Consider the following 56,956-nt stretch of genomic DNA (forward strand, 5'->3'; position numbering starts at 1 on the left):
CTCCTTTCGTCCCCGTCCAGATTCATCCCCCCGTCCCGCCCGCCGAGGTCACGGCCGTCGCCGACGCGGCAAGCCACACGGCGCCTCTGCCGGATGGCGGGATGCGGATCCTGTTCCCGAGCGGAAGCGAAGCGCTGAACGCAGACAGCCTCAAGGCGCTTCAGGACTACGGAACCGAGCTTTCCCATCATCCCGAGCAGCGCATCGCGCTGATGTCTTACGCGGCGCTGCCCGGCGATGACGTGTCCATGCCGCGCCGCATCGCGCTGGCACGTGCGCTGGCCGTCCGCTCGATCTTCATTCACGCAGGTGTCGCCACGACCCGCCTCTACCCCCGCGCGCTGGGGCGTCCGGATGCGGGAGACACTGCACCTGCTGACCGGCTGGATGTTGTCATCGAGACAAATCCTGCCGACACCCCCGCCTCTTCCGCAAACGGCATGCCATAAAATCAGGAAAGACACGCCGTGACACGTCCTACGACCTATCTGCTCCGAATGGCCGTTTTCCTTGTCGCGGTCGGCCTTCTGGCCGCGACAATGGGCACGACCCTGCTCCATGCTTTCAACGCGAACCCCAAGCTCGATGCCATTATCCTCGGTGTGCTCCTGCTGGGCATCCTGTGGAACCTCCATGTCGTCCAGCGCCTGATGCCGGAAGTGCAATGGGTTGAACTCCTGCGTCAGCCCCGCGCCGGGCTGGCCGCACCCAAGGCCCCGCGCCTGCTCGCACCCATGGCCAGCATGCTGGCGGCCCGCAACCGCACGGACCGCCTGACGCTCTCGACACAGACGACACAGGCCATGCTCGACAGCCTGTCCTCGCGTCTGGATGAAAGCCGGGAAATCTCCCGCTACATGACGCAGCTCCTGATCTTTCTGGGGCTGCTGGGCACGTTCTACGGGCTTCTCCTGACAGTCAGTTCCATCGCCTCCGTTATCGGCGGCATGTCCGCAGGCGGCGGGGACATGGACGTCATGTTCAACCAGCTCAAGACAGGACTGGCCGGCCCGCTTGCCGGCATGTCCACGGCGTTCTCGGGCTCGATGTTCGGTCTGGCCGGCGCACTGGTTCTCGGCTTTCTGGATCTCACGGCCGGACAGGCCCAGACCCGTTTCTTCAACGAACTGGAAGAGTGGCTCGCTGGCGTCACGCGTGTCAGTGGCAGCACGTCCATCGACAGCGACGGCGCGCCTGTCCCCGCCTATGTTCAGGCCCTGCTCGAACAGACGGCTGAAAATCTGGAAACGCTCCAGAACGCCGTCTCCCGCAGCGAAGAAAACCGTGTCCGCGAACTGCACATGCTCGACAGCCTGCAGGAACGCCTGCGCGGCATGACGGATCTGCTTGCTGCCAACCAGCAGCTGATGACCCGCACGGCCGAAACCCAGACTGCCCTTCTGCGCCATATGGGCGATGAGGGTCCGGGTTCGCAGGGCACGGCCCTTCTACGGATCGAAACCCATCTCAACCGCCTGATTCAGGAACTGCATGAAGGCCGCGCCCAGACGATCGGCGAGCTTCGCAACGACCTCCGCGTTCTGGCCCGCACGATTGCGGCAGCGTCTGGCAATACGACGCCCCCTCCCGGCAGGCAGGGCTGATCCATGGCCCGGCGCAGACGCGGATCACACAACGCCCTCGATGCCTGGCCCGGCTATGTGGACGCCCTGTCCACCCTGCTGATGGTCGTGACATTCGTCCTGCTGGTGTTCGTCGTGGGGCAACAGTTCCTGTCGGTCTCACTATCCCGGCGCGAACACACGCTCGATGCCCTGCAGAAACAGCTGGCCGAACTGTCGCACATGCTGTCGATGACAGAGGACAAAAATAAAAGCCTGTCCTCCACTGTCGCTACGCTGGCCGACGAAAAGCAGCATAATCAGGCCCAGCTCCAGACCCTTTCGACCCAGATCGCCGCCCTGACAGGGCAGCTCCAGTCGAAAGATCAGGCTCTGGCTTCGGCTGATGACACGAGCAAACAGCAGAACAGCAAGATCTCGGACCTGCAGGCCCAGATCGAGGAACTGACCCGCCAGCTTCAGGCGATCAGCAACGCCCTCGACATCGAAAAGAAAGCCGAACAGGGCAAGGACGCCCAGATTGCAGACCTTGGCAGCAAGCTCAATCTGGCGCTGGCGGACAAGGTCAATCAGCTCAAACGCTATCGTTCGGAATTCTTTGGACGCCTGCGGGACCTGCTGAAAGACCAGAAGGGCGTGAACGTCGTGGGAGACCGCTTCGTCTTCCAGTCGGAAATCCTGTTCCCGCAGGGGAGTGCCGACCTGACGCCGGAAGGTCGCAAGGAAATCACCACCCTTGCCCACACATTCAAGCAGGTCGCCTCAACGATCCCGACCGATCTTCCGTGGATCCTGCGCGTGGATGGTCATGCCGACCGGCAACCGATCCACAGCGCCTTTCCCAGCAACTGGGAGCTGTCGTCCGAACGTGCCATCACCGTGGTCAAGCTGCTCATTGCCGAAGGTGTGGACCCGCACCATCTGGCTGCGACAGGCTTTGCCGACTACCAGCCTCTGGACGCTGCCAGCACACCGGCGGCCTATGCCAGAAACCGCAGGATCGAGTTCCGTCTGACGGACCGCTGATCCTTCTTCCGCCTGCCTTTTCACAAAGGCAGGCTTTTGCGCAGATCTACTGACATTTCTGCGATAATCCCTTATGTAGCAGCCATGACCGATACCCCGCTCTCCCTTATCCGCAATTTCTCGATCATCGCTCATATCGATCACGGCAAATCGACGCTGGCCGATCGCCTGATCCAGGCCTGTGGCGCGCTGACCGCGCGTGAGATGAAAAACCAAGTCCTCGATTCGATGGAACTCGAGCAGGAGCGCGGGATCACTATCAAGGCGCAGACCGTGCGCCTGACCTATCCGGCCAAGGACGGCAAGGTTTACACGCTGAACCTGATGGACACGCCGGGCCATGTCGACTTCGCCTATGAAGTCAGCCGCTCGCTCGCCGCCTGTGAAGGCTCGCTGCTGGTCGTAGACGCCTCGCAGGGCGTGGAAGCCCAGACGCTGGCAAACGTCTATCAGGCTCTCGATGCCAATCACGAGATCGTCCCGGTCCTGAACAAGGTCGATCTGCCGGCAGCCGAGCCCGAGCGCGTTCGTGCCCAGATCGAGGATGTGGTCGGCATCCCGGCTGATGACGCGGTCGAAATCAGCGCCAAGACCGGCCTGAACATCGAAGGCGTGCTCGAAGCCCTCGTCCAGCGCCTCCCCGCCCCGACAGGCGATGCCGAAGCCCCGCTTCAGGCCCTGCTGGTGGACAGCTGGTACGATGCCTATCTGGGTGTCATCATTCTCGTGCGTATCAAGGACGGCCGTCTCAAGCGTGGTGACCGCATCCGCATGATGCAGACCGGCGCGACCTACCATGTCGATCAGGTCGGCGTGTTCCTGCCGAAGATGCAGTCGGTCGAGAGCCTCGGCCCGGGCGAGATGGGCTATATCAACGCCGCCATCAAGACCGTCGCAGACTGCAATGTCGGTGACACCGTCACGCTCGACAAGCGCCCTGCCGAAAAGGCCCTGCCGGGCTTCAAGCCCTCCATTCCCGTGGTGTGGTGCGGCCTCTTCCCGATCGACGCGGACGATTTCGAAAAGCTGCGTGACAGCCTGGGCAAGCTGCGCCTGAACGACGCCTCGTTCCACTTCGAGGCCGAGACCTCGGCGGCGCTGGGCTTTGGTTTCCGCTGCGGCTTCCTCGGCCTGCTGCATCTGGAAATCATTCAGGAGCGCCTGTCCCGCGAGTTCAATCTGGACCTGATCGCGACCGCCCCGTCCGTGGTCTACAAGATGCACATGACGGATGGTACGGTCGAGGAACTGCACAACCCGGCCGATATGCCCGAGCTCAGCAAGATCGAGATGATCGAAGAGCCGTGGATCAAGGCGACCATCATGGTGCAGGACGAGTATCTCGGTCCGGTCCTGACACTGTGCTCCGAGCGCCGTGGCATCCAGGTCGATCTGACCTATGTCGGTAACCGCGCGATGGCGGTCTACCGTCTGCCACTGAACGAAGTGGTGTTCGATTTCTACGACCGCCTGAAATCCATCAGCCGCGGCTATGCCTCGTTCGACTACCAGATGGACGGCTACGAGGAGAGCGATCTCGTCCGCATCTCCATCCTCGTGAACCACGAGCCGGTCGATGCGCTGTCCTTCATCTCCCATCGCACCGTCGCCGAACAGCGCGGCCGCTCGATCTGTGCCAAGCTCAAGGACCTGATCCCCAAGCAGCTGTTCAAGATCGCCATTCAGGCGGCCATCGGCTCCAAGGTCATCGCCCGTGAAACGATCGGCGCGCTGTCCAAGGACGTGACGGCCAAGTGTTACGGCGGTGACATTTCCCGCAAGCGCAAGCTTCTGGACAAGCAGAAGGAAGGCAAGAAGCGCATGCGGCAGTTCGGCAAGGTCGAAATCCCCCAGAGCGCCTTCCTCGCTGCCCTGAAGATGGACTGATCCCTGCCTTATGTCGAAAAGCGCCGCCATCCTGTTCGTTCACAATGACGTCGACACGATCGGATGGTGGCTCGCGCATCATGCGACCATCGGGTTTTCAACCCTGATCGTCTGTGATGATCATTCGACTGACGGAACAGCCGCGGTTCTGTCCAACGCGGCCACGCTCTACGACATCCGCGTCCACTCTTCCGATACGACCCTGACCGGACGGCTGGACCGTCAGACCCGCTTCCACAAAATGGCCCTGGAGCAGGGCAGGAACGAATTCGACTGGATGATGATCCTGGCGGCGGATGAATATCTGCATTTTGAAACCGCCCGATCCGTCGCGGAGTTCACTGCCGCCGCATCCGCCACCATGCTTCCGGTGAACTGGTGCCTGTTTGGTTCGTCAGGCCGCACGGTTCCCTCCCCCCTCTCGCCGATTGAGACCTTCACGCGGCACGGCCTGTTGAGCCTGCCCGATCATCGCGTCGTCCGACATCTTGTCCAGCCCCGCCGCATCGGCAACACTCTGCCCGATCCGTTTTCCGCGCTTGAGAGAAACGCGACCTGGTCTGACAGCCGTATCCTTCATTTTGCCGCCAGCGATCATGAAAGCTTCCTGCGGCGCAACTCAAGCGCCACGCCGGACAAAGCCTGGCAGAACTTCGACCGCAACGACGCCGAATATACAGGCGCGAGCCGCTGGCTGCCGGAAAGCCGCCGGATTGCCTCTTCCATCGTACAGGCGTCGCTGACGGATCTGTACTGGCGCCTCAAAGCTACCGTCACCCATGCAGACCGGGCCGTTCTGCAGGATCTCGGCCTGACACCGGCACAGCTTTCCGCGCCGTCATCCCGCCGCACACCTCCACAGTTCCATTTCTGCATGCTCGGCAAGACGAAGCAGCTGATGAGGGACATGCAGACGGGCTCTCTCGTATCTGTCGGGGCGGGAGAGGTGAACTTCGGCCGTTACAACCCCCTGATCATGGCACTCGAAGTGTCGGACGCGGATGTCTGGAACGCCTGCCTCTTCACGGAAAACCCGCTTCCCGGGCGCTACCTTTCCCTTCCCGGTTCGCCCACACTTCTGCCGATGGTGCCGCTTCATGTCATGATCGCGGAAAATACGGTCCTGTCGCCCGTCAATGGCGAAGAAATCCGGATTGCCATTCCCGACCATGCCCTGACCAAGATCGACGCCACCACGGCACTCTACACGCGGATGACATCGTTCATGGTGCTGACAGCGGAAGGGCATGGTCTTGCCGACCTCCTGCGCGGGATCGACCGGCTGCCAGCGCCAGACGCCAGCACGCTGGGCTGTGCCATCGCGATGCTTGCCCCCGAAGATGCCAAACGGCTCGCGCAGACCTTCCCCGGCCTGATCCCGCAAAGCCTCGTGCCGGTGCGTCCGCCTCAGTCCTGAAGTTCGGCACTCTTCCGGAACCGCCCGAACGTCGCGACCGCGCCTTCCGTCACGGCCTGCCGACGCGCGCCATCACTTTCATCCAGATACTGCCCGAGCTGCTCAAGAAACGCCGGCCATTCTCCCTTCTGGTGAAACGCCGACAGATAGGCCCGGGGCAGTCCTTCTCCCACCCGCCCGGACAGAACACGCCCGCCAAGCCGCGAGCCTTCCAGCACATACAGAACGCCCATCGCCGTGCCGTCACTTTCCGGCAGGCACTCCGCCTGCACGGCAGGGACAGCCAGTCCCATCTGGCACAGATCATCCTTCAGAAGCTCCGCCCGCGGACGCCAGACCGGCACTGAAGACGCATGTCGGCTGAGATACACCTCCGCCCCTACAAGCACGCGCGCATGAGCCGTCAGGAAGGCCCCATAGGATTGCGGATCCGCAAGATCGAACCGGGAAAATGCCTCATCGACTGCCTCATGGGCCTTCCGGCTGACACGCCGCAGTTCCGCCAGACCAGAGTTCTTCTGCTCATCGGCGCCTCCAACTGTCTCCATTCGTGCTGATCTTCCCATGCGCTGTGAAACCGTTCCCGGTTCTGTCCGTAATTAGAGTGACTTGCAACGACCAGTTTCTTTCTGACACGCCCCCGGATTTCGGAGAATACCCCGTTGAGCAGCACCCCGCCCCGACCCGCTTCCCCTTCCGATGGCCACACTACCCGCCCGGGAAAGCGCCATCCGATCCTGAAAATCGTCGGGGGGGTGCTGGGAACACTGGTGGCTGCCATCGTCATCCTGATCCTGGTCTGGCAGTGGGACTGGTTCGTTCCCTATATCGATCGCAAGGGCACAGCAGCCCTGCACCGTCCCGTCAGCATCGCGCATCTGCATGTCGGCCTTGGTTTCAAAACCACCGTCACGGTCGATGACCTGAAAATCGGTCAGCCGGAAGGCTTCGAGAAAGAGAAGGACGATTTCGCCTCCGCCAAGGCCATTACCGTCACCGTCGATGTCTGGCGCTATCTGACGGGTGGGGGGCTCTCCCTGCCGCTGATCCGCGCCGACACCCCCAAAGGCGATATCGTCTCGCTGCTCAACGGCACAAACAACTACAGTTTCGCATCCTCTTCCGATCCGTCATCGCAGACGCCCTCATCGTCCACCACGGCCCTGCCGAAACTCGGCAAGATCGAAATCAATGACGGCGATATCCGTCTGGCTCTGGCGAAACTCAAGACGGACATGCATGTCCTCATCCATACCGAAGAGCCGAAAAACGGTGACGACGGGCATCTCGTTATCGACCTCAAGGGCCGGTACGCGCAGGCCCCGATCACAGGCCATATCGTCGGTGGCGCCCTGCTCGGCCTGACGGATACAACACACCCCTATCCGATCGACGGACGCCTCGCCAACGGCCCAACCTATGTCACGCTGCGCGGCACGGTTGACGATCCGATCCACTTCCAGGGGACCAATCTGGCACTGCACTTCGCCGGCCCGGACATGGCGCTCCTCTACCCGCTGACGGGCGTCCCCATCCCGCAGACCCCGGCCTACAGCGTGACCGGCAATCTGGCCTATTCCGACCGCGCGATCCGTTTCCAGAAATTCGAGGGCCACATGGGCTCTTCGGATATTGGCGGCGACATCAACGTCGATCCGCATCAGAAACCGATCTTCGTGGAAGCCACGCTTCATTCGCACTCAGTCGACCTGGCTGATCTGGGCGGCTTCATCGGCGCGCAGCCCGGCGAGGCAAAGAAAGCCGAACCGGCCAGCGCCCGCGTCCTGCCTGACAAGAAGATCAATGTCCCCAAGCTCAATGCCGCAAACGTCCATCTGACCTATCACGGCGATCACATCCGCAATAAAAACTGGCCGCTGGACAATATTGACGCGGAGCTGAACGTTCGCGACGGCGCCATTGACCTCAAACATCTGACCTTCGCAACCGGAACAGGCACCATCTCCGCGAATGCCACGCTGGAGCCGACGAAAAACGAACAGTTCCACACCCGCTTCCGCCTCGATGTCTCGCGCCTGCCGCTGTCGCGCATCATGACGTCCAGGGACATGTTCCAGGGGGAAGGCACCATCGGCGGTCACGTGACCCTGACCTCAACCGGCAATTCGGTCGCAACGCTCGTCGAAAACGGCGACGGCGGTACCACCCTCGTGCTGGATCGCGGCGGCGATGTTACGGCACTGCTGCCAGATCTTCTGGGCCTCAAACTGGGATCTGCCGTCCTCTCCGCCCTTGGCATCCCGGACCGCTCCAAGCTGGAATGCCTCGTCGCCGATCTGCCGCTGAAGGACGGCATCGTGCACACCAACTCCATGCTCCTGCAGACCGGCACCACCCGGACGATGGGCACGGGAACCGTCAATTTCCACAAGGACACGCTGGACTACGCGGTCACGACACGCTCGATCGGACCACAGATCCTGTCCCTGCCGGGTGCTGTCCATATCTTTGGCTCCATGAAAAGCCCGACGATCCTGCCCGGCGCGGAACTGATCGGTCGCGTCGCGGCCTCCGTGGGCCTCGGGATCGTTTTCCCGCCAGCAGCCCTGATCCCGACGATCCAGCTTGGCGTCGGCAAAGGCTCCGCCTGCGAAAAAGCCATTCTGGAAGCCAACGAGCATCCGGCCGCTGGCATTGCTCCTGGCAAAACCACAGGTACTGGCCCCAGCAGCGTTCCGCACCCTGCACAGGCACGGAGTGTAACCCATGCTGCTGGAAAAGCTGCAAAAACCCCACACCGCCGCCTCTCACCGGCTGAAGTCCGCCAGGCATGGGAGAAAAAATCGAACCCGAAATGAAAAGATATGATCCGGCCCGTGGCAGGAACGGCTTTTTTGACTATAGCTTGGCCCAGCCATTCCCTGCCCCCGGAGCGTCCGCTTGCTGCTATCCAGACTCGACCGCTGGTTCCATATCACGGCCCGCGGTTCAACGATCCCACGTGAGATCATTGCCGGACTGACAGTTTTCGGAGCCATGGCCTATATCGTGGCCGTCAATCCCGCCATTCTCTCGGCGGCTGGTCTGGACCGCCACGACATGGTCATGACGACCATCGCTGGTGCAGTCGCCGGTACGCTCCTGATGGCGCTCTGGGCCAGACTGCCGATCGCTCTTGCCCCCGCCATGAGCAGCAACGTTCTGTTCGCGCAGGTCGTCGTCCAGCAGGCTCATGTCAGCCCGCGCACGGCCTTCACGGTCGTTCTGTTCAGTGGCCTGTGCTTTACGGCTCTTTCCCTGAGCCAGATCCGCCAGCGCATCATCCGCGGCTTTCCGCCTTCGATCGTCCTCGGAATCCAGATCGCCCTCGGCGCCTTCATCGCCCGGATCGGCCTGACCACCGGCGGGATCGCCGTCCCCTCATCCGAAGGTCTGACTTTCGGGGCCCTGAGCAACCCGTCCGTCCTGCTCAGCATGGCTGGCGTTGTCCTGAGCGCCATCCTTGTCGTGCTGCGTGTCCCGGCAGGTCTGCTCATCGCCATCCTCGCCATTACCGTGGCCGGTCTCTTCATCCAGACGCCTTCCGGCCCGATCACGCATCTGCCCGCGCAGCTTCTGGACTGGCCGCACTACCCGACCAACCTCTTCCTGCCCTTCGATTTCCACGAATATTTTTCCCATCTTGGGCTGCTCGTCCCCATCACTCTCTACTTTCTGCTAAGTGATTTCTTCGACGCAACCGCGACCATGATGAGCGTCGCCCACCGCGCCGGTCTGGACGGAACAGTCGAGAAACCCGCTCTCGATCATCGCGCCTTCGGCTCCGACGGTGCCGCGAGCATCATTGGCGCCTCGCTCGGAACCTGCACGGTCTCCGCCTATGTCGAGAGCCTTGCAGGCGTTGAAGCTGGTGGTCGCACGGGACTGAGCGTACTGGTCGTCGCCGTCCTGTTTGCCCTGTCTTCGGTGTTCTGGCCGCTCATCACCGCCATTCCGGCCATTGCCACGGCCCCCGTGCTCATTCTCGTGGGACTGAACATGCTCGGCAGCCTCAGCCGGGTCGCCGAAACGCCCGCAGAAGCCATCCCGCCCCTGACGATGCTGCTCATCGCAGGTGTGACGGGCAATTTCATGCTGAGCCTGTCGTGCGGCCTGCTGATCTATACTGCCCTCGCCATCGCCATGCGCCAGTTCCAGCGCCTGACGCCCATCGTTCTCGGCCTGGATGCCGCCTTCGTTTTTTACATGATCCTTCAGGCCCACATGGGCGCATGACCACTTTCCAGACGCAGTTTTAATCCTTTTTTCATGACTTCCGGGCAGGCTGTCTGTCATGATTTCCTGCTCCGCCCCCCCCCCGCCACGTCTTCATTGCCACACCCTGCTTCGGTGGCACCGTCACACTGAGCTACATGCAGTCCCTCATCGGCTGCATGGCCGCAGCCCCGACCCACAACCTGCAGCTGACGCTCTCCACCATCGGAAGCGATGCCCTCATCACCCGGGCACGGAACACGCTGCTGCATCAGTTCGTGACCATGACCAATGCATCCCATCTTCTCTTCATCGACAGCGACATCGGCTTTTCCATCACCGACATTCTCGCCCTTCTGGATGCAAATCGTCCCCTGATCGGCGGAACTTATCCCCTGAAATCCCATTACTGGGACCACGATACGGACCGTTTCATCGCCGCCGGAGAACCGGCCGCCACGGCCAGCCTGCGCTATGTCGGCGACTGCACCGCACTACACGACGGCAGCGCACCCGGCGAGATCGCGACCGTCTCCTATATTGGCACCGGCTTCATGCTCATGACGCGCCAGATGGTGCTCGACATGATCGCCCATTATCCGGAAACGCGTTACAGCCGCATCGACGCCAGAACCGAAGGCAACAGTCCGAACGCCCCGCCCTCAGACGCCTACGCCCTTTTCGACTGCCTGATCGAGCCCGAAACCCGTACCTATCTTTCCGAAGATTTCGCGTTCTGCCGTCGCTGGATCGCGATGGGCGGAAGCGTCTCGCTGCACCGCGGCCTCTCCCTGACACATACCGGCAGCACGACATTCAAAGGTGACCTGGCCATCCGGACCCTCCCCCTTTCCTGATCCCCAAACCGACCCGATCCGATTTCCGACGCCACTTGCCACTATTCGGTCATATTGAAACGGTTTAAGTACTCATGCGGTGTCGGGAGCGTGATGCATACATTCCCCGACACCGCTCCCCCACATTCAGACCATGACCGCCTGCCGGAAATACGGAATATTACTTAGCGGGTCCGCCGCACCCGCAGCCGTGTTGTAATACTGCTTGTGAAAACGGCTGAGAGCGGCCGGATCACTCGTCGACGGTAAGGGCGCTGAAACCCTGTAATACCGGATACGCGCCATCGCGGACGCATATCTCAGGTTTGAAACCAGCTGGGCGCTCCTTGGCAGATCCTGCGAAAGCATTCCCTGCAGAATCCGCTCAAACCGCTTTCCGACCGGATAACACAGAAAATTGACCCAGCAGTCGTCATGCGTCGCAGGCTCCATCTGCCATAGCCCCAGAGCCGGTCCCCCACCGATCTGCCTGACATAAGTCCCCCGGCTCTCCGCCAGAGCCGTTCCCGTTACCAGATTGACCGCAACATCTCCGTCAAGTCCCAGCGCCGCCAGCGCCGGAGCAACCACCAGATGCTTGAGCTGGCCCGCATCAATTCCGCTCATGCCGCTGCCCTCACTTCGTGCTCAGGGACAGGGCAAAATGCACCATGCCCGTCCCCAGAATGGATGTGGCCAGCGTGATGATCCCGGTAATGACCGCCCGTCCCCCGATCAGGCGATCCAGCTTGCCGTTGACGACGCGATTTCCCTCGTCAACCTTCGTTTCCAGCAGCTTCATCTGATCCCGCAGAGACGAGATTTCCTGCCGCATCTCGGTCCGCAGTTCCTCGTATCGATCCGACAGCCCACCTGCGATCGTCTCCAGCCGCAGAACCCGGTCCTCAAGCATCCGAAGCGTATAAGCGCGTCTCTCATTTCCATCAGCCAGACTGATTGTCAGGCCTTCCCTGTCCGACATGCCGTCCCCCAAATAAAAAAAGCGCTCCCCGAGGGGAACGCTTTTTGTGGCATTAAGCCATTAATATAGAAACAAACACGCCGTTTATCAATGAAAACCTGAAAACCACCATCAGCCAAAGGAAAACCCGCCTTGGCCCTCCTGACGGATAGGCGCATAATAGTGCCCCATGAGCGCTCCCCCGACAGAAACACTCCTTGACCTGCGTGGCCTGGCCTGTCCGATGCCTGTTCTCAAAGCCAATCGTGCGCTTCGGGACATGCCACCGGGTGCGAAGCTGCGCATCCTGGCAACAGACCGCGCTTCCGTGGCGGATTTCCAGTCCTACTGCCGCGAAACCGGCCATGCGCTCATTGCGTTTACGGACACCGCAGGCGTTCTTTCCTTCATGATCCGGCGACGTGCAGAAACGTCACCGTCCTGAAGAAACTCCAGCGTTCCCATGCTCGGGGCTGGCAAAACCTGTCTTCTGCCTGTAATCCCCTCGCTACCTTGTTCCAAAGTGTGCCTTGAGGCTTTTCATGCCCGAACCCATTGATGCCATGTCTTTCGAGGATGCCCTCTCCGAACTGGAGCGGATCGTCCGCGGCCTTGAAGGCGGCCAGATGAAGCTTGAGGACGCTATTTCCGCCTATGAACGCGGTGCTGCCTTGCGCAGGCACTGTGATGCGAAGCTGGGAGAGGCCGAGATGCGTGTCCGCGCCATCGTGCAGAACGATGACGGCACGACAGGCACGGAGCCTCTTGCCGATACCGGAGAGTCCGGCCGATGAATGCCCCTACCACGTCTGTTTCCCTGAAGGACGCGCTCGCCCGCGCCTGTTCCGAGATCGAAAACACGATCGACACCCTGCTGCCCATGGTGCCGGGAGACGAGTCCGTTCTCATTGAAGCCATGCGTTACGCAGCCCTCGGTGGCGGCAAGCGTCTGCGTGGTTTTCTGGCGGTCGAAGTGGCCACTCTGTTCGGCGCAGACCGCAAGGCCGCCCTGCGTGTCGCCGCCTCGGTCGAACTGCTGCACGCCTATTCGCTGGTGCATGACGATCTGCCGTCCATGGACGATGACGATCTGCGACGTGGCCAGCCGTCCACGCACAAGCAGTTTGACGAGGCCATCGCGATTCTGGCCGGTGACGCCCTTCAGACCCGCGCTTTTGAAATCCTTGTCGAGCCCGAAACCAGCCCCAACGCGACCGTCCGGGCCAATCTGGCCCTTGCGCTTGCGCAGGCTTCCGGATCGGCCGGCATGGTTGGCGGTCAGGTTATTGATATCCGCGGCGAAGGCCGCGCCCTCCCTCTGGATCAGGTCCGCCGTCTGCACGCCCTGAAGACCGGCGCTCTCATCCGCTATGCCGCCGAGTCCGGCGCCATTCTGGCCGATGTGGACGACGCCCGCCGCGCCGCCATCGTCGCCTATGGCCGCGATCTCGGTACGGCGTTCCAGGTTGCGGACGACGTTCTGGACTCCACAGCCACCGCCGAGGAACTCGGCAAAACCGCAGGCAAGGACGAAGCCAGCGGAAAATCAACCTATGTCTCCCTGCTCGGCATTGATGGTGCCCGCGCCGAAGCCCGTCGCCTGAGCGACCGGGCCCGGGAGGCCCTTTCATCTTTCGGTGCACAGGCCGACGCCCTCAGGGCTCTGGCAGATTATGTCGTCGAGCGCAGGAACTGATCCCATGAGCAAGAAGTCCTCCACGATTCCCACCTATGGCCGCTATCCGGAGCTGGATCGCGTCCGCTTCCCTGCTGACATGCGGAACCTGTCCGTCGACCAGCTCAAGCAGCTCGCCGATGAACTGCGCTCTGAAACCGTCGATGCCGTCTCCACCACGGGTGGCCATCTCGGCGCCTCCCTTGGCGTTGTCGAACTGACCGTTGCCCTGCACGCCGTCTTCAACACGCCGGACGACCGCATCATCTGGGACGTCGGACATCAGGCCTATCCGCACAAGATCCTGACGGGCCGCCGTGACCGCATCCGTACCCTGCGCCAGCCCGAGGGCCTGTCCGGCTTCACCCGCCGCGCGGAAAGCGAGTACGACCCGTTCGGCGCCGCCCATTCCTCCACATCGATCTCGGCTGGCCTCGGCATGGCCGTGGCGCACCATCTGCGCGCGGAAGAAGACCCGAGCTATCACGAGCGCAACGTCATCGCCGTGATCGGCGACGGCTCGATCTCCGCTGGCATGGCTTACGAAGCCATGAATAACGCGGCTGTCGCAGGCCCCGGTGCGAACCGCCTGATCGTGGTGCTGAACGACAACGAAATGTCGATCGCTCCCCCGGTCGGCTCGATGTCGGACTACCTGTCCCGCCTGATGTCCTCGCGCCAGTTCTTCAGCCTGCGCGATCTGGCTGGCAAGGTCGCCAAGCGTCTTCCGGGCAAGATCGAGCGCACGGCCAAGCGCGCCGAGGAATATGCCCGCGGCATGATCACGGGCGGCACGCTGTTCGAAGAACTCGGCTTCTATTATGTCGGCCCGGTCAACGGCCACGACATGAGCCAGCTCGTGCCGATCCTGCGCAACCTGCGCGATGCTGACGATCAGGGGCCGATCCTGCTGCACATCATCACCGAGAAGGGCCGCGGCTACAAACCCGCAGAAGCCGCCGGTGACAAGTACCACGCCGTCAGCAAGTTCAACGTCGTCACGGGCGAGCAGAAGAAGGCCCCGGCCGGTCCGCCGAGCTACACGTCCATCTTCAGCCGCGAACTGATGCGCCGCGCCAAGACCGACGACAAGCTGATCACCATCACGGCCGCCATGCCGTCCGGAACGGGTCTGAACGCTTTCGCCAAGGCCTATCCGGACCGCTTCTTCGACGTCGGCATTGCCGAGCAGCACGCCGTTACTTTCGCTGCCGGTATTGCGTCGGAAGGTCTGCGCCCGTTCTGCGCGATCTATTCGACCTTCCTGCAGCGCGCCTACGACCAGGTCGTCCATGACGTCGCCCTGCAGAATCTGCCGGTCCGCTTCGCCATTGACCGCGCCGGTCTGGTCGGTGCCGATGGAGCCACGCATGCCGGTGCCTTCGACCTGAACTATCTGTGCTGCCTGCCGAACATGGTGGTCATGGCGCCGTCCGACGAAGTCGAACTCCTACACGCCACGGCCACGGCCTGCGAATACGATGCCGGCCCGATCGCCTTCCGCTACCCGCGCGGCAGCGGCATTGGTCTGGACCTCCCGGAAAAGGGCGAAGTTCTGGAAATCGGCAAGGGCCGCATCGTGCGAGAAGCCCGCCGCGCACCAAACGCCCGCGGTGGCGTCGCCATCCTGTCGCTCGGCCCCCGCATGCACGAATCCCTGCGCGCAGCCGATCAGCTCGCCGCACAGGGCGTTCCTGTCACGGTCGCCGATGCCCGCTTCGCCAAGCCGATCGACAAGGCACTGGTTGAAGACCTCGCGCGCCAGCACGAAGTCTTCATCACGATTGAAGAGGGCGCCATTGGCGGCTTCAGCAGCCTCGTCGTTCAGCACCTCGCCGAAACCGGCCTGCTGGACAAGGTCAAGTTCCGCCCGATGGCCCTGCCGGATCGCTACATCGATCACAACACGCAGGACGCCCAGTACGAAGATGCAGGCCTGACCGCACCGCATATCGTACGCACCGCGGCAGACGCCCTTGGCGTCGAAGTCGCCCAGCAGTCCGCCTGAACGACTGATGGCCAAACGCCGCGCCGACCAGCTCCTCGTTGACCGGGGGCTGGTCGAAAGCCGGACACGGGCGCAGGCCCTGATCATGGCGGGCCTCGTCTATACGAGTGACCGCCGGATCTCGAAGGCCGGCGACCAGCTCCCCGAAGATGCTCCCCTCGCCCTCAAGGGGCAGGACCATCCTTGGGTGTCACGTGGCGGCCTCAAGCTGATCCACGCCATCGAACATTTCGGGCTGGACCCGAAAGGCCGCATCGCCATCGATGTCGGCGCCTCGACCGGCGGTTTCACGGACGTCCTGCTGACCCATGGTGCCGAAAAGGTCTATGCCGTGGACGTCGGACACGGTCAGCTTGCCTGGAAAATCCGCTCGGATGAACGCGTCGTCGTTCTGGAAAAAACAAACGCCCGCGCCCTGACGGCCGAGCAGATCCCCGAACCCGCCGGGATCGTGGTCTGCGATGCCAGCTTCATTGGCCTGCGCACCGTCCTACCCGCAGCCCTTGAACTCACGACGCCAGATGCCTGGGCCGTAGCACTCATCAAGCCCCAGTTCGAAGCCGGGCGCGGCGAAGTCGGTGCGAAAGGCGTCGTCCGGGACCCGGCCGTCCACGACCGTGTCTGCGAAGAAATCCGGGAATGGTTCGCTTCCCTCCCCGGCTGGGAAGTCCTCGGGATCGAGGCCAGTCCCATTACCGGTCCTGAAGGCAATCGCGAATTCCTGATCGCGGCCAGAAAAACCGGCACGGCACAGGCCGCCGCGGAATAGTTTTCTAAAATAGTTTTACGGGGAAGACCGCGCTTTTCCTTTGGAACTGCGGGTCTCCCCCGTGCTATGGCTCCGCCGCCATGACAGCCGTAATCCATCCCGATATCCGCCCCCGAATCAATTCCGTCGCCTCTGACGATCTGAACGCTGCCGAACGCGAGCGCATCCATGCGAAATCCGCCCTGTTCGCACCGCCCGAGGCACGCCTTGCGGACGGGCGGCGCGATCTGGTGGGCCTGTCACGCGAAGAGCTGGCCGCGCTCATGACTGAAATCGGCGAGAAGCCCTTCCGCGCCAAGCAGCTCTGGCACTGGATCTACCATCAGGGCGCGACCGATTTTTCGGCAATGACGACCATCGCCAAGCCCATGCAGGCCAAACTCGCCGAGCATTTCGTCGTCAGCCGCCCCACGACCGCAACCGAACAGACCTCCGTGGACGAGACGCGTAAGTTCCTCTTCCGCTTCCGCGACGGTCAGGAAGCCGAAACCGTCTACATCCCGGATCGTCGGGAAGACCGCGGGGCCGTCTGCATTTCCTCGCAGGTCGGCTGCACCCTGTCCTGCACCTTCTGCCATACCGGCACGCAGAAGCTTGTCCGCAATCTCGGCCCGGCCGAGATCGTCGGCCAGTTCATGGCCGCGCGCGACAGCTACGGCGAATGGCCCAGCCCGAGCGCAGACATGCCGCGCTACCTCTCCACCATCGTCCTGATGGGCATGGGCGAGCCGCTCTACAATTACGAGAACGTCGCCAAGGCCATGCGGATCATCATGGATGGCGAAGGCATCGCGCTCTCCCGCCGCCGCATCACGCTCTCGACGTCCGGCGTGGTCCCGATGATGGACCGCTGCGGCGATGAGCTCGGCATCAATCTTGCCATTTCGCTGCACGCCGTGACCAACGAACTGCGCGACCAGATCGTCCCGCTCAACCGCAAATATCCGATCGAAGAGCTGATCGCGGCCTGCCGCCGATATCCGGCTGCGTCCAACTCCCGCCGCATCACTTTCGAATACATCATGCTCCGTGGCGTGAACGACAGCGAAGCCGATGCCCGCGAGCTCGTACGTCTGATCCGTGATCTGCCAGCCAAAGTGAACCTGATCCCGTTCAATCCTTGGCCCGGATCGGATTTCCAGCCCTCGACCCGCCAGCAGCTCACGAAATTCGCAAACATCGTGATGGATGCCGGTTTCGCATCTCCCATCCGCACCCCGCGCGGTCAGGATATCCTTGCGGCCTGCGGTCAGCTGAAGACCGAAAGCGAGCGCCAGCGCCGCTCCGCTACCCCCGACGCCTGACATTCGCCCGGTTTCCCTCTTCCCCCCGAGATGCTAGAAACGCTTCTCAAACGAAACACACCAAGGACCACGCAGTTATGAGCGCCCACCAGGACGTCAAGAAAGTTGTGCTCGCCTATTCTGGCGGCCTGGACACTTCGGTTATCCTCCGCTGGCTCCAGAAGACCTATAACTGCGAGGTCGTCACCTTCACTGCCGATCTCGGCCAGGGCGAAGAACTGGAACCGGCTCGCAAGAAGGCCGAGATGTTCGGCGTCAAGGAAATCTTCGTCGAGGATCTCCGCGAAACCTTCGTCAAGGATTTCGTGTTCCCGATGTTCCGGGCCAACACGCTTTACGAAGGCCAGTACCTGCTGGGCACGTCCATCGCCCGTCCGCTGATCGCACAGCGCCAGATCGAGATCGCCGAAGCCGTCGGTGCCGATGCCGTGGCTCATGGCGCAACCGGCAAGGGCAATGATCAGGTCCGCTTCGAACTCGGCTATTATTCGCTCAAGCCGGACGTGAAGGTCATTGCACCGTGGCGCGAGTGGGACCTGACGTCCCGCACGAAGCTGCTCGCCTTCGCCGAAGAGAACCAGATCCCGGTCACAAAGGACAAGCGCGGCGAAGCGCCGTTCTCCGTGGACGCAAACCTCCTGCACTCCTCTTCCGAAGGAAAGCTGCTCGAAGACCCGTCGATTGGCGCCGAGGAAATTGTCTTCCAGCGTACGATCTCGCCGGAAGCCGCTCCTGACGTCGCAACCGAAATCACCATCGATTTCGTCAGCGGTGACCCGGTCGCCATCAACGGCGTCGAGATGACCCCGGCAACCCTGCTGACCCGTCTCAACGAACTGGGCCGTGACAACGGCATCGGCCGTCTCGACATCGTGGAGAACCGTTTCGTGGGCATGAAGTCCCGCGGCATCTACGAAACGCCGGGCGGCACGATCCTGCTGGCGGCCCACCGTTCCATCGAAAGCATCACGCTCGACCGCGAAGCTGCCCATCTCAAGGACAGCATCATGCCGCGCTATGCCGAGATCATCTATAACGGCTTCTGGTTCTCTCCGGAGCGCCGGATGCTTCAGGCCCTCATCGACACCAGCCAGCATTCCGTGACCGGCCGTGTCCGCATGCGCCTGTACAAGGGCAATGTAACCTGCGTGGGTCGTGAAAGCCCGCACAGCCTGTATGATACCCGCGTCGTGACTTTCGAGGACGACGAAGGCGCCTATAATCAGCAGGATGCTCAGGGCTTCATCAAGCTCAACGCCCTGCGCCTGCGGCTTGGCGGCCAGATCGGCCGTCGCGGCGGCACGCTCTGATTTCTCAACAGACTCCCCGGGGGACCATGACCAGTCTGATCCGTCTTACATCCGCTTTCGCCCTGTGTGGCGCCCTCGCCCTGACAGGGTGCGCCGGTGGCCACAAGCAGGTGGATGATTCCGACCTGACACCCGAGCAGTTCATGGCGAAAATCCATGCAACGCCAGGCGTCAAGACCCTCCCGGACGGCCTGTCCTACAAGGTTCTCCAGTCGGGCCCAAAAGATGGTGAAAGCCCGCATCATGGCTCCACCATCATGGTCATCTACGAAGGCCGTCTGCCTGATGGCGGCATCTTCGACAGCTCTGACCAGCATGGCAGCGGCGCCTATATGGAAATGCCGCTCGACGGCCTCGTACAGGGCTGGCTCGAAGCCCTGCCCATGATGCATGTCGGTGACGAATGGATGCTCTACCTTCCGCCGAATCTCGGCTACGGCAAGCGCTCCATGGGCATCATCCCGCCCAACAGCCCGCTGATCTTCAAAATCCGTCTTCTAGGCGTCAATAACGGCGGCCAGCAGTAACAGCCCCCTTTCCGGATCAGACCTCAGGGTCTATCCGGAAGGGTCCAGTGCGCATCACAGCGTGCCTCATAAAGTTCCTGATCGCCCGTCTCCAGCAGATGTCCAGTCTCGTGGGTCTTCGCGGTCCACGCCGCTGGCGCTCCACAGACATGGCATCGCGCCGTCAGGGCAATGACTTCATCCGCCTCATCCATCAGCCGCGTCATGACGTCGAAGGGCACACGCCGGTAATCGGTATCCAGCCCCCCGACCGTCACATCCGCACCCCGCGCACGTGCAGTCCGGATATCCTCAACGATATCGCCATGGTAATGCGGCGCCACCCAGAACTGCCCCTCATCCAGAACGATATGACTGTAGCGGTCCGCATCCTCGGGCCAGGCATTCGCGGAAACCGCCGCAAGATGCGACCCGTCCCGACTCACCAGTTCCGAACCATCGCGCGTATCAAACCCGGGCTTGAGCGCCAGAACATCCGCCTGCCGCTTTGCCGCGGCAATCAGATGCGCGGATTTGCCCGCAAACATGGGCCCCACATACAGTACAAGACGTCCCCTGACGGTCATGATTGCTCCTTCCGATAGCGCCATGAGCCCTATTCCTACCGTTTTGCCAAGCCCGGCCTTGCTGAAACGCCTTTGAAAATGCCACAACGTCAGTGTGATCAGAATTGACCCTGCTGTCCGGCTTCCCCTGTTTCTCGCCATTTCCATGGTGATTGTCTTCGTGATCGGCCATGCCTGGGAAAATCGCATTCAGGCTCCGCGCGAATACTCCAATGAATGCAGTATCTGCCATCACGGCGGCCACGGTCAGGTCTCTGAAATCGCCCCAATTTTCGGACGCGTCGGCCCGATTGCCCAAACACCGGCCGGTCATCACTATCTCGTTGACGTCCTTGTTTACGGACTGGACGGCTCCATCACAGCTGGCGGCGGCCACTACAACGGCGCCATGCCGTCATTCCAGCGTCTGCCCGACGACGAGATCGCACGCATCCTGACCTTCGTCGCGAGTCAGGAAATGTCCGGCAGTGCCCCCACTTTCACCGCGGCAGACATTGCCGCGGCTCGCAAGCATCCGATGTCCGCAACGGAAGTTCTGCAGGAACGGCAGAAGCTGGACCTCCAGACACCCGTTCGATGAAACGTGTCATCCCTTCCCTGATTTTTGCAGAAACTGAAGACTGAATTCATGCAGCGCGTATTTTCCGGCATCCAGCCAACCGGCATTCCCCATCTGGGCAACTATCTCGGAGCAATCCGCAACTGGGCCACGCTGCAGGCAGATCATGACTGCGTCTTCTGCCTGGTGGACCTGCATTCCATCACCATGCCCTGGGATCCGCAGACCCTGCGTGCACAGACCCTCGGCTCGACGGCATGCCTTCTTGCAGCCGGAATCGAACCCACGCGCCTGTACAACCAGTCCGCCGTCAGTGCCCATGCCCGTCTCGGCTGGATCTTCAACTGCGTCTCCCGCCTCGGCTGGCTCAACCGCATGACCCAGTTCAAGGACAAGGCCGGCAAGAACCGCGAAAACCACTCGGCTGGTCTGTATGTCTATCCGAACCTCATGGCCGCCGATATTCTGGCTTTCCACGCCACCCGCGTTCCCGTGGGCGAAGACCAGCGTCAACATATCGAGCTTACCAACGATATCGCCCAGAAATTCAATCACGACATGGGTGTGGAGTTCTTCCCGCAGGTGGAAGCCTTTATCCCGCCTGCCGCCGCCCGCGTCATGAGCCTGCGCGACGGCAGCAAGAAGATGTCCAAGTCCGATCCGTCAGAACAGAGTCGCATCGTCCTGACCGACACCGCAGACGACATTGCGTTGAAGATCCGCCGCGCCAAGACCGACTCTGAACCGCTTCCCAGTGAAATGGACGGCCTGAACGACCGACCGGAAGCCCGTAATCTCGTTTCGATCTATGCCGCAATGTCGGATGAAACGCCCGCCACCGTCCTCAGCCGCTTCAGCGGTCAGGGCTTTGGCCCGTTCAAGAATGCCCTCGCCGATCTTCTGGTAGAGCGTCTGGCTCCAGTTGCCAGCGAAACACAGCGCCTGCTTCAGGATGAGACGCATCTTCTGTCGGTTCTGCGTGCCGGTGCGGAACGCGCCAACAGCATTTCAGAACCGATCGTTCAGGAAGCCGAACGCCTGGTCGGCTTCCTGCGCTAGGATTTAGTGGCTGGACGACCGGGAAACCGGCTCGTTCAGCAAATCCATGATCTCGGCCGCCGCCGCATCCGCGGGCGTACCCACAGGCGGCGAGAGCTTATCGAGCACATCGGCAAACGCCATGCGCTGCTTTTCCACCATCTGCTGATCGCTCAGCAGCCTGGAAACCGTCTCGGCCAGCTTCCTTGGCGTGCAGTTTTCCTGAAGCAGCTCAGGCACCACCTCCCGCCCGGCCAGCAGATTGACCATCGCCACATGCGGCACCTTGATCAGACGCCGCGCAATCGTCGCCGTCACGGGATTAACCCTGTAGGTCACCGCCATCGGCACATTGCCCATCGCAAGCTCAAGCGTGGACGTCCCTGACTTGGTCAGCGCGCACTGAGCGGCCGCAAATGCATCATGCTTGTCATGGATGTCAGTGACGATATGCGGCTGGATCGGCCATTTGCGGATCAGCTGGCGGATCGTCGGCGCAATCACGGGTGCCACCGGAATGACCGGACAGATATCCGGATACTGCACCCGCAGGATATCCAGCATCTTGCGGAACACTGGCAGAAGCCGGGGCGCTTCCGAACGTCGGCTGCCCGGCATCAGGATCACGACCGGCGCATGAGCGGGGATATTGTGCCGCAGCCGGAAGCGCTGGGCATTCCCCTGCCGCACACCGGACTGAAGCACCGGATGCCCCACAAACCGCCCTTCCAGCCCACGCTGTGCAAACCAGTCCGGTTCGAACGGCAGAAGGCACAGCAGCCTGTCCCAAAGCCCCGGGAATTCCTTGACCCGCTTTTCACGCCAGGCCCAGACCTGCGGCGCGACATAATGCACGCGCTTGATACCTGAGCGCTCGATTTTCTGAAGCAGACGCAGGGTGAAGCCCGGGCTGTCGATCGTCACGACCAGATCTGGCTTGCGCAGTTCGATATCCTGCACCGCTTCGAGCAGACGCTGAGAGAGCTGCCGCAAACGGGGCACAACCTCGACCAGTCCCATGACTGCCAGATCGCTCATGGGAAACAGGCTGTGCAGCCCGAGCGCTTCCATGCGCCCGCCCCCGACGCCAGCGAAAACCAGCGACGGGTCCTGCGCATGAAGCGCCTGCATGAGACGTGCGCCAATCACGTCCCCGCTGGCCTCACCTGCCAGAATCCAGATCACCCGCCCGTAACGGGGTAAGGGCGCGGCCTTTTGGGAAGGGTCCGCCGAGGACTGTCCGTCAGATCCGGATTCTGGAAGAGAGTTCATCGACGCAGCACAGCCCCTGTTGCCTTAAGAACCGCAGCTTCCACCGATTTGGAAACCGCTTCAAGCTGCGTATCCGTAAGACTCTCGCTCTGTGGCTGCAAGACCACTTCCACGCCGAGCGAACGATGTCCTTCCGGCAGACTGCCGCCCTCGAACACGTCAAACAGCCGGACATCTTGCACCAGATTGCGATCCGCCATCCGCGCGGCCTTCAGAACCGCCTGGATTTCCACATCCGGCCCCGCCACGAAAGCGAAATCACGCCGGACAGGCTGCAACGGCGACAGAACAGGCGCGGCTTTGCGCTTGGCCTTCGGCAGCGGCACCTGATCCAGATAGACCTCGAACGCCACCACGGTTCCGCTCAGTCCCAGCGCCCGCGCAACACGCGGATGCAGTTCGCCGAACGTCCCCAGAACCATCTTCGGCCCCTGCCGCACCTGACCCGACCGGCCCGGATGATAGAACACCGGCGCATCAGACGTAACCGACAGCGCCGCTTCCGGCACGCCCAGCGCAACAAGAGCCGCCGTCAGATCGGCCTTTGCGTCCCAAAGCGTCGCTTCATGCGCCGCAACACCCGGCTCACGTGCCGTCAGACCAGCCCGCAGGCCCGCCAGACGCAGATGCTGCCCGGTCGCATCAAAGCTCGGCCCAACCTCGAACAGCGCCCCCTCACCCGACAGACCCAGGCCACGGGCCAGATTGCGTGACAGGGCCCGTGCCAGATTGATCAGTGGCGTCGGACGGAGCTGATCCAGATCAGTGGCAATCGGGTTCAGCAGATGCTGCGTTTCCGGCACATCGCCGAACAGGGCCGCATCATCCTGCGCCACGAACGAGAACCCGACCGTCTCGGTCAGCCCGCGTGCCGCACAGACACGACGCAGCAGAGCCGCACGCGCCTGAAGCGGCGTGACGGCCGGAGCCGGCACAACCGTCGTCTGCGGCAACGCAACCGCCGGAACATTGTCCAGCCCGTAAAGCCGCAGCACTTCCTCAAGAAGATCGCATTCCGCTTCCATTGCCTGAACATGGCTGGCAGCGCGACTGGCCACGTCTTCATCCAGCGTCGGGGCCTGTGCCAGAACCTGCCCCGAGGCAATGTCATTGCGCCAGGACGGCACCAGGAACGTCGCGGCGTCTTCCGTCCGTTCCGTCACCTCAAAACCCAGATGCTCAAGGGAGCGCACGGCATCGTCAGCCGCGATATCCACACCACCCAGCGTCTTCAGACGCTTAAACCGCAGCGTCGCCGTACGCTTCCAGTCCGGCAGGGCGCCAGCCTCGGTGATCTCGCTGACTTCACCGCCACACAGATCGCGGATCATGACCGTCGCGGCTTCAAGTCCGTTGAGAACCTGCGCCGGATCAATCCCGCGCTCGAAACGCTGCCGCGCATCGGTGTGAATGGCCAGACGACGTCCCGTCAGGGCAATCCGCACAGGATCAAAGAGGGCGGATTCCACGAACACATCGGTCGTGTTCTCATCCACGCCACTGCTCTCGCCGCCAATCAGACCGGCAAGCGACTGCACACCGGCTTCATCGACAATGACCATGTCCTCGGTGCCCAGCACATATTCGCGCCCATCAAGCCCCGTAAAGGTCTCGCGGGCCGCATGCGTCACCGTAAGCGTATCGCCTTTAAGTTTTGCAACATCAAAGACATGCAGCGGACGGCCGAGATCATAAGTGAGGTAGTTCGTCACATCGACGAGCGCCGAGATCGGCTTAACCCCGACCGATTCCAGACGACGCTGCAGCCAGTCCGGGCTCGGCCCGTTCTTCACACCCCGGATCACACGCCCGACGATATACGGGCAGGCCGGATGCTCGATCTTCCACGTCAGCGGCGAGGGGAAATCCCCTTCCACCGCTTCCGTCAGCCAGGGCTTCAGATGCCCGATCCCGCCGGCTGCCAGATCCCGCGCAATGCCCCGGATGCTGAGCGCATCGCCACGATTGGGCGTGATGGCAATTTCGATGACCGGATCATCCAGCTCGGCATAAGCGGCGTAGGACTCTCCGATCGGAGCTGTTTCGGAAAGTTCGGCAATGCCATTGCTTTCCTCACCGATCCCGAGCTCACGGAGCGAACACAGCATGCCGCCGCTGTCCTGCCCGCGGATCTTTCCCTTCTTGATGGTGATGTCGAGCCCAGGAATATAAGTCCCTGGAGCCGCAAAGATCACATGCAGACCAGCGCGCGCATTCGGCGCACCACACACGACCTGCACGTCTTCAAAACCGCCGCCAGCGGCAACCCGACAGACCTGAAGCCGGTCTGCATCCGGATGGCGGTGCGCTTCCACGATCTTGGCAGTTCTGAAACCCACCAGACGGTCAGCTGGGTTTTCAACACCCTCGACCTCAAGCCCGATGACATTCAGCCGGGCACAGATCTCTTCGACAGAAGCTGTAAAATCAAGATGTTCGCGCAGCCAGGAAAGAGAGAACTTCATGTCACACGCCCTCCGTCAGCGTGGCAGGCGAGAACGCCGAAAATCCGTAATGACGCAGCCAGCGCAGATCACTTTCGTAGAAAGACCGCAGATCGGGAATGCCATTCTTCAGCATCGCCAGACGCTCAATCCCCATCCCGAACGCAAATCCCTGCCATTCGGCCGGATCAAGCCCACAGTTCGCCAGAACCCGCGGATGGATCATCCCCGAGCCCAGAACTTCCAGCCAGTCGGACCCGCCACCAATCTCGCCAGTCGCCTTTGACCAGCCAATATCAACTTCCATGGAAGGCTCGGTGAACGGGAAATAGGATGCCCGGAAACGGACAGGCAGGTTGGGCTTGTCGAAATAGACGCGCAGGAACTCGATCAGGCAGCCCTTGAGATGGCCAAGCGTGATATTGCGATCGACCACAAGACCTTCGCACTGATGGAACATCGGCGAATGGGTCGCGTCATGATCGGCACGATAGGTACGGCCGGGTGCAATGATCCGGATCGGCGGCTGCGACCCAAGCATGGTGCGGATCTGCACCCCAGAGGTCTGCGTCCGCAGAACCCGCGGCTCCCCGTCCTCATTTTTCGGCGGCAGATAGAACGTGTCGTGCTCGGTCCGGGCGGGATGATGCTCCGGCGTATTGAGGGCAGAGAAATTATGCCACTGACTCTCGATGTCCGGCCCTTCGGCGACGGAGAAGCCCATCGCGCCGAAAATGGCCGTCATTTCCTCAATGGTCCGGCTGATGGGATGGATGGTGCCCGTCACGATCGCAGGCGCCGGCATCGTCACGTCCACGCGCTCGGAGCGCAGACGGGCCTGAAGCGCCTCTTCCTCAATATCGCGGCCACGGGCCTCGATGGCAGCCGTCAGTTCGTCACGCAGGCGGTTCAGAGCCTGACCGCGCTCCTTGCGTTCCTGATGCTCGAGCTTGCCCAGTTGCTTGAGCAGCCCCGTCAGCGCGCCGGACTTGCCCAGCGTACCAACGCGGATCGCGTCCCACTGCGCGCGATCCTGCGCCCCGGCCAGCGCAGCCAGCGTGTCATTCCTGAGTATATCGAGATCGTCAGCCATACCGCCCATCCCCTGCAGCACAAAACAAAACGGGCCGTCCTGATAACAGGACGGCCCGCCAGTCACCAGACCCCCAAAGGGATCAAGCCGGAAAAGCTCAGCCGAGAGCGGCCTGAGCCTTCTTCACGATTTCACCGAAAGCGGCGCTATCGTCAAAAGCAATGGCGGCGAGGACCTTACGGTCGATCTCGATGCCAGCCTTGTCCAGACCGTTGATGAAGCGGCTGTACGTCAGACCATGCTCGCGGACGGCAGCATTGATACGCTGGATCCACAGGGCGCGGAAATCACGCTTCTTGTTGCGACGGTCACGATACGCATAACGCAGCGCCTTCTCGACGCGCTCCAGAGCGATACGGTAGTTCGTAGACGAACGGCCGCGATAGCCCTTGGCGAGCTCGAGAACCTTCTTGTGACGGGCGTGCGACGTTACGCCCCGCTTGACACGTGCCATTTACCTTATCTCCTCAGAGCCCGTAGGGCGCCCACTGCTTGATTGTCTTCGCATCCATGTCCGTCATGGTCTGGGGACCACGGTTGGTGCGCTTCATCTTCTGCGGACGGTTGATAAGGCCATGGCGCTTGTTGCCCGGGCCGCACATCACTTTGCCGGTCGCGGTGATCTTGAACCGCTTCTTGACCGACGACTTGGTCTTCATCTTGGGCATTTCGGTCTCCCTCGCCGTAAACGATTGGTCCCTCACACAGTAAGGACTCTGCACGGCCGGGCATGCCACTCGTGGCCCGGACGCGTGCGCGGAAGCGGTGTCCTTATCGTAAGCCCAAGTGGCCTGCAAGCTCATTATTTTCTTGAACGCTCAATCATAAGTCCTTCCTTTCCTCAAGTCACGACGACGTGAAAGTCCTCACAGTGACGTGAGCAAGATGAACCTTCTGACATCTTGACCCTTGACGGTCATCCATGTGCTTTGTCCGGAAGTCACCGTGATGCATCAGAACAACAGATCCAGGAACATCATGAGCACAACATCCCGGCCAGGGCTCTGGGCCCTGATAACGGCCGCGGCATTCGCGCTTTGCGGCGCGATCCTTACCGTTGGCGGCGCATGGGTCGCTGCCATCGGCGGCCCTCTCTATTATGTCATCCTTGGCCTGGCACTTCTCGCCACGGCTTTCCTCTCCTTCCGGCGCAATCCGGCTGCCCTCTATCTGTTTGCAGTCGTCGTATTCGGAACGGTTATCTGGGAACTCACCGTTGTCGGTCTCGACATCTGGGCCCTGATCCCGCGCTCGGACATCGTCATCATCCTCGGCATCTGGCTGCTGCTGCCGTTCGTCTCCCGCCAGATCGGCGGCACGCGGACGACCGTCCTGCCTCTCGCCGGCGCCGTTGGCGTTGCGGTTCTGGCCTTGTTCGCCAGCCTCTTCACCGACCCGCATGACATCAGCGGCGAACTGCCGACTCAGATCGCAAACGCCTCCCCCGCCGACCCGGACAATGTTCCGGCCAGCGAGTGGCACGCTTATGGTCGTACGCAGGCTGGTGACCGCTGGTCCCCGCTGAACCAGATCAACGCGTCCAACGTCAGCAACCTCAAGGTCGCATGGCATATCCACACCAAGGATATGATGAACTCCAACGACCCGGGCGAAGCAACGAACGAAGCGACCCCGATCGAGTTCAACAACACGCTTTACATGTGCTCGCTGCACCAGAAGCTGTTTGCGGTTGATGGTGCCACCGGCAACGTCAAGTGGGTCTACGATCCCAAGCTCCAGATCAACCCTGGCTTCCAGCATCTGACCTGCCGTGGCGTCAGCTTCCACGAAACGCCGGCCAATGCGACGGATTCCGATGGCAACCCCGCACCGACGGACTGCGCCAAGCGCATCATCCTGCCGGTCAACGATGGCCGTCTGGTTGAAGTCGATGCCGACACGGGCAAGGCCTGCTCCGGCTTCGGCACCAACGGCGAAATCGATCTGCGCGTTCCGAACCAGCCTTACACGACGCCCGGCCAGTACGAGCCGACGTCCCCGCCGGTCATCACGGACAAGCTGATCATCGCCAACAGCGCCATTACCGATAACGGTTCGGTCAAGCAGGCCTCGGGCGCCACGCAGGCATTCGACGTCTACACCGGCAAGCGCGTCTGGGTGTTCGATGCGTCCAACCCGGATCCGAACCAGCTTCCGGATGACAGCCATCCTGTCTTCCACCCGAACTCCCCGAACTCCTGGATCGTGTCGTCCTACGACCGCAACCTGAACCTCGTGTACATCCCGATGGGCGTGGGTACTCCCGACCAGTGGGGCGGTGACCGCACGAAGGATTCCGAGCGTTTCGCTCCGGGTATCGTCGCACTGAACGCTGACACGGGCAAACTCGCCTGGTTCTACCAGACCGTTCATCACGACCTGTGGGACATGGACGTTCCGTCCCAGCCGAGCCTCGTGGACGTGACGCAGAAGGACGGCACACTTGTTCCGGCCATCTACGCCCCGACCAAGACCGGCGACATCTTCGTCCTCGACCGTCGCACCGGCAAGGAAATCGTCCCGGCTCCGGAAACTCCGGTTCCCCAGGGCGCCGCTCCAGGTGATCACACCAGCCCAACCCAGCCGATGTCGCAGCTGACCCTGCGTCCGAAGAATCCGCTGAACGATTCCGATATCTGGGGCGGCACGATCTTCGACCAGATGTTCTGCAGCATCTACTTCCACAGACTGCGCTACGAAGGCCCCTTCACGCCGCCGTCGCTCAAGGGTTCGCTCATCTTCCCGGGCGATCTGGGAATGTTCGAATGGGGTGGCCTGGCCGTCGATCCGCAGCGTCAGGTGGCTTTTGCCAACCCGATCTCCCTGCCGTTTGTCTCCCAGCTGGTTCCCCGCAGCGCAACCAACCCGCTCTGGCCTGAAAAGGACGCCAAAGGCACGGGTGGTGAAACCGGCCTGCAGCACAATTATGGCATTCCGTATGCCGTCAACCTGCATCCGTTCCTGGATCCGGTGCTGCTGCCGTTCGGCATCAAGATGCCGTGCCGCACGCCGCCCTGGGGCTATGTCGCCGGTATTGACCTGAAGACCAACAAGGTCGTCTGGCAGCACCGTAACGGCACCCTGCGTGACTCGATGTATGGCAGCTCCCTGCCGATCCCGCTGCCGCCGATCAAGATCGGTGTCCCGAGCCTCGGTGGCCCGCTCTCCACGGCTGGCAACCTCGGCTTCCTGACGGCGTCCATGGATTACTACATCCGTGCGTACAACCTGACGACGGGCAAGGTACTGTGGCAGGACCGTCTGCCGGCTGGTGCTCAGGCAACGCCGATCACCTATGCCATCAATGGCAAGCAGTACATCGTGACCTATGCAGGCGGACACAACTCGTTCCCGACCCGCATGGGCGACGACATCATCGCCTACGCCCTGCCCGATCAGAAGTGATCTGACAAGACCCTCCGGGCCATGAAAAAGGGGAGATGCCATCAGGCATCTCCCCTTTTTTCATTTCGGCCGACTGGCGGAAGATACAATCGTTACATAAGGTAACAAATCATCCCCGATAAGAGGCACATCATGAGACTGTCCGTCATCCGCCCGCTTCTGGCCCTGACCATCCTTCTTGCGGGCAGCAGCCTGCCCGCTCAGGCCGAAGAGCATCCTTTCGGCGCGATGCTGGATCCCCATCATCACAGCCTTCTCATTTACCCGCCGGCCGAACTTGAATTTCACAAAAGCGGAACGGCTCATGTCCGCTGCACCATCAGCGCTGCCGGAATAGCTACGGATTGCCAGTCTTCCGCTTCACAACCGGATTTCGGCCTCGCAGCCGAGCAGATGGCCTACAGTTCGACATTCCTGCCCACCTACCAGAACAACGTGGCCGTGCCCGGCACATGGGAGAAGACCTACACCTTCCATGCCTCCCCCGACCTGACGACGCCGTTGCTCGACAAGGCCCATACGCCCCCGCCCCATTATCCCGAAGCCGCCGACGCTGCCGGAATTGGCGGTCATATCACCGTACTCTGTCAGATCGACCAGATAGGCGCTGCGCATGACTGCACCGTCAGTGACGGGCCGCCCATCCTGCAACGCGCTTCGCTCGCCTATTTCAGCCTTGCCAGATATTACCCGGCCCTCAGGGACGGACAGCCCGTCGCAGCACAGTATCGGGGGAACATCACCTGGGACACGACCCATCCCGTGGACCAGCAGGGTTTCCGCTAGGCTGCCGGTACAAGACAGCTTGCACGCCGCTCGCAACGTATTGCATTCTTTTCTGAAAGCCGGGACGCGTTCCCCGTAACCCGGCACCGCTCTGGAGATCATACCCCATGCCGTTCCGTCGTCTCTCCGTTGCCGCGTTCGCCGTTCTGGCGCTCGGTACCCAGATGGCCCATGCCAAGCCCTGTCGCGACGACAAGGGCAAGTTCACGAAATGCGAAGCTCCCCAGAAGCCGAGGCCCTGCCGGGACGCAAAAGGGAAATTCACGAAGTGCCCGACGCCCCCCAGCGGCACGACAGCTGCGACCAGCGCCACCCCGTCGGCAAGTCGCCCGCAGTAAGATTATAATTTCTGCAATAAAAAACCCCGCCGGCTTTGAGCCTGCGGGGTTTTTTATTTCTAGTGTGACGCGCGCTTCTGAATGGCCTGCGCCATGGCCTCGACCCCGTTCCCACGGTTCGTCGAAAGCGCCTTGACCAGTCCCATATCATGCAGAAACACAGGGCTTGTTCCCAGAATTTCCGATTTCGGACGGCCGGAATAAACCCTCAGCAGAAGCGCCACGAGTCCCTGAACGATCGCGGCATCCGACGCCCCGGCGAAAAACAGCTTTCCATCCCGTTCAACCGCTTCAAGCCAGACCTGGCTCTGACAGCCCGGAACACGATGGGCATCATCCTGCCACTCTTCCGGAAATGGCGGCAGCTTGCGTCCCATCTCGATGATGTACTGATACCGCTCCATCCAGTCATCAAACAGACCCAGCTCGGCCTCGATCTCCTCGATAGCCGCAGCAGCCGTGTCCTCCGGGGGAACAAGATAGGCATCACTCACGTGTCACAATCTCCAATTCACAGGCCCAATGCCGCCAGCCGGCGCAGAACCGGCCTGCTATGACGCGCCAACGTCAACAGAACGCATGGTTTCGGCAACGGCCCTCTGCAGACTTTCCTGCGTAAAGGGCTTCGGCAGAAGAAGCCCGTTTTCAGGGGCCGGCATATCATCTGTATGCCCACTGATAAACAGCACCCTCAATCCGGGCACGGCCTGCAGCAATGCTTCCGCACAGGCCAGACCATCATGATCCGGCATCCTCATATCAATGATCGCAAGCTCGAAGGGAGACGCCGGATCAACACGCTTCAGCGCATCCGCCAGCGAGGCAACAGCCGTCACCTCATGGCCATCCTGAGCCAGGAATCCGGCCGTCACCATTCGCACGGGCGCTTCATCATCCAGTACCAGAACCTTCAGGCGCCGTTCGAGCTTCGCACCCTGAAGCTGCGGCACCGCAACCCGTTCCTGACTGCCCCGCGCCACAGGAAGCATCAGCGTCATGCGCGTCCCCCTGCCCACGACACTATCAACAATAATTTCGCCATAACTCCGGCTCAGAAAGCCATACACGCTGGACAGACCCAACCCGGTCCCACGCCCGACATCCTTGGTCGTAAAGAAGGGATCAAAAATCCTTGCCGCCACTTCCGGCGGCATACCTTCGCCTTCATCCACGACCTCCAGCGCCACCGCCCGATCCGGACAGCATTCCGCGGGAAGACCCGTCCGCTTCTGCTCGACAACATGCGCACTGATCCGCACCGTCCCGCCATCCGCCATGGCATCCCGCGCATTCACACACAGGTTCAGGAGCGCCATTTCAAGCTGGTCCGCATCCGACCAGACCAGCGGCAGATCCGGCGGCAAGTCTTCCACACACAGTGCGCACGGGGCCGCCGATGCCGGGACACCGCGCTTTTTGAGGCTCTGACGCAGAAGATCCGTCAGCCCTGGAAGCAACTGCCCCAGCGACACCGCCGACAAACGCGCCTCGCGCGGGCGTCCGAACTGAAGCAGCCGCCGCGTCAGAACAGCCCCGCGCTGGGCAGAATCCGCTGCATTGCGAAGCAGCGCCAGAGAGGCTTCATCAAACTCCGCGATATCCTCCAGAAGCTCGAGAGATCCTGAAATTGCCGCCAGCAGATTATTGAAATCATGCGCGATACCGCCAGCCAGCGTCCCAAGCGACTGAAGCTTCTCGGCCTGACGCAGCCGTGATTCCATAACAACACGGGATGTCACATCCCGGTCCATGCTGACCTGCCAGGCATCTGCCCGGGAGGCGCCTTCCGGCCAGGCAAGAGCCAGCCGCGTCAACTCATGCCAGCGCGTGACAGAACGGCCCTCTCCTTCAGTAAGAACCTCTCCGACCAGACGCTCTTCCTGCCCCGAAATACGCACATCCTCACGCATGGCGATGATCTCGGGCCAGAGATTTTCGGGAAAATGGGCCTGCTCGTTCTCGGCCCCGCTCTCGGATTCATCCCGAACATTACTGCGGATGCACCGCCCGTCCCGATCCGAAAAGACGAGTCCGATCGGCAGCGCTTCCATCAGCCCCCGCAGAAGCGCCTGCTCCGTTCTCAGAGCACGCTGCGCCAGACAGTGCTGCGTAACTTCGCCGACCAGCGAACGCAGAGCATCCGCATCCCAGGGTTTGTGCACATAGGCCTGCACCTGCCCCTGGTTCAGCGCGGAGACGACCGCCTCCAGATCCGCATATCCCGTCAGAAGAATGCTACGGGCATCCGAAAATGCCCGGGCCTGCATCAGCAACTGGTCTCCGGTCAGACCGGGCATCCGCTGATCGGAAATGATGGTCGCCACATCCCTGTGCGCCCGCAGCAGATCCAGCGCCTTCAGCGGATCCGTGGTGGACAGGATTTCATACTGGTCTTCCAGCAGATCCGTCAGGGCGACGAGGATCTCCTCCTCATCGTCAACCAGCAGGATCAGGGGGCGCGACGGCCCCTTGGCACTCCAGAAAGTCATGCTGCACGACCAGTCGCCACCGGCCCCTCCTCGGTCATGCGAACGGGCAGACTCATCCGGAAACATGCTCCGATCCCGCGCCCGTCCGGCAGATTGGCGTCCGTTACCTCAATCACCCCGTCATGCGCCTCCATGACGCTATAGGCAATGGCCAGCCCCAGACCTGTCCCGGTTCCCACGGGCTTGGTCGTGAAGAACGGATCGAAAATCCGCGTCCGCAGGTCAGGCGGCAGCCCCGGCCCGTCGTCACTCACCCTCATTTCGTAGCGTCCGTTTTCCAGACGCGAGGCGATGACGATCCTGCCCCGCACAATATCTCCGTCCGTGGACATATCCGCCAGCGCATCGGCCGCATTGGAAATGATGTTCATGACAACCTGATTAAGAAATGCCGGCTGGCAGACCAGTTCGGCCGGCGCCTGAAGATCTTTCTGCACGATGATCCCCGGCCCCAGCTTGTGCGCCAGAAGAGCCAGCGCCGTTTCCAGCGCGGCCGGAACATCGACCTTCTGGAACGAGCTTTCATCCAGCCGTGAAAACCGCCGCAGGCTCAGAACAAGGTTCTGGATCCGCTGCAAGCCGAGTTTCATGGACTCCAGCCGCGACATCCCCTTTTTCGTCAGGGACATCGCCTCGTCGGAGGCATTCACTCCCTGCAACCGCTTGAGAGTGCGCGTCACCGTATCCGCATGTGCGATCGTAAAGGCGAGCGGATTGTTGATTTCATGCGCAATGCCCGCAACCAGCTCACCCAGTGACGCCATTTTCGCCGTTTGCACGAGCTTGGACTGCGCCTGCAGAAGCCGCTCGTTCGTCCGCGCCAGCTCCATGTTGGCCTGCGCCAGCGCCTCGGCCATTTCCGCCTTGGCACGCGCAGCTTCAAGCGTCAGGGCGTTCTGCTGACGCTCGATTTCCTGCTGCCGGAATTCGTCCTGCGCCATCCTGCGCTGCGCCAGCGTCCGGATCCGCATGGCCAGCGCCTCAAGCGCAATGTCACTGGGGACGAGATCATCAATCCCCGCCTCGAAGAACTCACCGGAAGACTGCCGCCGGAAACGCGACGCCTCCACGATCCCCAGCGTCCGGAACGGGATCCCCCCCGCCTCCAGAACTGCCTGACGACGCGCATCCAGAAGACGACAGAACTTCAGATCCTCATCCCCGCTGCCCAGTTCCAGCACCAGACAGTCGGGACTGTCCGCGCCCCGCAGCCAGCCCCCTTCGATCAGATCATCGGAACGCTCGATGGACGTGACAGTATGCCCGTCACGCCAGAGCAGTTCTCCCAGAGTGGTTTCGGGCACATCCTCGACAACTTCTTCCTCGTCTTCATCCTCGCGCGGAGAATTGACGATCACAATCCGCGCCCGTCGCAGGCGGGATGCCTCGTCAACCTGAAGGAGTTCCGGCCCTTCCCGAAGAAGGGCCCGCATCCGCAGAACCATGAGATCCGGATGAGCCGACTTGGAAATATAGGCGTCCGCGCCGCTCTCCAGCCCCTCACGCTCCACACCCGGCGACGCATCCTCGGTCAGCATCAGGATCGGGATGTTCCGGGTCAGCGCATCCAGGCGCAGCCGCCGCGCCAGCTGACCACCACTCATCCCCGGCAGTTCGGTACAGGCGACCACCAGATCCGGCATAGTCTCCTCGATCGTGCCCAGCGCCTCCTCACCACTCGTGGCGCAGGTCAGGGCAAACCCTTCCTTCACCAGAACCTGAACAATCTGCCGGGCGTGGTCACAATCGGGCTCCACGAGGACCACCCGAGGCATGTTCGGCGTTACCAGAGGCATCTCGAACTCAGGAAAAGGCATGACAGCACGGGAAAGTTTGCATTGGCGTTCTCTTGCAGCTAGTCCGAGATGGACTATTCGTCCGTTTTCAGGGGCGAAGACTAACTCCCGTTGCCGGACCACTGGAAGCCATATCTATGGACATGCAGCCCCCATCCCATATCACGGACCGCCTTCTGGGCCGCAGCAGCCGCAGCGATTCATCGCTCACCACGTCCTCCATGATCCGGACGGGCATCTGGTCAGTCTGCTATTTCGCTTTCTATCTGGCCCAGCAGATCGCCGAGCTTCTGGCACCTCTCCTGCTGATTCTGGGAGTGGGCTGGTACATCCTTCCACATATCGTCAATGCGATCACCACAAGCGCTGCTACGGCCGATCCGCAGGCCCGTGACATCATGAACCATGTGGCTGGGACCCTGCCGAACCATCTGCAGATCGGCTCTCACCTCGTCACGCCGGGCTCCCTGATTTTCGACGGTATCCTGCTCATGGCCATCGCCGCGATCGGAGCCACGGTCTCGGCGCTCGCCGCCCGCAACATGTAAGATACGCAGGGGTCAGGAGAAATGCCCGGCCCCAGGCAAAAACCCGAAAACGCCAGCGCCCTTGCAGTACCACAGCGCGGCAACCCCGCCCCCCGCCAGAACAAGACTGGCGCCCCAGGCGGCAATCCAGGCTCCGGTGGACCCGATCATCGACGGACCAGCCGTATCTGTGGGCACCTGCACGTCCCCAGCCGACCGCGAATGCAGGACTGCGGAACGGCGCACATTGCTGCGGCTGGCCATGGCCCCTGTCGCCCGAAACATCCCTTCTGTTCCGGAAACCGGCGAATCCGCAACAGCAGGTGCCGCCGCAACCCCTTCTTCCGGCACCTCAAAAACTTCAGGCGCAGCGACAGCCCCGTCAGGCGCCTCTTCCGGTTTCGAAACTGCGGGCGCGCCCAGCTCCCAGCTGTCTCCACAGTTGGCGCAGCGCAGACGCTTGACCCCTTTTGCCAGCGCCTCCGGGACCTCAAAGACTGCATGACAGTGGGGGCATTCAATGCGCATTCAATCAATCCCTTCGACAGTCGGCTCCGATCCGGCCTAGCCTGATCCGTGTGCTTGCCTGTTATGACGAAATGATCGTTATTAAATGGTTAATAGATTGCCCGCCTTTTCAATGAAAGCCTCATGATCCGCCTCCTGAATGTCTCGATGATGCCCCCCGGCGTGGGACAACCCGTTCTGCGGAATCTGACGCTCACCGTCGCGCAGGGGGAGTTTCGCTGGCTGCTCGGACCGTCCGGAGCCGGAAAATCGAGTCTGCTGCGCCTCCTGACGCTCGAAACGCGCCCTTCAGCTGGTCAAATGGACCTGCTTGGCATGTCCGTCAGTCAGGCCAGCCGGGCCACGCTGCGGAACCTGCGGCGAAGGATCGGGTTTGTTCCCCAGGACTATCGCCTGATCGGGGAATGGACTGTGTTCGACAATGTGGCTCTCCCGCTGAGACTGCGCGGCGCCTCCGAACGCGACACCAGACGCGAGGCCTTCGCCGTTCTGGAATGGCTGGACGTCGCGCATCTTGCTGACAAGCGTCCCGGAACCCTTTCCGGCGGCGAACAGCAGCGTGCCGCCATTGCCCGCGCCCTGATCGGCCGTCCGGAAATCCTGCTGGCCGACGAACCCACCAACGCCCTTGAGGACGCCCAGGCCCGTCGCCTGCTGGCCACGTTTCAGGAACTGGTGGACATGGGCACGACCGTCATCGTCGCCACCCATAATGAAGCGCTGGTCCGCGAAGCTCCGGCCGCGTCCATCGTCCTTCAGGACGGCACACTCGCCGGGGCCGATACTCAGGACGGAATCGCCGCACGCCGGAGCGACAGAGCGTGAGCGCCCCTGTCTCCCCCGGCCTGCGCTCCGGCAGCCTGCCACTTCTGGTCGCACTCATGACCCTGCTGGCCGGGCTCTCGCTCGCCGGGCTGACAGGCGTGCAAACCCTGGCTGAAGGCTGGGCCGGCGCCGCACGCAACGCCACCACAATCGAGATCCCGTCCGACACTCCCCAGCTTGAAGACCGCACCCGCGCACTCATCCAGACGCTTCACAAAACGCCAGATATTACCACCGTCCGGGAACTTTCCCCTCAGCAGGTGCAGACCCTTCTCGCCCCCTGGCTCGGGCAGGTCTCGGACAGCGGGCATCTCCCCGGCCTTTCCCTGCCCGTCGTTCTGATCGTCGCCCATACCGGAACGCCTGATCTGGGCAGGGTCGTGCATGAGGCCCTGCCAGAAGCCGTCGTGGAAGAAGACCGCCGCTGGGGAGAGCGACTCAACGGTCTGGGAAGCAGCCTTGTTGCCTGCGCCTGGCTTGCGGTCAGCCTTATCGCCGCCATCGCGGTCCTTTCAGTTGGCATGACCGTGCGCCGCTCCGTGATGGCCCAGCGCAAGGCCGTCGAGATCGTCCATTTCCTCGGTGCCGGAGATGTGACGATCTCCAGCCGCATTGCTGGCAGAGCTGCCCTGCTGAGCCTCGCCGGGGGCCTCGCCGGACTGTTCTTCCTGAGCCCGGTCATCACAATGCTCGCGCGAAAACTGGCCCCCTTCTCGCATGACGCCGGGCCAGCGGCCCTGCCTGCAACAACATGGCAGACCATGCTGGCAAGCTGGTGGAACACCCTGCACGTCCTGCCCCGCCTCCTTCTCGAAGAGCTTGGCGCCCTGCCTTTGATTGCCGCCTGCCTGGGCTGGCTTACCGCCCAGACCGTCGTACTCGTCTGGCTCCGGCGGCTGCCATGAAACGGCTGTTCCTGACATGTCTGGCTCTGGGCGGGCTCTGGCTGGCGGGATTCGCATGGTTCATTCAGGACGCGAGCAAGGCTTCCGTCACGGCTCCCGTCTGCGACGGCATCGTCGCCCTGACTGGCGGAGAACAGCGCGTCGATACGGGCATTACGCTCCTGCGGGGCGGATACGGGCACCTGCTTCTGATTTCGGGAGTCGGCCCCCATGTCACGCTGCAACACATCCTGCATCTCCAGCAGGAATCCCTGTCCTCCCCACTGGCAGAGCGCATCACGCTGGGCCGCCGCGCCACCAGCACGATCGGCAACGCCCACGAAACCGCCCAGTGGGCCCGTGACAATCACCTCCACCGCCTTCTGGTCGTCACGGCCGGCTATCATATCCGCCGGGCAGTTCTCGAAATCCATCGCGTGGCTCCGGATCTGGCCCTCTCCCCCTATCCGGTCGTGCCCCTCGCCCTTCAGGCGCCCCTCTCCCGCCGGACCCTGTTCCTGATGTTCCGCGAGTATAACAAGTTCCTCGGCGCGGAAATCTGCGTCCTAACCGGTCTGCCGGATGGCCGGGAAGGACTGGACGGCACCTGACAGCCCTTGTGTCCAGACCGCTTTTCTGGTGTGCAGAACACCATGATGAGCATTCTGCGCGGCGTCCTTTTCAATCTCTATCTTTTCTGGATCACCCTGTTCATGGGCCTCGGAACCATTCCGATCCGCCTGATGAAAAACCAGGAACTGGCCCTGTCCTACGCGAAGCTCTGGGCACGGGCCGTTCTGGCAGGCTTCACGCGGATCTGCTCGGTCCGCATCGAAGTCACGGGACGCGAGAACCTGCCCCCCGGTCCGCTGCTGATCGCCTCGCAGCACCAGTCCTTTTTCGACGGCTTCATCTGGATGACCCTCGTTGACCGGCCCGACTACATCATCAAATCCGAACTGACCCGTATTCCCGTCGTCGGCCCGATGCTGCTGCTGACCGGCATGATCGCCATCGACCGGAAGGCCGGATCGAAAGCCCTCCGCAACATGATGCGGGACACCAAGGCGGCCCATGCCGATGATCGCCAGATCATCATTTTCCCCGAAGGCACCCGTACCCTTCCCGGAGAGCGCCATCCGATCCAGCCCGGCATCGTCGCCCTGGCACGACAGGCAGACGTTCCCATCGTGCCCGTCGCCACCGATTCAGGCCTGTTCTGGGACCGCAATGCCTGGCTCAAACGTCCGGGAACCCTGCACGTCGTCATCGGCCAGCCTCTGCCACCGCAACAGAAGCGCAGGGCCTTCACACAGGCTCTGGAGAGCGCATGGGATGAACTGTGCACAACCCATACCCTTCCCCGCGATCCTGTGGATAACTCTGTGGACCCGGAAAACGCATGACCGGACTGCAAAAAACTGAAATCTTTCAGGAGCATTCCAGACCCGACGTGTTCCTGACGTCCCATCTCTGACAGAATCTCCATATCCCCTGGTTTTCTGACGTTTTCAGGGTTTCACAACTCCACAAGCTCCGCTTGAGATCACACGTTCGTGAGCGCTTCCCAACGTTTTGGAGCTTCTTTCAATGGCTGGGGATAAAACAGATGGGACTTGACCAATCCCGCAGCCACACCTGAAAAGACATGCTCAATGGCTCGTCCATTCTTTACTGTCCGTTACAGCCGATCTGCTGTGGTATTGATTGCGGTCCTCGCAATATCCGCAGCGCTGGATACAGTCTTCTGGCTCCGGACAGTCCACCGGCTGGAAGCCACGGCCCGAACCGCCCTGACCGCCGCGCGCGAAAATGGCTGGAGGGTTGAGACGACTCCACCGCGCAGGGGCGGCTGGCCCTTCGGAGCCTGGGTGGAACTCAACCGCCTGAACGGCACACACCCCGCCTCAGTCGCGTCTCCTTATGATGCGGGATGGGCCGGTGAGAAAATCCGTTTGGGCGGATCATGGCTCTCCCTGTTCCATGTAGGGCTTCCACTTTCCCTGACAGGCCATCAGGCCGTCCGTCTCGTCGTGAATGAGAATGTTCTGACCGTGCTGACATCCGGCCTTCAGATCCGCTTCCGCAATCCGGATAATGTGGTCTTTTCGGCGCCCCGGCTTCAACTGGCCTTCTCTGGCAGATGGCCGGACAAACAGTTCTCCACGCAAACCCTGTCCGGACGCCTCATCCGGTTTCCCGCTGCCCGCCCGGATGCCACACGCCTCGGCATCATCGCGCATGCCACCACAGTCAATGGTTTTCCCCTGCCCTATGGCTTCTCCAGCGATCTGCGCAACGGACGTCTGGCAATCGCCCTGACAGCATCGCAGTCATCGCCGGGCCTTTCGCTGCTCGACGCCACATCCTACGGACGCCTCATCCTTCAGGATGCATCCGCGTCTCCCGTTCCGGCCTCCTCGGACAACCGGATCACCCTGACAGGCTCCCTCGCGCTACCGGAGCAGGACGGCACGCTCACCTTCACCATGACCCACTGGCAGGAACTGGCGGCTCGTCTGCTCGACCGTCCGGAAATAGAGTCGCATCTTGCTCCCGACCTTCAGGCAGCGCTGCAAAAACTGCTGCAGAAAGCATCCGCCATCCCCGCCATGAAAGAGCGCCCCTTCTCGCTCTCCATGCCCGTCGTCAATGGTCAGATCCTCCCCGATGCGCAGGTGGTTTCAGCACTTATCAGCCAGGGTTTCAGAGCCCCCTGAACACCCGGAATAATCCCGGATACCGCCTTGATTTTTGTCAAAATCATGTCCGGAGTATCAAACTTTTTCTGGCAAAATACGTTTAGAAGGTTCAAAAGACGGCAACACGCGAAGAGATCACAACTTCGTTATCCTGTTGTGCGTGCGTGAGGCCCCTGGGGAGCCGACATCCTTCCTGCCGGTCTTTGCGTTTCGCCATCTACCCAGAAGGCAATCGACATGTTTGGCTTGTCGGCTCTATTCCTGGCGCGTTTCCAGTTCGCGTTTACGGTCGGGTTCCACATCGTGTTCCCGGCATTCTCGATCGGTCTCGCAGCCTATCTCGCAGTCCTCGAGGGCCTTTGGCTCAAAACGGGTCGCAGCGCCTATCTCGACCTTTTCAAATACTGGCTGAAAGTTTTCTCCGTCGTCTTCGGCATGGGCGTGGTCTCCGGCCTTGTCATGTCCTACGAATTCGGAACCAACTGGTCGTCGTTCTCACAGAAAGCCGGTCCGATCCTCGGTCCGATGCTGGCCTATGAGGTCATGACGGCCTTCTTCCTTGAAGCCGGCTTCCTCGGCGTCATGATGTTCGGCCTCAACCGCGTCGGCAAAGGCCTGCACTTCGCGGCCACCTGCATGGTCTCGATCGGCACGCTGATCTCCATGAGCTGGATCCTGTCGTCCAATTCCTGGATGCAGACCCCGCGCGGCTATCGCATCGACGAGGCCACCGGCCGCTTCCTGCCGGTTGATTGGTGGCAGATCGTCTTCAACCCTTCCTTCCCGTACCGTATCGTGCACATGGGCCTCGCAGCCTTCCTGTGTGTGGCATTCATCGTCGCAGGCGTGGCGGGCTGGCATCTGCTCAAGGCCCGTCGTGAAGGTCGTCAGGCGTCCGAACAGGTCCGCCTGATGTTCTCCATGGCCATGTGGATGGCTGCCATCGTCTCCCCGATCCAGGTTCTGGCCGGCGACACGCAGGGCCTGAACACGCTGGAATACCAGCCAGCCAAGATCGCCGCTCTCGAAGGTGACTGGGAGTCCGAAAGCCGCGCGCCGGAACTTCTGTTCGGTATCCCCGACATGAAGAACGAGACGACGCATTTCAAGATCGCCATCCCTTACCTGGGTTCGCTGATCCTGACGCATAGTCTGGATGGCAAGGTGCCGGGTCTGAAGGACTATCCGAAGGAAGACCGTCCCTACTCCCCGCTGCTGTTCTTCTCCTTCCGCATCATGATCGCGCTCGGCATGCTGATGGTGCTGGTCGGACTGTGGTCGCTGTATCTGCGCTGGAAGGGCAAGCTCTACGATACGCCGCTTCTGCACCGTATCGCGCTGTTCATGTCACCTGCGGGCTTCCTGGCCCTGCTCTGCGGCTGGATCACGACTGAAGTCGGCCGTCAGCCCTTCACGGTCTATGGCCTGCTGCGGACCTCCGACAGCGTCTCCCCGATCGCCCTGCCGAACATCGCGACTTCGATGATCGCTTTCGTCATCGTCTATTTCATCGTGTTCACAGGCGGCATCACCATCCTGCTGCGGACCTTCGCGGAAGAGCCCCATCCGGATCAGCATGGTCCGGCCGAAGATCAGCCCCAGCGCGCTGCGGGTACAACACAGGTCTCCCATCAGCCCCAGCCCGACGCTGGCATGGCGGAGTAAGAACCATGACAGAAACAGCCGGCTTCTGGCTCCCGGTGGTCTGGGCGCTGCTCGCAGCAACAGCCATCTTCCTCTATATCTGCCTCGATGGTTTCGACCTCGGGATTGGCATCCTCTTCCTCAAGGAAAAGGACCACGATCACCGCAACCTCATGGTCAACACCGTCGCCCCCGTCTGGGACGGCAACGAGACCTGGATGATCTTCGGTGGCGCCGCGCTCTATGGCGTCTTTCCGGTCGCCTATGGCACGATCCTTCCTGCACTCTACCTGCCGGTCCTGTTCATGCTTCTGGCCCTGATCCTGCGCGGCGTATCCTTCGAGTTCCGCTTCAAGTCGGAATCGCCCATGAGCCAGTTCTTCTGGGACACGGCCTTCTGCGGCGGTTCCTTCGTAGCGGCCTTCATGCAGGGCGTTATCCTCGGGACGCTCGTGCAGGGCATCAAGGTCGAGAACAACGTGTTCGTCGGGTCCAGCTTCGACTGGTTCTCTCCGTTCGCCCTGTTCTGTGGCCTTGCCGTGGTCATCGGCTATGCGCTTCTCGGCGCAACCTGGCTCCTGTGGCGCTGTGAGGGTGAACTGCACGACACGATGCGCAGAGTCTCCTTCGGTCTCGGCGCGCTGATGCTGATCACGATCGCCCTGGTTTCCGCCTGGACGCCCATGCTGCACACCACCTACATGCAGCACTGGCTCGCCATGCCGCAGCTCGCACTGGTCGCTCCGGTTCCGGTCGCTGTCGTCGTGCTGGCGGGCGTCCTGTTCATGGGACTGCGCAACCCGCGCTCGCACCTGCTGCCGTTCGTTGCAACACTGGGCCTGTTCTTCCTGTGCTTCAGCGGCCTTGGTATCAATGTGTGGCCTTACATCGTGCCGCCGACCATCACCATCTGGCAGGCTTCCTCTCCGCCGGAGAGCCAGACCTTCCTGCTGGTCGGCACGATGTTCCTGCTGCCGCTGATCCTCTCCTACACGGCGTATTCGTACTACGTATTCCGCGGAAAGATGTCCGCCGGACATCACTACCACTAAGAACAGGGAGCCCGGCCCATGCGGATCGAATACGGACAGCCCGAACAGAAACCGGGTTTCCTGAACTGGATGAAACGTGTGGGCTGGTTCGTAGCGATCTGGGCTGGCGGCGTTGTTGTCGTCGGCCTCGGCGCCGAACTGCTCAAGAAGATCATCTTCGGCTGGTAACGGCCGGACAAGCCTTCATAAAAAAGCCCCGTCTCTTTCGAGCGGGGCTTTTTTTATGCCTTCAGAACGTATCCTTTTCCCTGCGCAACCGCGCAAACGTCGCAACATCCGGCGCCAGCAGGAAGGGATTGGTCTTCCGCTCCACATCCAGACTCACCGGGAGCGTCGGCCGTCCCGCTTCCAGCAGTTGTTCGACTTCTGCCGCCCGCGCCTTCAGGGCTTCGTTGTCCGGATCAACATGGAGCGCGAAAGCCAGATTGGAGCGGGTATATTCATGCCCCGCGCAGACGAGCGTCCTATCCGGCAGACTGTCATAACGATGCAGACTGTCGAACAGTTCCTGTGCCGTCCCTTCCAGCAGCCGCCCGCATCCCAGACTGAACAGCACATCCCCGCAGAACAGCGCCGGAACCCCGGGCACGACATACGACACATGCCCCACCGCATGGCCCGGCGTGGACAGAACCCGGATCTGCGCACTGCCCAGCGAGAAGCTGTCCCCGTCCTCGACGTCATGATCCAGCCGGGGCAGCCATTCCCTTTTCTGACGCGGTCCATACACTTTCGCGCCATAGCGCTCGCGCAGCGCGTCCGTACCCGCTGTATGATCGGCGTGATGATGGGTCAGCAGGATCATGTCGAGCCGCCCCTCCCCGATTTCGTCCATGATTGGCCCCGCTTCACCGGGATCCACAACGGCGCGCTGACCCTCCATCGCGGTCAGCAGCCAGGCATAATTGTCGGAGAGAACCGGAATCGGCTTGATATCGAGTGGCATGACTGTTCCCCTTGGAGTGTCCTGCTGATGAGGTAGCTGCATGCTGACGTCCCTGGCCCGCATCCGTTCCGATGATGCCGCCACTTTCTATGAAAGCCGACAGGGCCAGCGCACGGCGCTGCTTCTCAACGGCCGCCTGCAGAACATCATGCCCCCCATGCGCGGCCGAAGGATCCTCGGAATAGGCTATACAGCCCCCTATCTTCCGGAAAGTGCGGAATTTGCCGTTTCGGGCCGCCTCCTGCACCCGCAGACGCAGCGAACCACCCGCCCCACCCGAAGCCAGACACGGAACATCTCCTGGGCGGACTGCATCGTCAGCAGCGGACGCCTGCCCTTCGACGACCTTTCGATGAACGCCGTCCTCGTGGTCCACGGCCTCGAATTCACCCGCTTCGCTCCGGACTTCCTCCGCGCCATCTGGCGCACCCTCAGCGATGACGGCATCCTGACGCTGGTCGTTCCCAACCGTTCCGGCTACTGGGCACACACGGACGCCACCCCTTTCGGTCACGGCATCCCCTACAGCAGCGGCCAGCTGACGCGCCTGCTCGATCAGGCCCTGTTCCGGATCGAACACCATTCCACCGCCCTGATGACCCCACCCGCCGCACTGTCGGTGACGCATGGCCGCCTGATGGAACGGGCAGGCCGCACACTGCGCCTGCCCTGCGGCGGAGTGCATGTCGTCACGGCCCGCAAGAACGTCTATGCGGGAACGCCCCTGATCGACGAAAAACTGTGTGTCCCGCTCCCCCGACAGGTGGCCGAGCCCGCCTGAAGGCGGCAGACGCAGAAAACCTGCCCGAAAAACGCCTTCTTTGTGGCGAATTCTTGACCCTCCCGCCGTGTGCCGTAAGAGTGCGTTCCATGTCGCTGATCCAGTCCTTCAAGCTTGTCCTGTCGCCGCCGCATCGCGCCGCGACTCCCTTCCTCCTCGCGGGTTCGCTCGTCGGGCTGCTCGGACGGGCCACGCCCTGGCGTCCCACGCGCCTGCTGGGTAACGCCGGCATCGCTTTCACGGCGTTCTGCCTCTACTTCTTCCGCGACCCCAAGCGCGTCCCGCCACCCCGCACGGATCTGGTGCTGGCCTCCGCTGATGGCCGCGTTACGTCCGTCGCCCTCGTCACCCCGCCTGCCGCTCTTGAAATGGGCCATACCCCGGTCTGGCGCGTCTCGACGTTCCTGTCCGTGCTGAACGTCCACATCAACCGCATGCCAGCGGCCGGTGAAGTGACGAAGATTGCCTATCACGCTGGCAAATTCCTCAATGCCAGCCTCGACAAGGCCTCCGAACACAACGAGCGCAACGAACTGCGCCTGACGCTGCCGGACGGTCGCAATATCGGCGTTGTCCAGATCGCCGGGCTGATCGCACGCCGCATCCTGTGCTTTGTCGAAGAAGGTGACCGCGTGGAAGCCGGCGAGCGCTTCGGCCTGATCCGCTTCGGCTCGCGCACCGATGTCTACCTGCCACCCGGCGTTGAACCCCTGGTTGTGGAAGGACAGACCATGGTTGGTGGCGAAACTGTCCTGGCGAAGCTCTGAGCCAGACACCGTTCATGACCACACCGCCAACGGTTGAACCCATCCGCCCCGCCAAAAGACGCCGCATCCGACGCAGGCTCCGACGCATGGGGCGCAATCCCCGCACCCGCGTGCGGGGCCCGTCGTTCAACCGCCTCATCCCCAATATCATGACCATGCTCGGCCTCTGCGCCGGGCTTAGCGGCATGCGTTTCGCGCTCGAACACCAGTTCGAACCCGCGGCCGTGGCCCTGCTGATCGCCGCCTGCATCGATGGTCTGGACGGGCGGATCGCCCGCCTGCTCAAGGGCGCCACCCGCTTCGGCGCGGAATTCGACAGCCTGTCGGACTTCGTGTGCTTCGGTGTAGCACCCTCCTTCGTGCTGCTGATGTGGTCGCTCGAACATGCCGGACGATACTCGTTCGTCCCCTGCATCCTGTTCACGGTGTGCATGGCGCTGCGTCTCGCCCGCTTCAATGCGAGCCTCGATGACGACGACAAACCGGAATATTCCTACAGCTTCTTCACGGGCGTTCCCGCCCCTGCCGGAGCCGGGCTGGTGCTGTTCCCGGTCTTCCTTGGCCTTGAAGCCGACCGCCTTCATGCCGGGGGGCTGGCCGCCTTCGCCCGCCTGCCCATCGTCTCGGCCGTCTGCCTGATCTTCACGGGGCTGCTTCTGGTCTCGACCCTGCCGGTCTGGTCCTTCAAGAATTTCAAGGTCCCGGCGCGTTACGTCCTGCCCCTCATGCTGGGAACAGGCCTCTACGCCGCTCTTCTGGTCGCGGACCCCTGGGGCGCCCTCGCGGGAGCCGGACTGCTCTATATTGCGATCCTGCCCTTCTCCCGCCGCTCCTATCACCGCCTGAAACAGGCAGCGGAAGAGATGTCGGAAACGGTGGAAGAAGAGCCCGCCTGAAGCAAAACAAGCCAACAAAAAAAAGGCCGCCCGGTTATCCAGGCGGCCTTTTTCATATCCTGTATGTGACGGACTTATTCCGTCACGTCCCACAGCCATGCCGCACCACGTACGCCGGAGCTGTCACCATGCTTGTTCCGCACGATCGGCGTTGTGCAGACCGGCGTAATCACATGCTTGGCCAGAAGCGGCGGCACACGCTCATACAGCGTGTGCAGGTTGGACACGCCACCACCGAGAACGATCACATCCGGGTCAAGAAAGTTGATGACCATCGCGCAGGCCCGGGCAAAACGCTCGGTATAACGGCCCAGAGCTGCGATCGCAGCCTGATCGCCATTGGCGGCCGCATCTTCGATCCCGGCCGTATTGCGATGACCCGGGCCCTTCCAGTCCGCCGCCAGTGCCGGACCGCACAGATAACGCTCCATGCAGCCCTTGTTCCCGCAGAAGCAGTCACGCGCGGGCATGTCTTCTTCCGTCGGCCAGGGCAGAGGCAGATGCCCCCACTCTCCTGCAATATGATGACGCCCTTCAAGAACGCGGCCGTTATTGACGATGCCCGCCCCCATGCCGGTCCCGATGATGACACCGAACACCGTCAGCATGCCCTTGGCCGCACCATCGGCCGCTTCGGACAGGGCAAAGCAGTTCGCGTCATTTTCCGTCCGGACCGGACGCGCCAGAGCGGATTCCAGATCCTGACCGAAAGGCTGGTTGTTCAGCCAGGTCGCATTGGCGTTCTTGATCAGACCGGTCTCAGGGGAGATCGATCCGGGGATGCCGATGCCCAACGTGGACGTATGCTGCCCGGCCGAAACGCGGTGGCTCGGCACCGCGCCCAGACGGCGGTCCACATCCGTCACCAGATCACGAATGGCCAGAACGGCTTCATTATAGATACCGGGATTGGGAATGCGTTCACGCAGGACGAGATCGCCCGAACGATTCAGAACGGCAATTTCGATCTTCGTGCCACCAAGATCAATTCCAAGGCGATAATCAGCCATCTCTAGCCCTGTGCTCTATACGGTGACCTGAAAGACAGGCGACCGAACCTCATGGAAAACGCATCCAGTGCGTCCATCTGCTTTAACGCGAAACCGTGTCACGGCAAGCCGTCGGGGGACAAAACTTCGTTGTTTCAGGAAAATTCCGACACCCGGACAAACCGTTCAGACCTGCGCCAGTTCCTGCAAAGCCCGCAGAATATCGTCGGGCGACGGCGGACATCCCGCAATCGAACGCCGCACCGGTGTCAGCGCCTTCAAGCCCCCCAGCGTCGCATAACCGGCCGGAAAAGGACCGCCATCCACCGCGCAGGCTCCTACAGCAATCAGGCTACGGCCTGGCGGCATGGCCCGCCACACCCGGTCAACCATTTCGGCGCAGACGCGCGTCACCGCTCCAGTCAGCAGCAGCCAGTCCGCATCCGCCGGATCGCTCACACAGACAAAACCCGCCTGCTCCAGCGCGAACGCACTGCCATTGAGGGACTCGATCTCCATGAAGCATCCCTCGCAGCCACCGGTCTCAAGGACATACAGCCCGATCGGACGCTCCCGCCGCGGAACTGCTCCTTCCGCAGACGGCCGCCCGCGCGTTGCATCCATGAAAGCGTAAAGCAGGCTCAGAGGCCCCGTCCGTTGCACAGTCTTCACAGCGCAATCCCCGCCGGTGAAATCCCGATCGAGCCCAGAGCCGCCGGCACCCGGCTGACAGGATAGCCCCGCAGCATCGCGCCCAGAACCGGAAGAAGGGACACGCCCGGGTCCCGCACATGCAGACTCTCGATCCGCCCGTCTTTCAAGCGCACCCAGTACCACACGTCTCCGCGCGCGCCCTCGGCCACACCAATACCCTCATCCGTCCGGTCCGGCGCGGGCTCGTCGTCTTCCAGACCGATACTCCCCAGGATCCGCTCCAGCAGCTTCAGGGAGTCGCGGATTTCCGCAAGCCGCAGTCCTTCACGCGCCCGGGCATCCCCCTGGCTCGATCCTGTCGCCCGCAACGCTTCCAGCCGCATTCCGGCCTCCCGCCGCCGCATATCCATGCTGCGACCGCTCGCGCGCCCGGTCACGCCCCCCACGGCAAAGCGCTCCGCAAGCCGCACATCCAGAACCGCGAACCCGTCCAGACGCGGCGCAAAAACCCGGTGAAGTTCTTCCAGCGCCGCAAGACGGGGCTGCATCGCCGCATGAACGGCCTGAGCCAGTGGCACGATCTCAAGACCTTCGCGAAACCCGTCACAGGCCACCATATCCATCAGACGACGCGAAACCCCCTGCTCCGCACAGGCCCGCGCAATGGCTTCCCGCGCATGATCGCAATGCGTCGCGAACAGTTCCGCATCCACACCCCGCGCCGTCCGGGCCATATCGAACAGATGGAGCGACATCCGCTCGATCTCCAGCAGAAGCATCCAGACATCCCGGATCCCCGGTCCCGGAACCAGTCCACGCGCCTGCGCCACAGCCCTCGCAAAGGCCAGCGGATGCGCCACGAACCCACCCGCCGTCATCCGCGACACCAGCGGCATGGCCTCTTCCGGCGTCCGTCCCAGCAGGCGCGACATGACCCCGCGATGCGCCCCGCCTGCACAGACCTCCACACTCCGGACCTTGCCCTTCAGAACCTCGAAGGACAGCTCCAGCGGTCCGCTTAGCCCCGTTTGCTCGGGACGCAGCAGATGGCGTCCCGCCAGCGGCCGCAATCCTCCCGCCGCCGGTCCCGGACGGGACGACAGCGGCCAGGTGGACGTCCAGCCGCCCTCATCCAGCGCCGGCGCTCCGTTCCCGCGGGCATCCATCGCTTCCACGCCATACAGGTCATACGCCACGCGTTCGCCCCACTCGGCCCCCGCAAAACGCGAGGACGGCGCGAGATACCGCCGCTCTTCCACTGCCGTACTCGCCACAAGCGGGCGATCCCCTTCCAGCAGCAGCACATAGGCACGGGCATCATCCGCCCAACAGGATATCAGCGGCAGCGTCGTACCCGGCGCGGACAGCATCGCGCTCCACTGTTCGGCATCAAGATGATAATGCGACAGCGCAACCCGCTCGCCGCTGCGGATCATCCGCCCCATACCGATCATGGCCGCCACCCCGTCACCGGATGCCAGATCAGAAACAGCGGACCACACAGCCCCCCCAGCAGCAGAACCGCCTGCATCACCGCCACCATGCCCCGCTCTCCCCGCGCAAACGCCGGCAGAAGCGTCCTGTGCCGCACAGACCACAAAGCAGGCAGCAGACACACCACCAGCAGAACAAGCTGCTCCGTTTCAAGCGAACGCCCGATCCCGACAAGTGCAGAGAACACCGGCCAGGGCGCAGCTCCGGCCGCGATCCCGTCCTCGCCATCAGCCGCCCCACGCAGATCCAGAACCGCAAGCCCGAGCGCCGCAAGCAGCAGCAGGACCAGCGCCGTGCCTTCCCCGGTCGCGGCCGCCAGGGCCCCCAGGGCAGACAGCATCGGCAGGGACATGTTCCGGCCCGAAGAGCGTGACGAGACGAGCATGATGATCGTCCCGAACCCCGCAATCAGCATCAGCAGATGAACCAGTGGATACGCACTCAGCCGGAACATCAGCATGAGTGCCGAAAACCGCAGTCCTGTATCCATAAGTGCGGCCTCAGGCGCCGGAGCCGGCGACGGCCCAAGCCCCGCCACCATGCACAGCCCCACCGTCAGCAGCACCGCACCAAGCGACGACTGCTGCATCGGAAGAAGCGACGCCCCCAGAAGCCCCAGAACCACACCGCCCAGCCGGCTGCGCGCCATGTCCCAGACAACGAGCGCCCTGCGCGGCCCACGCCCCTCGCGCCAGGCCAGCAGAACCGTTCCCGCGCCACACAGGACCGTCACGGCAAAAGCCGAGTGAATGTTCAGTGCCAGAAGCGCACAGCCCGTCACCAGAAACGGCAGGATCCGCCCGGTCCGGTCCTGAGCCTGTGGCAGAAGCAGTGGAATGGCCGTCACGATACACGAACATGCCGCTGCCAGCGCATCCGTTCCCGGCATGAGCCAGACAGCCAGCGGCGTAATGACGAGCCCGGCCACGGCAAAGGTCTGACTGCTGGCGGACTGGCGGTTTTCCGGCGTCAGAAGGAGCAGAAACGCCGCCAGAAGCGGCCAGACCGTTACGGCAAACAGCGTTCCGACAGGAGCAAGCGGATGCATCACACGTCCTCCACCCTGCGCCACGCCAGACGCGGCAGAAGCGTCACACCCAGCGCCCCCAGAACACCCCACAGGCTCAGCGCCGCCGCAAAAAGCGGCCATGAATGCAGCACGCAGGCCACGACAACCAGCCCGTCCGCAGCCCGCAGAAGCCCGGTGAACTGAACCAGCGGCGTCCCCCACGCAGCACCGCAAAGACCGCCCAGAACCGCTCCGGCCCCCAGAACAGGCGCAAGCCCCAGACCCGCACCGGACAGCCCGAGCGCAAGCAGCAGCACAAGCGTCCCGACAACCGGCAGAACAGCGGCCCGGTCCGGCGCTTCAGGCGCAAACCGCCGCAGCCAGGCCCAGGCCAGCACATTCAGCCCGACCAGCGCCGCGGACGTCAGAAGCGCCATCAGCCCCGAACAGACCGTCGCCCCCGCGAAAGCACAGACCGCCCCGTAAAGCGGTAGCCCCCTCCCGTCCTTGCCCAGCCCCGCCAGCGCCAGAAGCAGCAGTAATCCAAACCCGACGATCATGTGCCGAACCTCCCCGCCAAAGCCAGAAGAAGCGCCACCCCCGCAAACAGCGCCGTCAGCCGGGCACTCCGCTCCTGCGCCGTCAGACGCAGCCCGACCGCCACCGCGACCGTCAACACCAGCCGTCCGCCCAGCGCCAGCAACCCAAGCCACCAGCCCTGCACGCCACCCTGCACCAGCCCCACACTCACCGGCAGCGCCAGATCCGCCAGTAGCAGCAGCCAGCCGCAGTTGAGCACATCGGCAATACTGCGCGTGGCCTCACGTTCATGACGGTCCCGAAGTCCGGACAGCATCAGCGTCACGTCGTCCGAGCGCAAAGGCGGACATGCAATCCCGAGCGCCAGCGCACAGGCCGCCAGCGCCCCTTCCAGACCCGGCTCAGGCTCGATATGCAGCATTGCGCACAGACCGGACAGACCGTCCGTCCCCGGTGCGGCCAAAGCAATCAGGGCCTCGGTCAGACACAGGAGCAGAACTGCTGGCACCAGACGCGCCCCTTCGCCCTGCACCAGACCCGGCCCCAGAAATCCGCGTCCCAACAGCACGACCAGCCCGATAACAAGCGGATCAGCCAGTGACGATAAAACGGACCCGGTCGTGACTGCGGGCAGACACACAAGCGTCAGCACACCTGCCGTGAGGGCCAGCGCCGGACGTCCGCCCAGCGGAGCCTGCAACAGCGCTCTCCAGAAACGCATCGCCTGCAACAAACGGAACCGTACTGTCCCGACCGACCGCCCCGCCAGCCAGAACGGCAGGCTGTCCAGACACCAGCCCATCACCGGCGCCAGAACGAGAAGCAAGCCCAGCTGAAACAGCGCTTCCAGCACGGACAGCAGAATCAACCCGATCTCATGCCCCATCACGCCATCACTCCCAGCACCGCCAGAACGAGGCCAAGAAGCACAAGCCAGAGCCCCACCGCGCCCTGACGCAGATCGGGAAGGACAGGAGCCTTCACGCCCCGGACTGCCATGAAGCGACGCCGCCCTGCCACGATGACGCAACGTATTTTCCAGCCCAGGGACGGCGCTTCGTCAAACAGGCCGTCCCCTACCGAAAGCAGGTTTCCCAGCGCCGGAAGAAGCGTGGAGGCCGCCTGCACAATCCCGCCGGCAACCCGCCATGGACGCACCAGCACACACCACAGAACTGCCCCTGTCAGCACAAAAGCCGGCAGCCGCAGAGAGGCTCCATCCCCGCCGCCCATACGCCAGACTGGCCAGACCCATTCCCCCCCCATGAAATGCAGGACCGGACTGACCACTCCGAACACCAGAGCGGGCAGCAGCAGACTTCCAGCCCCCACCAGCAGGACGGAAACGCCCGAAACACGTCCCTGCCACGCACTGAACACCCGCCCCACAACCAGAATATCCGACAGACCAAGCAGACAGAGCAGCAGGGCAACCGCTACTCCAAGCACGCTCCACCCCTCGACGCCCGCAGCCATACCAAGCGCAGCGTGAATCCCGAGCCACAGGACAACCAGCCCCGGCAAAGGCGGAAACGGCAGCCGCAACACCGACAGCACCGGAAACACGCGTCCCAATGCGGCCGTCAGAACCAGCAGTGACAGATCGAGAAGTGTGGCTTCCAGTGCAATCCGGGCACAGACCGCAAGACCTTCCGCCTGCGCCGCCACGACCAGAACCATCAGAAGAACAGACCGCAAAAGCCCCAGATCTCCCGGACGACAGGCCCCGAGCACAGAGCGGCCAAGCAACCCGATCACAGCGGCCCCAAGCCCCGCAACAAGCTCTGCCGAAACCGCCGCCGGCGCATGCCAGACCAGCGATACGCCCAGAATACCCATCACGGCAGGAAATGGTCCGCCCTCCTGCTCGCCGCCAGACCGGCGCACCAGCGCGGACCAGAACAGGACCAGCAACACTGCCAGCACGACGAATGTCTGAGCAGGAAACAGCGCGGACAGCAGCAGAGCCGGAACGCTCCATACTGCCGGACAGGCCTCCCGGTCCTGAGCCGCGATCACACCCAGCGCGACAGCCTGAACGGCTGGCGACAGGCCCAGAACCGCAGCCAGCGTCGCCAGACAGAGAACCACGGCTCTCCCCGGCCGCCCCGGCTGCATCGCCTGCACACAGGCAGGAATGACCAGAAGCGCCAGGCAGAGAGAAACCGGATCAACGTGGAAAAGGGAGGCGAGAATATGCAGGGCGCGGTCCGGACAAGAGGTGGAAACGGACCGCAATCATCACGACCGTCAGATCATGGCGAGAGATACCTTGCGTTTCGGCGGAGGGAAAGCACTGTCCAGCGTTTTGAGATCCGCATCCGTCAGACTGATCTCCAGACTGGCCAGATTTCCGGCAACATGCTTTGGAGAGCCAGCCTTCGGAATGGCCATTACATTCGGCCGGCGCAGCACCCAGGCCAGCGCGATCTGCGCCGGATCAGCAGGCCCCAGGGACGTCTCATGCCGCGACGCCACGTCCTTCAGCGCCGGATGTTCCAGAAGCTCTCCACCCTGCCCGAGCGGCGAATACGCCATCGTCACGGTGTCCGATTTCAGATCATGATCCAGAAGATCGAACTCAGTTCCACGATGTTCCAGATTGTAGAGAACCTGGTTGACCAGACAGTTCCCCGACAGGCTCTCGACCTCCTCCATGTCATCGACATCGAAGTTCGAAACACCCCAGCCCCGGATCAATCCGTCATCCTTCAGATCCTCGAACGCGCGGATCGTCTCCTCAAGCGGCGTCCCCCCGCGCCAGTGCAGCAGATAAAGGTCCAGCCACTCCGTATCGAGATGCTTCAGTGAACGTCGGCACGCCTTGCGCACACCGTCATAAGACGCATTGGACGGCACGACCTTGCTGACGAGATAGACATCATCACGCATATCCGCGATGGCCTCACCCACCAGCTTTTCCGATCGGCCATTGCCGTACATCTCGGCCGTATCAATAACCCGCAGACCGGCCTCAAGCCCCTTGCGCAGGCTTTCGACCTCATCCGTATGCCGGGCCGCACTGTCGCCGACATTCCAGGTTCCCATTCCAAGCGCGGGAACCGTAACACCATTCCTGAGTGTGACTGTCTTCATGACTGTTTCCTGTCTGTGTCTTCAGACAACGACAGGATCAGCCGGCTGTTCCCTCGAAACTTCAGTCTGCGCCGTCGTATCCGTTCCCGGCGCGACACCGTTCTGCGCCAGAAGATCCCGCAGTTTCCGCACGATGGGGAAGACCTCGACGTTATGATCGCCCCCCAGTTCGCGCCAGGCATTCTGCTCCAGTTCCATGATTTCACGGTCTTCTTCAAAGATCCGGTGCGTGAAGATACCCAGCGCAGGCCAGATCATGTCGATCAGGAACGGCGTCTTCGGCCGCAGCACCGACAGCAGGCCGAAACACTGGGTGCTCATGCCATCCGCCATATTGGGCACATAAACGCTGAACAGTTCCATGATCAGATCGCCGTCCTTGTCATGGATTTTCAGGCTCTGATACGGATAGGTCGTGCGGATGCTGACGACCTCCTCGACCGGCTGCTCCCGGTTCGGATCATCATGATGCTTGCCGAAAATCAGGCGTTCCGCCAGGGGCTGCTGGTTTCCAGTCCGCGCGAAGCTGTAGCGCGCCTCGATGAAGTTCTCGCCCGCGTCCTGCCCAAGGAAACGCGCCCTGATCTGCCCCATCTGGCGGCGGTGCAGGAACTGATGGTTCATGTCCATCAGGTTTTCATGCATGAACGTGTAGTGGCATTTCACGACTGGACTGAAACGCCGCGTCTTGAACGCCGGATTGTCCACCTGCGCCAGAGGCGGCAACGGAACACTCTCCGCTTTTTCCGCATCGCCCGGGAAAATAAAGATCATCCCGCCCGCCTCACGACAGGGATACGTCTTCACACCATTCGGCAGCTTGCCCTTGCCCAGATACGGCACATCAATGCACCGCCCGGAACGGCCATAGGCCCAGCCGTGATAGCAGCACTGGACCGCCTCACCGCTGACCTTGCCCAGACTGAGCGGAACCTGACGGTGCGCGCAGCGGTCTTCGAGCGCGAAGACACTTCCTTCTTCGGGACGTACCAGTGCAATGGGAAAGCGCCCGAACCGTCGCCCGATCGTCTTGCCGCGCTTGAGATCCTTAGACCAGGCCAGCGGATACCAGAAGTCGGGATTGATATCGACGCGACGAAGATCAATTTTCAAAGGCGCGGGGGAAGAATTCGTGGGCTCTGGCACAGTCAGGCGTCCTCTCCAGTGGAATGAACGGCACCCCGGTTACGGAGCGTCTTCCATCAAGGGTCTCAGACACAATTTGAAACCTTACCCCGCCTTTTTCCAGCCCCGCTCTTCCTGTTTCCAGTACACGAGATTGTGACCGGAAGATTTCATCGCCACCCAGCGTTGTCTTGCCCGCTGAACAGATTGCGGATTTCCGCCATCGAACAGATCGAAAATCCTCGTAAAGGGCGCGAACTCATCGCTCCCCGCGCCATCCACGCGGAACAGAAACCGTGCCCCGTTTGGCACGTCCTCGTCCTCGGTCAGCCAGATCGGCTGCCGGTCTGCGTGGCCGCTTTTGGCGGTGCCATGCGGAAGCCAGACCGGATCTCGGCACGCCCAGAGCGCCGCATCCAGCGCCATGACCGCAGCCGCATCCGGACACCGCACAAGCGCACGCTCGCCCGCATCCAGCGTCCGACCCAAAAGGGCCGGAAGCGCTTCTTCAAGCGGCGTACGCGTCAGATGATAGAACCCGACATCCACAGCGTGGTCCCGCTCCTCAGGCGCTGGCTTCCTGGGCCTTCACGAAACAGTCCAGCAGACGCACACCAAAGCCGGTCGCACCCTTCGGCGCGATAGCGGACGCCTTGGTCTTCCACGCCGTCCCAGCGATATCCAGATGCGCCCAGTCCGTGTCGCCCACGAAGCGCTTGAGGAACTCCGCCGCCAGGATCGCACTGCCCGGACGGCCGCCGATATTCTTCATATCGGCAATGTCCGAGTTGAGCTCGCGGTTATAGGCCTCGCCCATCGGCATCCGCCACAGACCTTCGCCCACCTGCGCCCCGGCCTCGGCCAGTCCCTTCGCCAGCGTATCGCTGTTGCTGAACAGACCCGCGTTCTCGTAGCCAAGGCTGACCACGATCGCGCCCGTCAGCGTCGCCAGATTGACCATGAGCTTCGGGCTGAACCGCTTGCGCGTATAGGACAGCACATCCGCCAGAACGAGGCGTCCCTCTGCGTCGGTGTTCAGAACCTCGATCGTCTGACCGTCATAGGCCCGCACGATATCGCCCGGACGCTGCGCCCCGCCAGACACCATGTTCTCGACAAGGCCCACCACACCAATCGCATTGACCGGTGCCTTGCGACGGGCCAGCGCACTCATCAGGCCGATCACGGTCGCA

General features: G+C 62.2%; 57 protein-coding genes and 1 pseudogene (1 of these 58 cut by a window edge). 33 read left to right on the top strand and 25 right to left on the bottom strand.

The genetic code is table 11. The features are described 5' to 3' along the window. The 5 genes and pseudogenes from KP701_RS03155 to KP701_RS03175 form a co-directional block, all read left to right on the top strand. Positions 1-449, top strand: a pseudogene (locus KP701_RS03155) (hypothetical protein); the annotation flags it as partial. An 18-nt stretch (positions 450-467) separates the two neighbouring features. Continuing rightward, positions 468-1,604, top strand: a complete 1,137-nt coding sequence (locus KP701_RS03160) for a flagellar motor protein MotA (RefSeq protein ID WP_215745688.1) — start codon at positions 468-470, stop codon at positions 1,602-1,604. A gap of 3 nt (positions 1,605-1,607) precedes the next feature. Then, complete coding sequence (locus tag KP701_RS03165) at positions 1,608-2,609, top strand: peptidoglycan -binding protein (protein WP_011251826.1); 1,002 nt, start codon at positions 1,608-1,610, stop codon at positions 2,607-2,609. Positions 2,610-2,693: 84 nt separating this feature from the next. Further along, entirely contained in the window at positions 2,694-4,496 is a 1,803-nt protein-coding gene (gene lepA, locus KP701_RS03170) for a translation elongation factor 4 (protein ID WP_215745689.1), read from the top strand. 10 nt (positions 4,497-4,506) lie between these two features. Then, positions 4,507-5,913, top strand: a complete 1,407-nt coding sequence (locus tag KP701_RS03175) for a glycosyltransferase family 2 protein (RefSeq protein WP_215745690.1) — start codon at positions 4,507-4,509, stop codon at positions 5,911-5,913. Here KP701_RS03175 and KP701_RS03180 read toward each other — a convergent pair. Continuing rightward, entirely contained in the window at positions 5,904-6,461 is a 558-nt protein-coding gene (locus KP701_RS03180) for a biliverdin-producing heme oxygenase (RefSeq protein ID WP_215745691.1), read from the bottom strand. The genes KP701_RS03175 and KP701_RS03180 overlap by 10 nt on opposite strands. Before the next feature lie 114 nt (positions 6,462-6,575). Between KP701_RS03180 and KP701_RS03185 the strand changes: the two genes are divergently transcribed. The 3 genes from KP701_RS03185 (at position 6,576) to KP701_RS03195 (ending at position 10,985) form a co-directional block, all read left to right on the top strand. Beyond that, positions 6,576-8,732: an AsmA family protein gene (locus KP701_RS03185; RefSeq protein ID WP_215745692.1), complete on the top strand. Its 2,157-nt coding sequence runs from the start codon at positions 6,576-6,578 to the stop codon at positions 8,730-8,732. Positions 8,733-8,817: 85 nt separating this feature from the next. After that, the gene (locus tag KP701_RS03190) at positions 8,818-10,149 is read left to right on the top strand and encodes an NCS2 family permease (RefSeq protein WP_215745951.1); all 1,332 of its coding nucleotides are present in this window, start codon (positions 8,818-8,820) and stop codon (positions 10,147-10,149) included. Positions 10,150-10,286: 137 nt separating this feature from the next. Continuing rightward, on the top strand, positions 10,287-10,985 hold the full coding sequence (locus KP701_RS03195; RefSeq protein WP_252345368.1) for a hypothetical protein: 699 nt from the start codon (positions 10,287-10,289) through the stop codon (positions 10,983-10,985). A 126-nt stretch (positions 10,986-11,111) separates the two neighbouring features. On the opposite strand, the gene KP701_RS03200 is transcribed toward KP701_RS03195, so the two are convergent. Both KP701_RS03200 and KP701_RS03205 read right to left on the bottom strand, forming a co-directional pair. Next, positions 11,112-11,591 carry a hypothetical protein gene (locus tag KP701_RS03200; protein ID WP_215745693.1) on the bottom strand — a complete coding sequence of 160 codons (480 nt, stop codon included), beginning with the start codon at positions 11,589-11,591 and terminating at the stop codon, positions 11,112-11,114. 10 nt (positions 11,592-11,601) lie between these two features. Then, complete coding sequence (locus KP701_RS03205; protein WP_215745694.1) at positions 11,602-11,946, bottom strand: hypothetical protein; 345 nt, start codon at positions 11,944-11,946, stop codon at positions 11,602-11,604. Between the two features lie 169 nt (positions 11,947-12,115). On the opposite strand from KP701_RS03205, the gene KP701_RS03210 reads away from it, so the two are divergent. The 8 genes from KP701_RS03210 (at position 12,116) to KP701_RS03245 (ending at position 19,518) form a co-directional block, all read left to right on the top strand. Beyond that, positions 12,116-12,370: a sulfurtransferase TusA family protein gene (locus KP701_RS03210; RefSeq protein ID WP_062509462.1), complete on the top strand. Its 255-nt coding sequence runs from the start codon at positions 12,116-12,118 to the stop codon at positions 12,368-12,370. A gap of 97 nt (positions 12,371-12,467) precedes the next feature. After that, positions 12,468-12,719, top strand: coding sequence for an exodeoxyribonuclease VII small subunit (locus KP701_RS03215; protein WP_011251836.1), 252 nt, complete (start codon positions 12,468-12,470; stop codon positions 12,717-12,719). Next, entirely contained in the window at positions 12,716-13,621 is a 906-nt protein-coding gene (locus KP701_RS03220; protein WP_041110704.1) for a polyprenyl synthetase family protein, read from the top strand. The genes KP701_RS03215 and KP701_RS03220 overlap by 4 nt, the downstream gene beginning before the upstream one ends. 4 nt (positions 13,622-13,625) lie before the next feature. Next, positions 13,626-15,608: a 1-deoxy-D-xylulose-5-phosphate synthase gene (dxs, locus tag KP701_RS03225; protein ID WP_041110706.1), complete on the top strand. Its 1,983-nt coding sequence runs from the start codon at positions 13,626-13,628 to the stop codon at positions 15,606-15,608. Positions 15,609-15,615: 7 nt separating this feature from the next. After that, positions 15,616-16,377 (top strand): TlyA family RNA methyltransferase, encoded by a 762-nt coding sequence (locus KP701_RS03230; protein ID WP_215745695.1) that lies wholly within the window; start codon positions 15,616-15,618, stop codon positions 16,375-16,377. 80 nt (positions 16,378-16,457) lie between these two features. Further along, entirely contained in the window at positions 16,458-17,681 is a 1,224-nt protein-coding gene (gene rlmN, locus KP701_RS03235) for a 23S rRNA (adenine(2503)-C(2))-methyltransferase RlmN (protein WP_215745696.1), read from the top strand. Positions 17,682-17,758: 77 nt separating this feature from the next. Continuing rightward, complete coding sequence (locus KP701_RS03240; RefSeq protein WP_011251841.1) at positions 17,759-18,991, top strand: argininosuccinate synthase; 1,233 nt, start codon at positions 17,759-17,761, stop codon at positions 18,989-18,991. Between the two features lie 26 nt (positions 18,992-19,017). Beyond that, positions 19,018-19,518 (top strand): FKBP-type peptidyl-prolyl cis-trans isomerase, encoded by a 501-nt coding sequence (locus KP701_RS03245; RefSeq protein WP_215745697.1) that lies wholly within the window; start codon positions 19,018-19,020, stop codon positions 19,516-19,518. A 23-nt stretch (positions 19,519-19,541) separates the two neighbouring features. Here KP701_RS03245 and KP701_RS03250 read toward each other — a convergent pair whose 3' ends face one another. Then, entirely contained in the window at positions 19,542-20,084 is a 543-nt protein-coding gene (locus tag KP701_RS03250) for a thymidine kinase (RefSeq protein ID WP_215745698.1), read from the bottom strand. Positions 20,085-20,178: 94 nt separating this feature from the next. Between KP701_RS03250 and KP701_RS03255 the strand changes: the two genes are divergently transcribed. Continuing rightward, the gene (locus tag KP701_RS03255; RefSeq protein WP_225198501.1) at positions 20,179-20,664 is read left to right on the top strand and encodes a cytochrome c; all 486 of its coding nucleotides are present in this window, start codon (positions 20,179-20,181) and stop codon (positions 20,662-20,664) included. Between the two features lie 48 nt (positions 20,665-20,712). Beyond that, the gene (gene trpS / locus KP701_RS03260; protein ID WP_215745699.1) at positions 20,713-21,702 is read left to right on the top strand and encodes a tryptophan--tRNA ligase; all 990 of its coding nucleotides are present in this window, start codon (positions 20,713-20,715) and stop codon (positions 21,700-21,702) included. A gap of 3 nt (positions 21,703-21,705) precedes the next feature. On the opposite strand, the gene lpxB is transcribed toward trpS, so the two are convergent. The 5 genes from lpxB to rpmI form a co-directional block, all read right to left on the bottom strand. Continuing rightward, on the bottom strand, positions 21,706-22,953 hold the full coding sequence (gene lpxB, locus KP701_RS03265; protein WP_215745700.1) for a lipid-A-disaccharide synthase: 1,248 nt from the start codon (positions 22,951-22,953) through the stop codon (positions 21,706-21,708). After that, complete coding sequence (pheT, locus tag KP701_RS03270; RefSeq protein ID WP_215745701.1) at positions 22,950-25,418, bottom strand: phenylalanine--tRNA ligase subunit beta; 2,469 nt, start codon at positions 25,416-25,418, stop codon at positions 22,950-22,952. Before pheT ends, lpxB begins: the two co-directional genes overlap by 4 nt. 1 nt (position 25,419) lies before the next feature. Then, on the bottom strand, positions 25,420-26,490 hold the full coding sequence (gene pheS / locus KP701_RS03275; RefSeq protein WP_215745702.1) for a phenylalanine--tRNA ligase subunit alpha: 1,071 nt from the start codon (positions 26,488-26,490) through the stop codon (positions 25,420-25,422). A gap of 97 nt (positions 26,491-26,587) precedes the next feature. After that, positions 26,588-26,944, bottom strand: coding sequence for a 50S ribosomal protein L20 (rplT, locus tag KP701_RS03280; protein ID WP_011251849.1), 357 nt, complete (start codon positions 26,942-26,944; stop codon positions 26,588-26,590). 13 nt (positions 26,945-26,957) lie between these two features. Beyond that, a complete protein-coding gene (gene rpmI / locus KP701_RS03285; protein WP_046901279.1) occupies positions 26,958-27,158 on the bottom strand; it encodes a 50S ribosomal protein L35 in 201 nt (66 codons plus the stop codon). Positions 27,159-27,468: 310 nt separating this feature from the next. On the opposite strand from rpmI, the gene KP701_RS03290 reads away from it, so the two are divergent. From KP701_RS03290 to KP701_RS03300, 3 genes are all read left to right on the top strand, one after another. Next, complete coding sequence (locus tag KP701_RS03290) at positions 27,469-29,895, top strand: glucose/quinate/shikimate family membrane-bound PQQ-dependent dehydrogenase (RefSeq protein WP_215745703.1); 2,427 nt, start codon at positions 27,469-27,471, stop codon at positions 29,893-29,895. A 132-nt stretch (positions 29,896-30,027) separates the two neighbouring features. Further along, the gene (locus tag KP701_RS03295) at positions 30,028-30,681 is read left to right on the top strand and encodes an energy transducer TonB (protein WP_215745704.1); all 654 of its coding nucleotides are present in this window, start codon (positions 30,028-30,030) and stop codon (positions 30,679-30,681) included. A gap of 107 nt (positions 30,682-30,788) precedes the next feature. Beyond that, positions 30,789-31,019 (top strand): hypothetical protein, encoded by a 231-nt coding sequence (locus tag KP701_RS03300; protein WP_215745705.1) that lies wholly within the window; start codon positions 30,789-30,791, stop codon positions 31,017-31,019. Between the two features lie 59 nt (positions 31,020-31,078). Here KP701_RS03300 and KP701_RS03305 read toward each other — a convergent pair whose 3' ends face one another. From KP701_RS03305 to KP701_RS03315, 3 genes are read right to left on the bottom strand one after another with little or no spacing between them, the layout of a single operon-like run. Next, complete coding sequence (locus tag KP701_RS03305; protein ID WP_215745706.1) at positions 31,079-31,513, bottom strand: SufE family protein; 435 nt, start codon at positions 31,511-31,513, stop codon at positions 31,079-31,081. 57 nt (positions 31,514-31,570) lie between these two features. Then, entirely contained in the window at positions 31,571-33,508 is a 1,938-nt protein-coding gene (locus tag KP701_RS03310) for a response regulator (protein WP_215745707.1), read from the bottom strand. Continuing rightward, positions 33,505-35,283 carry an ATP-binding protein gene (locus KP701_RS03315; protein ID WP_252345369.1) on the bottom strand — a complete coding sequence of 593 codons (1,779 nt, stop codon included), beginning with the start codon at positions 35,281-35,283 and terminating at the stop codon, positions 33,505-33,507. The genes KP701_RS03310 and KP701_RS03315 overlap by 4 nt, the downstream gene beginning before the upstream one ends. 158 nt (positions 35,284-35,441) lie before the next feature. Between KP701_RS03315 and KP701_RS03320 the strand changes: the two genes are divergently transcribed. Next, complete coding sequence (locus tag KP701_RS03320; RefSeq protein ID WP_215745709.1) at positions 35,442-35,852, top strand: hypothetical protein; 411 nt, start codon at positions 35,442-35,444, stop codon at positions 35,850-35,852. 12 nt (positions 35,853-35,864) lie between these two features. On the opposite strand, the gene KP701_RS03325 is transcribed toward KP701_RS03320, so the two are convergent. Next, positions 35,865-36,359, bottom strand: a complete 495-nt coding sequence (locus tag KP701_RS03325; RefSeq protein WP_215745710.1) for a zinc-ribbon domain-containing protein — start codon at positions 36,357-36,359, stop codon at positions 35,865-35,867. Positions 36,360-36,482: 123 nt separating this feature from the next. On the opposite strand from KP701_RS03325, the gene KP701_RS03330 reads away from it, so the two are divergent. The 8 genes from KP701_RS03330 (at position 36,483) to KP701_RS03365 (ending at position 43,634) form a co-directional block, all read left to right on the top strand. Further along, the gene (locus KP701_RS03330) at positions 36,483-37,184 is read left to right on the top strand and encodes a cell division ATP-binding protein FtsE (RefSeq protein WP_215745711.1); all 702 of its coding nucleotides are present in this window, start codon (positions 36,483-36,485) and stop codon (positions 37,182-37,184) included. Beyond that, positions 37,181-38,089: a cell division protein FtsX gene (locus tag KP701_RS03335; RefSeq protein WP_215745712.1), complete on the top strand. Its 909-nt coding sequence runs from the start codon at positions 37,181-37,183 to the stop codon at positions 38,087-38,089. Before KP701_RS03330 ends, KP701_RS03335 begins: the two co-directional genes overlap by 4 nt. Further along, positions 38,086-38,679 (top strand): YdcF family protein, encoded by a 594-nt coding sequence (locus KP701_RS03340; RefSeq protein ID WP_215745713.1) that lies wholly within the window; start codon positions 38,086-38,088, stop codon positions 38,677-38,679. The genes KP701_RS03335 and KP701_RS03340 overlap by 4 nt, the downstream gene beginning before the upstream one ends. 45 nt (positions 38,680-38,724) lie before the next feature. Continuing rightward, on the top strand, positions 38,725-39,474 hold the full coding sequence (locus KP701_RS03345) for a 1-acyl-sn-glycerol-3-phosphate acyltransferase (RefSeq protein ID WP_062494928.1): 750 nt from the start codon (positions 38,725-38,727) through the stop codon (positions 39,472-39,474). A gap of 249 nt (positions 39,475-39,723) precedes the next feature. Then, positions 39,724-40,788, top strand: a complete 1,065-nt coding sequence (locus tag KP701_RS03350; protein WP_215745714.1) for a DUF2125 domain-containing protein — start codon at positions 39,724-39,726, stop codon at positions 40,786-40,788. A 219-nt stretch (positions 40,789-41,007) separates the two neighbouring features. Then, positions 41,008-42,435 (top strand): cytochrome ubiquinol oxidase subunit I, encoded by a 1,428-nt coding sequence (locus KP701_RS03355; RefSeq protein ID WP_041110728.1) that lies wholly within the window; start codon positions 41,008-41,010, stop codon positions 42,433-42,435. Positions 42,436-42,440: 5 nt separating this feature from the next. Then, positions 42,441-43,466, top strand: a complete 1,026-nt coding sequence (gene cydB, locus KP701_RS03360; RefSeq protein ID WP_215745715.1) for a cytochrome d ubiquinol oxidase subunit II — start codon at positions 42,441-42,443, stop codon at positions 43,464-43,466. An 18-nt stretch (positions 43,467-43,484) separates the two neighbouring features. Beyond that, positions 43,485-43,634, top strand: coding sequence for a DUF2474 domain-containing protein (locus KP701_RS03365; RefSeq protein WP_098049509.1), 150 nt, complete (start codon positions 43,485-43,487; stop codon positions 43,632-43,634). A gap of 61 nt (positions 43,635-43,695) precedes the next feature. Here the strand turns inward: KP701_RS03365 and gloB are convergent, their stop codons facing one another. Further along, the gene (gene gloB, locus KP701_RS03370; RefSeq protein ID WP_215745716.1) at positions 43,696-44,412 is read right to left on the bottom strand and encodes a hydroxyacylglutathione hydrolase; all 717 of its coding nucleotides are present in this window, start codon (positions 44,410-44,412) and stop codon (positions 43,696-43,698) included. A gap of 40 nt (positions 44,413-44,452) precedes the next feature. Between gloB and KP701_RS03375 the strand changes: the two genes are divergently transcribed. The 3 genes from KP701_RS03375 to KP701_RS03385 all read left to right on the top strand — a co-directional run bounded on the left by KP701_RS03375 (position 44,453) and on the right by KP701_RS03385 (position 46,856). Next, the gene (locus KP701_RS03375) at positions 44,453-45,193 is read left to right on the top strand and encodes a methyltransferase (protein ID WP_215745718.1); all 741 of its coding nucleotides are present in this window, start codon (positions 44,453-44,455) and stop codon (positions 45,191-45,193) included. A gap of 89 nt (positions 45,194-45,282) precedes the next feature. After that, positions 45,283-45,960, top strand: coding sequence for a phosphatidylserine decarboxylase (locus tag KP701_RS03380; protein WP_062448984.1), 678 nt, complete (start codon positions 45,283-45,285; stop codon positions 45,958-45,960). Positions 45,961-45,974: 14 nt separating this feature from the next. Then, entirely contained in the window at positions 45,975-46,856 is an 882-nt protein-coding gene (locus KP701_RS03385) for a phosphatidylcholine/phosphatidylserine synthase (RefSeq protein WP_215745720.1), read from the top strand. A 74-nt stretch (positions 46,857-46,930) separates the two neighbouring features. On the opposite strand, the gene KP701_RS03390 is transcribed toward KP701_RS03385, so the two are convergent. The 11 genes from KP701_RS03390 to KP701_RS03440 form a co-directional block, all read right to left on the bottom strand. Then, positions 46,931-47,866, bottom strand: a complete 936-nt coding sequence (locus KP701_RS03390; RefSeq protein WP_215745721.1) for an ROK family protein — start codon at positions 47,864-47,866, stop codon at positions 46,931-46,933. Between the two features lie 165 nt (positions 47,867-48,031). Continuing rightward, positions 48,032-48,517, bottom strand: a complete 486-nt coding sequence (locus tag KP701_RS03395) for an NADH-quinone oxidoreductase subunit B family protein (RefSeq protein ID WP_215745723.1) — start codon at positions 48,515-48,517, stop codon at positions 48,032-48,034. After that, positions 48,514-50,001: a hypothetical protein gene (locus tag KP701_RS03400; RefSeq protein WP_371818880.1), complete on the bottom strand. Its 1,488-nt coding sequence runs from the start codon at positions 49,999-50,001 to the stop codon at positions 48,514-48,516. Before KP701_RS03400 ends, KP701_RS03395 begins: the two co-directional genes overlap by 4 nt. Next, positions 49,950-51,041 (bottom strand): hypothetical protein, encoded by a 1,092-nt coding sequence (locus KP701_RS03405; RefSeq protein WP_215745957.1) that lies wholly within the window; start codon positions 51,039-51,041, stop codon positions 49,950-49,952. Before KP701_RS03405 ends, KP701_RS03400 begins: the two co-directional genes overlap by 52 nt. Next, a complete protein-coding gene (locus KP701_RS03410; protein WP_215745724.1) occupies positions 51,041-51,562 on the bottom strand; it encodes a hypothetical protein in 522 nt (173 codons plus the stop codon). The genes KP701_RS03405 and KP701_RS03410 overlap by 1 nt, the downstream gene beginning before the upstream one ends. Further along, entirely contained in the window at positions 51,559-52,428 is an 870-nt protein-coding gene (locus tag KP701_RS03415) for a hypothetical protein (protein WP_215745959.1), read from the bottom strand. Before KP701_RS03415 ends, KP701_RS03410 begins: the two co-directional genes overlap by 4 nt. Next, positions 52,428-53,780 carry a hypothetical protein gene (locus KP701_RS03420; RefSeq protein WP_215745725.1) on the bottom strand — a complete coding sequence of 451 codons (1,353 nt, stop codon included), beginning with the start codon at positions 53,778-53,780 and terminating at the stop codon, positions 52,428-52,430. The genes KP701_RS03415 and KP701_RS03420 overlap by 1 nt, the downstream gene beginning before the upstream one ends. A gap of 12 nt (positions 53,781-53,792) precedes the next feature. Next, positions 53,793-54,638: an aldo/keto reductase gene (locus KP701_RS03425; protein WP_215745726.1), complete on the bottom strand. Its 846-nt coding sequence runs from the start codon at positions 54,636-54,638 to the stop codon at positions 53,793-53,795. A gap of 21 nt (positions 54,639-54,659) precedes the next feature. Next, a complete protein-coding gene (locus tag KP701_RS03430; RefSeq protein ID WP_215745728.1) occupies positions 54,660-55,784 on the bottom strand; it encodes an aromatic ring-hydroxylating dioxygenase subunit alpha in 1,125 nt (374 codons plus the stop codon). Between the two features lie 84 nt (positions 55,785-55,868). Further along, on the bottom strand, positions 55,869-56,312 hold the full coding sequence (locus KP701_RS03435; RefSeq protein ID WP_215745730.1) for a DNA polymerase III subunit chi: 444 nt from the start codon (positions 56,310-56,312) through the stop codon (positions 55,869-55,871). Positions 56,313-56,328: 16 nt separating this feature from the next. Continuing rightward, positions 56,329-56,956 carry the 3' portion of a leucyl aminopeptidase gene (locus KP701_RS03440; protein WP_215745732.1) on the bottom strand. It continues 845 nt past the right edge of the window, so only the last 628 of its 1,473 coding nucleotides appear in the window; its start codon lies off the right edge, out of view — the gene reads right to left on this strand; the stop codon is at positions 56,329-56,331.

Source organism: Gluconobacter sp. P1C6_b, from assembly GCF_018811945.1.
Lineage (GTDB): Bacteria > Pseudomonadota > Alphaproteobacteria > Acetobacterales > Acetobacteraceae > Gluconobacter.

Bases quoted from the DNA above. Each gene is read 5' to 3' on its own strand.
- gloB (WP_215745716.1), bottom strand. From the start codon at position 44,412: ATGCCACTCGATATCAAGCCGATTCCGGTTCTCTCCGACAATTATGCC.
- KP701_RS03250 (WP_215745698.1), bottom strand. From the start codon at position 20,084: ATGACCGTCAGGGGACGTCTTGTACTGTATGTGGGGCCCATGTTTGCG.
- KP701_RS03350 (WP_215745714.1), top strand. From the start codon at position 39,724: ATGGCTCGTCCATTCTTTACTGTCCGTTACAGCCGATCTGCTGTGGTA.
- rpmI (WP_046901279.1), bottom strand. From the start codon at position 27,158: ATGCCCAAGATGAAGACCAAGTCGTCGGTCAAGAAGCGGTTCAAGATC.
- lpxB (WP_215745700.1), bottom strand. From the start codon at position 22,953: ATGAACTCTCTTCCAGAATCCGGATCTGACGGACAGTCCTCGGCGGAC.
- trpS (WP_215745699.1), top strand. From the start codon at position 20,713: ATGCAGCGCGTATTTTCCGGCATCCAGCCAACCGGCATTCCCCATCTG.
- KP701_RS03415 (WP_215745959.1), bottom strand. From the start codon at position 52,428: ATGGGGCATGAGATCGGGTTGATTCTGCTGTCCGTGCTGGAAGCGCTG.
- KP701_RS03365 (WP_098049509.1), top strand. From the start codon at position 43,485: ATGCGGATCGAATACGGACAGCCCGAACAGAAACCGGGTTTCCTGAAC.
- lepA (WP_215745689.1), top strand. From the start codon at position 2,694: ATGACCGATACCCCGCTCTCCCTTATCCGCAATTTCTCGATCATCGCT.
- KP701_RS03345 (WP_062494928.1), top strand. From the start codon at position 38,725: ATGAGCATTCTGCGCGGCGTCCTTTTCAATCTCTATCTTTTCTGGATC.
- KP701_RS03340 (WP_215745713.1), top strand. From the start codon at position 38,086: ATGAAACGGCTGTTCCTGACATGTCTGGCTCTGGGCGGGCTCTGGCTG.
- KP701_RS03315 (WP_252345369.1), bottom strand. From the start codon at position 35,283: ATGCCTCGGGTGGTCCTCGTGGAGCCCGATTGTGACCACGCCCGGCAG.
- dxs (WP_041110706.1), top strand. From the start codon at position 13,626: ATGAGCAAGAAGTCCTCCACGATTCCCACCTATGGCCGCTATCCGGAG.
- KP701_RS03405 (WP_215745957.1), bottom strand. From the start codon at position 51,041: ATGCATCCGCTTGCTCCTGTCGGAACGCTGTTTGCCGTAACGGTCTGG.
- KP701_RS03230 (WP_215745695.1), top strand. From the start codon at position 15,616: ATGGCCAAACGCCGCGCCGACCAGCTCCTCGTTGACCGGGGGCTGGTC.
- KP701_RS03375 (WP_215745718.1), top strand. From the start codon at position 44,453: ATGCTGACGTCCCTGGCCCGCATCCGTTCCGATGATGCCGCCACTTTC.
- KP701_RS03330 (WP_215745711.1), top strand. From the start codon at position 36,483: ATGATCCGCCTCCTGAATGTCTCGATGATGCCCCCCGGCGTGGGACAA.
- KP701_RS03215 (WP_011251836.1), top strand. From the start codon at position 12,468: ATGCCCGAACCCATTGATGCCATGTCTTTCGAGGATGCCCTCTCCGAA.
- KP701_RS03300 (WP_215745705.1), top strand. From the start codon at position 30,789: ATGCCGTTCCGTCGTCTCTCCGTTGCCGCGTTCGCCGTTCTGGCGCTC.
- KP701_RS03220 (WP_041110704.1), top strand. From the start codon at position 12,716: ATGAATGCCCCTACCACGTCTGTTTCCCTGAAGGACGCGCTCGCCCGC.
- KP701_RS03175 (WP_215745690.1), top strand. From the start codon at position 4,507: ATGTCGAAAAGCGCCGCCATCCTGTTCGTTCACAATGACGTCGACACG.
- KP701_RS03180 (WP_215745691.1), bottom strand. From the start codon at position 6,461: ATGGAGACAGTTGGAGGCGCCGATGAGCAGAAGAACTCTGGTCTGGCG.
- KP701_RS03355 (WP_041110728.1), top strand. From the start codon at position 41,008: ATGTTTGGCTTGTCGGCTCTATTCCTGGCGCGTTTCCAGTTCGCGTTT.
- cydB (WP_215745715.1), top strand. From the start codon at position 42,441: ATGACAGAAACAGCCGGCTTCTGGCTCCCGGTGGTCTGGGCGCTGCTC.
- rlmN (WP_215745696.1), top strand. From the start codon at position 16,458: ATGACAGCCGTAATCCATCCCGATATCCGCCCCCGAATCAATTCCGTC.
- KP701_RS03210 (WP_062509462.1), top strand. From the start codon at position 12,116: ATGAGCGCTCCCCCGACAGAAACACTCCTTGACCTGCGTGGCCTGGCC.
- KP701_RS03195 (WP_252345368.1), top strand. From the start codon at position 10,287: ATGCAGTCCCTCATCGGCTGCATGGCCGCAGCCCCGACCCACAACCTG.
- KP701_RS03390 (WP_215745721.1), bottom strand. From the start codon at position 47,866: ATGGCTGATTATCGCCTTGGAATTGATCTTGGTGGCACGAAGATCGAA.
- KP701_RS03320 (WP_215745709.1), top strand. From the start codon at position 35,442: ATGGACATGCAGCCCCCATCCCATATCACGGACCGCCTTCTGGGCCGC.
- rplT (WP_011251849.1), bottom strand. From the start codon at position 26,944: ATGGCACGTGTCAAGCGGGGCGTAACGTCGCACGCCCGTCACAAGAAG.
- KP701_RS03290 (WP_215745703.1), top strand. From the start codon at position 27,469: ATGAGCACAACATCCCGGCCAGGGCTCTGGGCCCTGATAACGGCCGCG.
- KP701_RS03380 (WP_062448984.1), top strand. From the start codon at position 45,283: ATGTCGCTGATCCAGTCCTTCAAGCTTGTCCTGTCGCCGCCGCATCGC.
- KP701_RS03410 (WP_215745724.1), bottom strand. From the start codon at position 51,562: ATGATCGTCGGGTTTGGATTACTGCTGCTTCTGGCGCTGGCGGGGCTG.
- KP701_RS03310 (WP_215745707.1), bottom strand. From the start codon at position 33,508: ATGACTTTCTGGAGTGCCAAGGGGCCGTCGCGCCCCCTGATCCTGCTG.
- KP701_RS03205 (WP_215745694.1), bottom strand. From the start codon at position 11,946: ATGTCGGACAGGGAAGGCCTGACAATCAGTCTGGCTGATGGAAATGAG.
- KP701_RS03200 (WP_215745693.1), bottom strand. From the start codon at position 11,591: ATGAGCGGAATTGATGCGGGCCAGCTCAAGCATCTGGTGGTTGCTCCG.
- pheS (WP_215745702.1), bottom strand. From the start codon at position 26,490: ATGGCTGACGATCTCGATATACTCAGGAATGACACGCTGGCTGCGCTG.
- KP701_RS03295 (WP_215745704.1), top strand. From the start codon at position 30,028: ATGAGACTGTCCGTCATCCGCCCGCTTCTGGCCCTGACCATCCTTCTT.
- KP701_RS03165 (WP_011251826.1), top strand. From the start codon at position 1,608: ATGGCCCGGCGCAGACGCGGATCACACAACGCCCTCGATGCCTGGCCC.
- KP701_RS03385 (WP_215745720.1), top strand. From the start codon at position 45,975: ATGACCACACCGCCAACGGTTGAACCCATCCGCCCCGCCAAAAGACGC.
- pheT (WP_215745701.1), bottom strand. From the start codon at position 25,418: ATGAAGTTCTCTCTTTCCTGGCTGCGCGAACATCTTGATTTTACAGCT.
- KP701_RS03425 (WP_215745726.1), bottom strand. From the start codon at position 54,638: ATGAAGACAGTCACACTCAGGAATGGTGTTACGGTTCCCGCGCTTGGA.
- KP701_RS03325 (WP_215745710.1), bottom strand. From the start codon at position 36,359: ATGCGCATTGAATGCCCCCACTGTCATGCAGTCTTTGAGGTCCCGGAG.
- KP701_RS03240 (WP_011251841.1), top strand. From the start codon at position 17,759: ATGAGCGCCCACCAGGACGTCAAGAAAGTTGTGCTCGCCTATTCTGGC.
- KP701_RS03245 (WP_215745697.1), top strand. From the start codon at position 19,018: ATGACCAGTCTGATCCGTCTTACATCCGCTTTCGCCCTGTGTGGCGCC.